Annotated in this window: 77 protein-coding genes, 1 tRNA gene and 1 pseudogene (2 of these 79 running past the window's edge); 34 read left to right on the top strand and 45 right to left on the bottom strand. The window is 64.9% G+C overall.

Annotated features, from left to right (window positions below; translation table 11 throughout):
- The 6 genes from JJC00_RS19035 to JJC00_RS19010 form a co-directional block, all read right to left on the bottom strand.
- Positions 1-78 carry the start of an NADH-quinone oxidoreductase subunit C gene (locus JJC00_RS19035; protein ID WP_200467529.1) on the bottom strand. Its footprint begins 534 nt before the window's first position, so the window shows 78 of its 612 coding nt (coding positions 1-78); its start codon is at positions 76-78; the stop codon falls past the left edge of the window.
- Between the two features lie 11 nt (positions 79-89).
- Positions 90-671: a NuoB/complex I 20 kDa subunit family protein gene (locus JJC00_RS19030; protein ID WP_433996532.1), complete on the bottom strand. Its 582-nt coding sequence runs from the start codon at positions 669-671 to the stop codon at positions 90-92.
- Entirely contained in the window at positions 668-1,033 is a 366-nt protein-coding gene (locus JJC00_RS19025) for an NADH-quinone oxidoreductase subunit A (protein ID WP_092290902.1), read from the bottom strand. The genes JJC00_RS19030 and JJC00_RS19025 overlap by 4 nt, the downstream gene beginning before the upstream one ends.
- A 477-nt stretch (positions 1,034-1,510) precedes the next feature.
- Positions 1,511-2,647 carry a PepSY-associated TM helix domain-containing protein gene (locus JJC00_RS19020; protein WP_200467527.1) on the bottom strand — a complete coding sequence of 379 codons (1,137 nt, stop codon included), beginning with the start codon at positions 2,645-2,647 and terminating at the stop codon, positions 1,511-1,513.
- Between the two features lie 22 nt (positions 2,648-2,669).
- A complete protein-coding gene (locus JJC00_RS19015) occupies positions 2,670-4,931 on the bottom strand; it encodes a TonB-dependent siderophore receptor (RefSeq protein ID WP_200467526.1) in 2,262 nt (753 codons plus the stop codon).
- Between the two features lie 184 nt (positions 4,932-5,115).
- Positions 5,116-5,631 (bottom strand): MarR family winged helix-turn-helix transcriptional regulator, encoded by a 516-nt coding sequence (locus JJC00_RS19010; protein WP_200467525.1) that lies wholly within the window; start codon positions 5,629-5,631, stop codon positions 5,116-5,118.
- Between the two features lie 179 nt (positions 5,632-5,810).
- Here JJC00_RS19010 and JJC00_RS19005 point away from each other — a divergent pair, with 179 nt between their 5' ends.
- The gene (locus JJC00_RS19005; protein WP_200467524.1) at positions 5,811-7,001 is read left to right on the top strand and encodes an aromatic ring-hydroxylating dioxygenase subunit alpha; all 1,191 of its coding nucleotides are present in this window, start codon (positions 5,811-5,813) and stop codon (positions 6,999-7,001) included.
- A gap of 56 nt (positions 7,002-7,057) precedes the next feature.
- Positions 7,058-8,350, top strand: coding sequence for a spinster family MFS transporter (locus tag JJC00_RS19000; RefSeq protein WP_200474156.1), 1,293 nt, complete (start codon positions 7,058-7,060; stop codon positions 8,348-8,350).
- A 6-nt stretch (positions 8,351-8,356) separates the two neighbouring features.
- On the opposite strand, the gene JJC00_RS18995 is transcribed toward JJC00_RS19000, so the two are convergent.
- On the bottom strand, positions 8,357-9,265 hold the full coding sequence (locus JJC00_RS18995) for an alpha/beta fold hydrolase (protein ID WP_200467523.1): 909 nt from the start codon (positions 9,263-9,265) through the stop codon (positions 8,357-8,359).
- A gap of 246 nt (positions 9,266-9,511) precedes the next feature.
- Between JJC00_RS18995 and JJC00_RS18990 the strand changes: the two genes are divergently transcribed.
- Positions 9,512-9,715: a hypothetical protein gene (locus JJC00_RS18990; RefSeq protein ID WP_200467522.1), complete on the top strand. Its 204-nt coding sequence runs from the start codon at positions 9,512-9,514 to the stop codon at positions 9,713-9,715.
- 96 nt (positions 9,716-9,811) lie between these two features.
- On the opposite strand, the pseudogene JJC00_RS18985 reads toward JJC00_RS18990, so the two are convergent.
- Positions 9,812-10,914: pseudogene (locus JJC00_RS18985) on the bottom strand (tetratricopeptide repeat protein); the annotation flags it as partial.
- 493 nt (positions 10,915-11,407) lie between these two features.
- Between JJC00_RS18985 and JJC00_RS18980 the strand changes: the two are divergent.
- The 24 genes from JJC00_RS18980 to JJC00_RS18865 all read left to right on the top strand — a co-directional run bounded on the left by JJC00_RS18980 (position 11,408) and on the right by JJC00_RS18865 (position 19,559).
- Positions 11,408-11,484, top strand: a tRNA-Asp gene (locus tag JJC00_RS18980).
- 231 nt (positions 11,485-11,715) lie between these two features.
- On the top strand, positions 11,716-12,060 hold the full coding sequence (locus JJC00_RS18975) for a hypothetical protein (protein WP_200467521.1): 345 nt from the start codon (positions 11,716-11,718) through the stop codon (positions 12,058-12,060).
- Positions 12,057-12,695 (top strand): J domain-containing protein, encoded by a 639-nt coding sequence (locus JJC00_RS18970; RefSeq protein ID WP_200467520.1) that lies wholly within the window; start codon positions 12,057-12,059, stop codon positions 12,693-12,695. Before JJC00_RS18975 ends, JJC00_RS18970 begins: the two co-directional genes overlap by 4 nt.
- Complete coding sequence (locus JJC00_RS18965) at positions 12,692-13,507, top strand: radical SAM protein (RefSeq protein ID WP_200467519.1); 816 nt, start codon at positions 12,692-12,694, stop codon at positions 13,505-13,507. Before JJC00_RS18970 ends, JJC00_RS18965 begins: the two co-directional genes overlap by 4 nt.
- Positions 13,504-13,743 (top strand): DUF7557 family protein, encoded by a 240-nt coding sequence (locus JJC00_RS18960; RefSeq protein ID WP_200467518.1) that lies wholly within the window; start codon positions 13,504-13,506, stop codon positions 13,741-13,743. The genes JJC00_RS18965 and JJC00_RS18960 overlap by 4 nt, the downstream gene beginning before the upstream one ends.
- Positions 13,740-14,066, top strand: coding sequence for a hypothetical protein (locus JJC00_RS18955; protein ID WP_200467517.1), 327 nt, complete (start codon positions 13,740-13,742; stop codon positions 14,064-14,066). Before JJC00_RS18960 ends, JJC00_RS18955 begins: the two co-directional genes overlap by 4 nt.
- A complete protein-coding gene (locus JJC00_RS18950; protein WP_200467516.1) occupies positions 14,063-14,242 on the top strand; it encodes a hypothetical protein in 180 nt (59 codons plus the stop codon). Before JJC00_RS18955 ends, JJC00_RS18950 begins: the two co-directional genes overlap by 4 nt.
- Positions 14,239-14,649: a hypothetical protein gene (locus JJC00_RS18945; RefSeq protein WP_200467515.1), complete on the top strand. Its 411-nt coding sequence runs from the start codon at positions 14,239-14,241 to the stop codon at positions 14,647-14,649. The genes JJC00_RS18950 and JJC00_RS18945 overlap by 4 nt, the downstream gene beginning before the upstream one ends.
- The gene (locus tag JJC00_RS18940) at positions 14,646-14,867 is read left to right on the top strand and encodes a hypothetical protein (protein ID WP_200467514.1); all 222 of its coding nucleotides are present in this window, start codon (positions 14,646-14,648) and stop codon (positions 14,865-14,867) included. The genes JJC00_RS18945 and JJC00_RS18940 overlap by 4 nt, the downstream gene beginning before the upstream one ends.
- Positions 14,867-15,328, top strand: a complete 462-nt coding sequence (locus JJC00_RS18935; protein ID WP_200467513.1) for a hypothetical protein — start codon at positions 14,867-14,869, stop codon at positions 15,326-15,328. The genes JJC00_RS18940 and JJC00_RS18935 overlap by 1 nt, the downstream gene beginning before the upstream one ends.
- Positions 15,325-15,591 carry a hypothetical protein gene (locus JJC00_RS18930; protein WP_200467512.1) on the top strand — a complete coding sequence of 89 codons (267 nt, stop codon included), beginning with the start codon at positions 15,325-15,327 and terminating at the stop codon, positions 15,589-15,591. Before JJC00_RS18935 ends, JJC00_RS18930 begins: the two co-directional genes overlap by 4 nt.
- Positions 15,588-15,908, top strand: a complete 321-nt coding sequence (locus tag JJC00_RS18925; RefSeq protein ID WP_200467511.1) for a hypothetical protein — start codon at positions 15,588-15,590, stop codon at positions 15,906-15,908. The genes JJC00_RS18930 and JJC00_RS18925 overlap by 4 nt, the downstream gene beginning before the upstream one ends.
- Positions 15,909-15,924: 16 nt before the next feature.
- Positions 15,925-16,110 (top strand): hypothetical protein, encoded by a 186-nt coding sequence (locus JJC00_RS18920; RefSeq protein ID WP_200467510.1) that lies wholly within the window; start codon positions 15,925-15,927, stop codon positions 16,108-16,110.
- Positions 16,107-16,376, top strand: coding sequence for a hypothetical protein (locus JJC00_RS18915; RefSeq protein WP_200467509.1), 270 nt, complete (start codon positions 16,107-16,109; stop codon positions 16,374-16,376). Before JJC00_RS18920 ends, JJC00_RS18915 begins: the two co-directional genes overlap by 4 nt.
- A gap of 38 nt (positions 16,377-16,414) precedes the next feature.
- Entirely contained in the window at positions 16,415-16,720 is a 306-nt protein-coding gene (locus tag JJC00_RS18910; protein WP_200467508.1) for a hypothetical protein, read from the top strand.
- 62 nt (positions 16,721-16,782) lie between these two features.
- A complete protein-coding gene (locus JJC00_RS18905; protein WP_349643510.1) occupies positions 16,783-17,022 on the top strand; it encodes a hypothetical protein in 240 nt (79 codons plus the stop codon).
- Positions 17,019-17,174, top strand: coding sequence for a hypothetical protein (locus JJC00_RS18900; protein WP_200467506.1), 156 nt, complete (start codon positions 17,019-17,021; stop codon positions 17,172-17,174). Before JJC00_RS18905 ends, JJC00_RS18900 begins: the two co-directional genes overlap by 4 nt.
- Positions 17,171-17,347, top strand: coding sequence for a hypothetical protein (locus tag JJC00_RS18895; RefSeq protein WP_200467505.1), 177 nt, complete (start codon positions 17,171-17,173; stop codon positions 17,345-17,347). Before JJC00_RS18900 ends, JJC00_RS18895 begins: the two co-directional genes overlap by 4 nt.
- Positions 17,348-17,427: 80 nt before the next feature.
- Positions 17,428-17,817, top strand: coding sequence for a hypothetical protein (locus JJC00_RS18890; protein ID WP_200467504.1), 390 nt, complete (start codon positions 17,428-17,430; stop codon positions 17,815-17,817).
- Positions 17,814-18,365 (top strand): hypothetical protein, encoded by a 552-nt coding sequence (locus JJC00_RS18885; RefSeq protein ID WP_200467503.1) that lies wholly within the window; start codon positions 17,814-17,816, stop codon positions 18,363-18,365. Before JJC00_RS18890 ends, JJC00_RS18885 begins: the two co-directional genes overlap by 4 nt.
- A 23-nt stretch (positions 18,366-18,388) precedes the next feature.
- Positions 18,389-18,619, top strand: coding sequence for a hypothetical protein (locus JJC00_RS18880; protein ID WP_200467502.1), 231 nt, complete (start codon positions 18,389-18,391; stop codon positions 18,617-18,619).
- Between the two features lies 1 nt (position 18,620).
- A complete protein-coding gene (locus JJC00_RS18875) occupies positions 18,621-19,016 on the top strand; it encodes a Gp49 family protein (RefSeq protein ID WP_200467501.1) in 396 nt (131 codons plus the stop codon).
- Positions 19,013-19,342, top strand: a complete 330-nt coding sequence (locus JJC00_RS18870) for a hypothetical protein (protein WP_200467500.1) — start codon at positions 19,013-19,015, stop codon at positions 19,340-19,342. Before JJC00_RS18875 ends, JJC00_RS18870 begins: the two co-directional genes overlap by 4 nt.
- Positions 19,311-19,559 (top strand): hypothetical protein, encoded by a 249-nt coding sequence (locus JJC00_RS18865; protein WP_200467499.1) that lies wholly within the window; start codon positions 19,311-19,313, stop codon positions 19,557-19,559. Before JJC00_RS18870 ends, JJC00_RS18865 begins: the two co-directional genes overlap by 32 nt.
- A gap of 18 nt (positions 19,560-19,577) precedes the next feature.
- Here the strand turns inward: JJC00_RS18865 and JJC00_RS18860 are convergent, their stop codons facing one another.
- The 5 genes from JJC00_RS18860 to JJC00_RS18840 form a co-directional block, all read right to left on the bottom strand.
- A complete protein-coding gene (locus tag JJC00_RS18860; RefSeq protein WP_200467498.1) occupies positions 19,578-19,814 on the bottom strand; it encodes a hypothetical protein in 237 nt (78 codons plus the stop codon).
- Positions 19,811-20,062, bottom strand: coding sequence for a hypothetical protein (locus JJC00_RS18855; RefSeq protein WP_200467497.1), 252 nt, complete (start codon positions 20,060-20,062; stop codon positions 19,811-19,813). The genes JJC00_RS18860 and JJC00_RS18855 overlap by 4 nt, the downstream gene beginning before the upstream one ends.
- Entirely contained in the window at positions 20,025-20,405 is a 381-nt protein-coding gene (locus tag JJC00_RS18850) for a hypothetical protein (protein WP_200467496.1), read from the bottom strand. The genes JJC00_RS18855 and JJC00_RS18850 overlap by 38 nt, the downstream gene beginning before the upstream one ends.
- 1 nt (position 20,406) lies before the next feature.
- Positions 20,407-21,405, bottom strand: coding sequence for a glycoside hydrolase family 19 protein (locus tag JJC00_RS18845; RefSeq protein WP_200467495.1), 999 nt, complete (start codon positions 21,403-21,405; stop codon positions 20,407-20,409).
- A gap of 212 nt (positions 21,406-21,617) precedes the next feature.
- A complete protein-coding gene (locus tag JJC00_RS18840) occupies positions 21,618-22,493 on the bottom strand; it encodes a phage tail protein (RefSeq protein ID WP_200467494.1) in 876 nt (291 codons plus the stop codon).
- 105 nt (positions 22,494-22,598) lie between these two features.
- On the opposite strand from JJC00_RS18840, the gene JJC00_RS18835 reads away from it, so the two are divergent.
- Positions 22,599-22,808 carry a hypothetical protein gene (locus tag JJC00_RS18835; protein ID WP_200467493.1) on the top strand — a complete coding sequence of 70 codons (210 nt, stop codon included), beginning with the start codon at positions 22,599-22,601 and terminating at the stop codon, positions 22,806-22,808.
- Here JJC00_RS18835 and JJC00_RS18830 read toward each other — a convergent pair.
- The 11 genes from JJC00_RS18830 to JJC00_RS18780 all read right to left on the bottom strand — a co-directional run bounded on the left by JJC00_RS18830 (position 22,793) and on the right by JJC00_RS18780 (position 34,867).
- On the bottom strand, positions 22,793-24,943 hold the full coding sequence (locus JJC00_RS18830; protein WP_200467492.1) for a hypothetical protein: 2,151 nt from the start codon (positions 24,941-24,943) through the stop codon (positions 22,793-22,795). The two genes, JJC00_RS18835 and JJC00_RS18830, sit on opposite strands and share 16 nt — an antisense overlap.
- Positions 24,943-26,967 carry a hypothetical protein gene (locus JJC00_RS18825; RefSeq protein WP_200467491.1) on the bottom strand — a complete coding sequence of 675 codons (2,025 nt, stop codon included), beginning with the start codon at positions 26,965-26,967 and terminating at the stop codon, positions 24,943-24,945. The genes JJC00_RS18830 and JJC00_RS18825 overlap by 1 nt, the downstream gene beginning before the upstream one ends.
- Positions 26,967-28,019 carry a tail fiber domain-containing protein gene (locus JJC00_RS18820; protein WP_200467490.1) on the bottom strand — a complete coding sequence of 351 codons (1,053 nt, stop codon included), beginning with the start codon at positions 28,017-28,019 and terminating at the stop codon, positions 26,967-26,969. The genes JJC00_RS18825 and JJC00_RS18820 overlap by 1 nt, the downstream gene beginning before the upstream one ends.
- A complete protein-coding gene (locus tag JJC00_RS18815; RefSeq protein WP_246773847.1) occupies positions 28,019-28,402 on the bottom strand; it encodes a GNAT family N-acetyltransferase in 384 nt (127 codons plus the stop codon). The genes JJC00_RS18820 and JJC00_RS18815 overlap by 1 nt, the downstream gene beginning before the upstream one ends.
- The gene (locus JJC00_RS18810; protein ID WP_200467489.1) at positions 28,399-30,000 is read right to left on the bottom strand and encodes a hypothetical protein; all 1,602 of its coding nucleotides are present in this window, start codon (positions 29,998-30,000) and stop codon (positions 28,399-28,401) included. The genes JJC00_RS18815 and JJC00_RS18810 overlap by 4 nt, the downstream gene beginning before the upstream one ends.
- Positions 30,000-30,698 carry a hypothetical protein gene (locus JJC00_RS18805; protein WP_200467488.1) on the bottom strand — a complete coding sequence of 233 codons (699 nt, stop codon included), beginning with the start codon at positions 30,696-30,698 and terminating at the stop codon, positions 30,000-30,002. The genes JJC00_RS18810 and JJC00_RS18805 overlap by 1 nt, the downstream gene beginning before the upstream one ends.
- Positions 30,695-31,438 carry a hypothetical protein gene (locus tag JJC00_RS18800; protein WP_200467487.1) on the bottom strand — a complete coding sequence of 248 codons (744 nt, stop codon included), beginning with the start codon at positions 31,436-31,438 and terminating at the stop codon, positions 30,695-30,697. The genes JJC00_RS18805 and JJC00_RS18800 overlap by 4 nt, the downstream gene beginning before the upstream one ends.
- A 104-nt stretch (positions 31,439-31,542) precedes the next feature.
- The gene (locus tag JJC00_RS18795) at positions 31,543-32,073 is read right to left on the bottom strand and encodes a hypothetical protein (protein ID WP_200467486.1); all 531 of its coding nucleotides are present in this window, start codon (positions 32,071-32,073) and stop codon (positions 31,543-31,545) included.
- Between the two features lie 89 nt (positions 32,074-32,162).
- Positions 32,163-33,182 (bottom strand): phage major capsid protein, encoded by a 1,020-nt coding sequence (locus JJC00_RS18790; RefSeq protein WP_200467485.1) that lies wholly within the window; start codon positions 33,180-33,182, stop codon positions 32,163-32,165.
- A gap of 26 nt (positions 33,183-33,208) precedes the next feature.
- Positions 33,209-34,438 (bottom strand): hypothetical protein, encoded by a 1,230-nt coding sequence (locus JJC00_RS18785; protein ID WP_200467484.1) that lies wholly within the window; start codon positions 34,436-34,438, stop codon positions 33,209-33,211.
- 84 nt (positions 34,439-34,522) lie between these two features.
- Positions 34,523-34,867, bottom strand: a complete 345-nt coding sequence (locus tag JJC00_RS18780) for a hypothetical protein (RefSeq protein WP_200467483.1) — start codon at positions 34,865-34,867, stop codon at positions 34,523-34,525.
- A 39-nt stretch (positions 34,868-34,906) separates the two neighbouring features.
- Here JJC00_RS18780 and JJC00_RS18775 point away from each other — a divergent pair, with 39 nt between their 5' ends.
- Positions 34,907-35,623, top strand: a complete 717-nt coding sequence (locus tag JJC00_RS18775; RefSeq protein WP_200467482.1) for a hypothetical protein — start codon at positions 34,907-34,909, stop codon at positions 35,621-35,623.
- 13 nt (positions 35,624-35,636) lie between these two features.
- Here JJC00_RS18775 and JJC00_RS18770 read toward each other — a convergent pair whose 3' ends face one another.
- The 21 genes from JJC00_RS18770 to JJC00_RS18670 all read right to left on the bottom strand — a co-directional run bounded on the left by JJC00_RS18770 (position 35,637) and on the right by JJC00_RS18670 (position 48,587).
- Entirely contained in the window at positions 35,637-36,752 is a 1,116-nt protein-coding gene (locus JJC00_RS18770; protein ID WP_200467481.1) for a hypothetical protein, read from the bottom strand.
- A complete protein-coding gene (locus JJC00_RS18765) occupies positions 36,752-36,991 on the bottom strand; it encodes a hypothetical protein (protein ID WP_200467480.1) in 240 nt (79 codons plus the stop codon). Before JJC00_RS18765 ends, JJC00_RS18770 begins: the two co-directional genes overlap by 1 nt.
- Before the next feature lie 3 nt (positions 36,992-36,994).
- Positions 36,995-37,249 (bottom strand): hypothetical protein, encoded by a 255-nt coding sequence (locus JJC00_RS18760; protein ID WP_200467479.1) that lies wholly within the window; start codon positions 37,247-37,249, stop codon positions 36,995-36,997.
- Between the two features lie 33 nt (positions 37,250-37,282).
- Positions 37,283-39,589, bottom strand: coding sequence for a hypothetical protein (locus JJC00_RS18755; RefSeq protein ID WP_200473934.1), 2,307 nt, complete (start codon positions 39,587-39,589; stop codon positions 37,283-37,285).
- On the bottom strand, positions 39,589-41,112 hold the full coding sequence (locus JJC00_RS18750) for a terminase family protein (RefSeq protein WP_200473933.1): 1,524 nt from the start codon (positions 41,110-41,112) through the stop codon (positions 39,589-39,591). The genes JJC00_RS18755 and JJC00_RS18750 overlap by 1 nt, the downstream gene beginning before the upstream one ends.
- Entirely contained in the window at positions 41,087-41,701 is a 615-nt protein-coding gene (locus JJC00_RS18745; RefSeq protein WP_200473932.1) for a terminase small subunit, read from the bottom strand. Before JJC00_RS18745 ends, JJC00_RS18750 begins: the two co-directional genes overlap by 26 nt.
- 59 nt (positions 41,702-41,760) lie before the next feature.
- Positions 41,761-42,081, bottom strand: a complete 321-nt coding sequence (locus JJC00_RS18740; RefSeq protein ID WP_200473931.1) for a hypothetical protein — start codon at positions 42,079-42,081, stop codon at positions 41,761-41,763.
- A gap of 266 nt (positions 42,082-42,347) precedes the next feature.
- Complete coding sequence (locus JJC00_RS18735) at positions 42,348-43,019, bottom strand: hypothetical protein (RefSeq protein ID WP_200473930.1); 672 nt, start codon at positions 43,017-43,019, stop codon at positions 42,348-42,350.
- Positions 43,020-43,952: a site-specific integrase gene (locus JJC00_RS18730; protein ID WP_200473929.1), complete on the bottom strand. Its 933-nt coding sequence runs from the start codon at positions 43,950-43,952 to the stop codon at positions 43,020-43,022. It lies immediately after the preceding gene.
- Positions 43,949-44,149 carry a hypothetical protein gene (locus JJC00_RS18725; protein ID WP_200473928.1) on the bottom strand — a complete coding sequence of 67 codons (201 nt, stop codon included), beginning with the start codon at positions 44,147-44,149 and terminating at the stop codon, positions 43,949-43,951. Before JJC00_RS18725 ends, JJC00_RS18730 begins: the two co-directional genes overlap by 4 nt.
- Positions 44,150-44,288: 139 nt before the next feature.
- Positions 44,289-44,480, bottom strand: a complete 192-nt coding sequence (locus JJC00_RS18720; RefSeq protein WP_200473927.1) for a hypothetical protein — start codon at positions 44,478-44,480, stop codon at positions 44,289-44,291.
- Positions 44,480-44,728: a hypothetical protein gene (locus tag JJC00_RS18715; protein WP_200473926.1), complete on the bottom strand. Its 249-nt coding sequence runs from the start codon at positions 44,726-44,728 to the stop codon at positions 44,480-44,482. The genes JJC00_RS18720 and JJC00_RS18715 overlap by 1 nt, the downstream gene beginning before the upstream one ends.
- 213 nt (positions 44,729-44,941) lie before the next feature.
- Complete coding sequence (locus JJC00_RS18710; RefSeq protein WP_200473925.1) at positions 44,942-45,556, bottom strand: transcription termination/antitermination NusG family protein; 615 nt, start codon at positions 45,554-45,556, stop codon at positions 44,942-44,944.
- Positions 45,549-45,764: a hypothetical protein gene (locus tag JJC00_RS18705; RefSeq protein WP_200473924.1), complete on the bottom strand. Its 216-nt coding sequence runs from the start codon at positions 45,762-45,764 to the stop codon at positions 45,549-45,551. The genes JJC00_RS18710 and JJC00_RS18705 overlap by 8 nt, the downstream gene beginning before the upstream one ends.
- Complete coding sequence (locus JJC00_RS18700; protein ID WP_200473923.1) at positions 45,764-46,024, bottom strand: hypothetical protein; 261 nt, start codon at positions 46,022-46,024, stop codon at positions 45,764-45,766. Before JJC00_RS18700 ends, JJC00_RS18705 begins: the two co-directional genes overlap by 1 nt.
- 120 nt (positions 46,025-46,144) lie before the next feature.
- The gene (locus JJC00_RS18695; RefSeq protein WP_200473922.1) at positions 46,145-46,354 is read right to left on the bottom strand and encodes a hypothetical protein; all 210 of its coding nucleotides are present in this window, start codon (positions 46,352-46,354) and stop codon (positions 46,145-46,147) included.
- A gap of 80 nt (positions 46,355-46,434) precedes the next feature.
- Positions 46,435-46,632, bottom strand: coding sequence for a hypothetical protein (locus JJC00_RS18690; protein ID WP_200473921.1), 198 nt, complete (start codon positions 46,630-46,632; stop codon positions 46,435-46,437).
- A gap of 11 nt (positions 46,633-46,643) precedes the next feature.
- A complete protein-coding gene (locus JJC00_RS18685; protein ID WP_200473920.1) occupies positions 46,644-46,886 on the bottom strand; it encodes a hypothetical protein in 243 nt (80 codons plus the stop codon).
- The gene (locus JJC00_RS18680) at positions 46,883-47,857 is read right to left on the bottom strand and encodes a helix-turn-helix domain-containing protein (protein WP_200473919.1); all 975 of its coding nucleotides are present in this window, start codon (positions 47,855-47,857) and stop codon (positions 46,883-46,885) included. Before JJC00_RS18680 ends, JJC00_RS18685 begins: the two co-directional genes overlap by 4 nt.
- A gap of 98 nt (positions 47,858-47,955) precedes the next feature.
- A complete protein-coding gene (locus tag JJC00_RS18675; protein WP_200473918.1) occupies positions 47,956-48,159 on the bottom strand; it encodes a hypothetical protein in 204 nt (67 codons plus the stop codon).
- A gap of 155 nt (positions 48,160-48,314) precedes the next feature.
- Positions 48,315-48,587, bottom strand: a complete 273-nt coding sequence (locus JJC00_RS18670) for a hypothetical protein (protein WP_200473917.1) — start codon at positions 48,585-48,587, stop codon at positions 48,315-48,317.
- A 40-nt stretch (positions 48,588-48,627) separates the two neighbouring features.
- Between JJC00_RS18670 and JJC00_RS18665 the strand changes: the two genes are divergently transcribed.
- The 5 genes from JJC00_RS18665 to JJC00_RS18645 all read left to right on the top strand — a co-directional run.
- On the top strand, positions 48,628-48,999 hold the full coding sequence (locus tag JJC00_RS18665) for a helix-turn-helix transcriptional regulator (protein ID WP_200473916.1): 372 nt from the start codon (positions 48,628-48,630) through the stop codon (positions 48,997-48,999).
- Positions 49,000-49,538: 539 nt separating this feature from the next.
- Positions 49,539-50,006: a hypothetical protein gene (locus JJC00_RS18660; RefSeq protein ID WP_200473915.1), complete on the top strand. Its 468-nt coding sequence runs from the start codon at positions 49,539-49,541 to the stop codon at positions 50,004-50,006.
- On the top strand, positions 50,003-50,257 hold the full coding sequence (locus tag JJC00_RS18655) for a hypothetical protein (RefSeq protein WP_200473914.1): 255 nt from the start codon (positions 50,003-50,005) through the stop codon (positions 50,255-50,257). The genes JJC00_RS18660 and JJC00_RS18655 overlap by 4 nt, the downstream gene beginning before the upstream one ends.
- Entirely contained in the window at positions 50,254-50,559 is a 306-nt protein-coding gene (locus tag JJC00_RS18650; protein ID WP_200473913.1) for a hypothetical protein, read from the top strand. The genes JJC00_RS18655 and JJC00_RS18650 overlap by 4 nt, the downstream gene beginning before the upstream one ends.
- A protein-coding gene (locus JJC00_RS18645; RefSeq protein ID WP_200473912.1) for a hypothetical protein crosses the window boundary here: on the top strand, positions 50,556-50,703 show its start. 236 nt of this gene lie beyond the right edge of the window; the window shows 148 of its 384 coding nt (coding positions 1-148); its start codon is at positions 50,556-50,558; its stop codon lies off the right edge, out of view. The genes JJC00_RS18650 and JJC00_RS18645 overlap by 4 nt, the downstream gene beginning before the upstream one ends.

Genomic DNA, 50,703 nt, shown 5'->3' with positions numbered 1-50,703 from the left:
CACCGAATGACCGATAGCGGCGCCCGGCAGCGCGCTCACGATCGTCTGCCCCAGGGCGTCGAGCTTGGCGTCGTCCATGACGTAAAACCTTAGCGTTCGATGGTGCCGGTGCGGCGGATCTTCTTCTGCAGCAGCAGCACGCCGTAGAGCAGCGCTTCCGCCGTGGGCGGGCAGCCCGGCACGTAGATGTCGATCGGCACGATCCGGTCGCAGCCGCGCACGACCGAGTAGGAATAGTGATAGTAGCCGCCGCCATTGGCGCAGGAGCCCATCGAGATGACGTAGCGCGGCTCGGGCATCTGGTCGTAGACCTTGCGCAGCGCCGGCGCCATCTTGTTGGTCAGCGTGCCCGCGACGATCATCACGTCGGACTGGCGCGGCGAGGCACGCGGCGCGAAGCCGAAGCGCTCGACGTCGTAACGCGGCATCGACACCTGCATCATCTCGACCGCGCAGCAGGCGAGGCCGAAGGTCATCCACATCAGCGAGCCGGTGCGCGCCCAGGTGATGAGATCGTCGGTCGCGGCCACGAAGAAGCCCTTGTCGGACAGTTCGTGATTGACCTCGAGGAAGAACGGATCATTGGCACCGACCGGCTTGCCGGTCGACGGATCCAGGATGCCCTTGGGGGCCGGCGCCAGAAGCGGACCAGCTGATGGTGCAGGGTTCAATCCCATTCGAGTGCGCCTTTCTTCCATTCATAGGCGAAGCCCACCGTCAGCACGGCGAGGAACACCAGCATGGACCAGAAGCCGGTCGCGCCAAGCTTGCCGAACGCCACCGCCCAGGGAAACAGGAACGCCACCTCGAGGTCGAAGATGATGAAGAGGATGGCGACCAGGTAGAAGCGGACGTCGAACTTCATGCGGGCGTCGTCGAAGGCGTTGAAACCGCACTCATACGCCGACAGCTTTTCCGGATCCGGCTGCTGGAACGCCACGATGAAGGGCGCGATCAGCAGCACAAGGCCGATGATGGCAGCTACCCCTATGAATACCACGAGTGGAAGATAGTTCTGTAGAATGCCGCTCATTGACGAGCCCTTTTTCCCGCAGCCTCGGGACAGCCACGGATTCGTCCGATTTGGAATTATTCTGAGCCTTAGCGCAGTGCACCAATGGGCGCAAGACACGCTCTTTTTAGGCCCTTTCCCGCTCCCGGAACGGTGGAAATCCCGGAATCACCCGCGGCTGGTATGGAGCAGATCGGAAAAGCCAGCAAGGGCGGCCACAGTTTTGCGGGCCAACAGTACTGAGATTGCGGCGCCGAGGCCACGCCGGCTATTTGCCGCGTATCGTCGACGATAATGGGCCGGTTTTTTGGCTGCGGCGGCGCACCCAAACCCAGGCAACGACCGCGACCGGCGCCCCGACTGTCACCCAGGCGACATACTGGCCGACCGTTCCCCAGAGCAACGCAGCCAGCAGGCCAACGATGGTCGCGGCCGCGAGCACGCCAGGTGCAGCAAAGACACGTATCCACAGGCGTGCGCGGTCAGAGGAGCCATGCATCACGACGGGACCGGGGCTCGTCTGGCGAATGTGTCGGCTTTGGCAAGGGCACGCTTGCGCCGCCGCGCCACCCAGAGATAGAGGCCGCTGCCGATCACAACGATGGTGAGCCCGTCGAGCGCGGCCCAGATCACCTTGAGCGGAAGCCCGCCATAATCGCCGAAATGCAGCGGCTGCGAGATCAGGAGCGCCTGAAGATAAAGCGGCAGCGCGCGGGCATCGGCGACCTCTCCGGTTTCACCGTCGAGCAGCACCGGCTTCAGCAGCCGCGCCGTCAGCACCGTGTCGCCGCGCATAAAAGCGGCGAAATGGTGCGAGGACGTGAACGGCGTACCCGGAAAGGCGATAAAAGCGACCTCCATGCCGGGAGTAGCCTGCCTGGCGCGCGCGACGACGTCGTCGAGCGAGGCGAGATGCACAGGCGGCGGCTTGCCGGCATAGGGCGCGACCATGCTGGCGAGCTCGGTCGCCTTCCACTGGTTGAGCATTAGCTCGGCCCAGGTGTTGACGACGCCGGTCAAGCCCACCACCAGCGCCCAGGCCACCGTCACCACCCCGATCAGATTGTGCCAGTCGAGCCAGCGCACGCGGCGCGCGGCGCTGTCGCGGATGGTGGCAAAGCGCAGGCGGCGGGTGAACGGCCAGTACAGCACCGCGCCGGAGACGATGGCGACCGCAAACAACAGCCCCATCGCGCCCAGGAACAGCTTCCCGGCCTGGCCGGCGAACATGTCGGTGTGCAGCTTGAGCACGATGAGCATCGGCCCGATGCCGACCGGCCCGACCAGCTTGGCTGAAACGGCGTCGAAGGCACGCACGGTCGCGTTGTCAGGCGCGCCGTCAGGGGCGCTGTTGGTGAAGGCCATCACCAGCCCGGGCTCGTCCTTGTCCCAGGAGACATATTGCAGGACGCGGCCGGGATCGGCGGCGAGCGCGGCGTCGGCGACGACTTGTGGCGTCGCGCGCGCCGCGCTCGCGTGAGCTTCGGGCTGGGGGGCGTAGCCCAGGAGCTCATCGATCTCGTGATGGAAGATCAGCGGCAGACCGGTCAGGCAGAGCAACAGCAGGAACAATGTCGAGACCAGGCTGGTCCAGGTGTGGACCACGGACCAGATCCTGACCGTGCGCGCCTTCACGAAACCCTCCCCTCGCCCGGCCTCACCATTTGTAGGCTAGGCTCGCGGTGATGCGGCGACGGTCGCCGTAGAAGCAGGACGAGGCCGAGGCGCAGCTCGCGACATAGATCTTGTCGGTCAGATTGATCACGTTGATGGCCGTGCGCCAGTTCTGCCATTCGTAGTGGACCGCGAGGTCGCCGAGCACCATCGCGGGAACCTCAAGCGTGTTGGCGGTATCGGCCCAGGACGAGCCGACATAGCGCACGCCGCCACCAAAACCCAAACCCTCCAGCGGGCCGTCCTTGAAAGTGTAATCCGCCCAGCCCGAGATCAGCATCTCCGGTGTGTTGGTCGGCGTCTTGCCGACCAGCGACGGATCGAGATCCTTGCTGGCGAAGAGATGATAGGCTGTGAAGGCGCCGATCAGCTTCAACTCCCTGGTGGCGTTGGCGACCGCTTCGAGCTCGATGCCGCGCGAGGTCACCTCGCCGGTCTGGTTCTGCAACAGCACGTTCGACGGATCGGTGGTCGCGACGTTCTGCCGCTTCAGGTCGAACACCGAGGCCGTGAAGTAGCCGTCAAACCCCGTAGGCGCCACCTTCACGCCGATTTCGGCCTGCTTGGCGGTCTCCGGCAGGAACAGCTGATTCTGCGCGTTGAGGCCGATGATCGGATTGTAGCTCGTCGAATAGGAGACGTAGGGCGCAATTCCGTTGTCGAAATTGTAGATCAGCCCGGCGCGGCCGCTAAACCTGCTGTCGTCGCGTCGCGCAATATTTGCGCCAGTGTCACGCGCGGCCTGCGTCGTCTCGACCCAGTCATTGCGGCCGCTCAAGACCAGCGTGAAGTTACCAAGCTTCATCTGGTCCTGGACATAGGTGCCGGCCTGCTTCTGCGTAAGCAGGAAGTTGCGGAACGGCGCGCCCGTGAGCGGAATGTCGAGACCATAGGAAGGATTGAAGACGTTGATCGACGGCACCGTGCCGAAGTTGAACGCCTGGTAGTCGTCGATCTGGTACCCCTTCAGATCGACCCCGAACAGCATCGTGTGCTTCACCGGACCCGTGTTGAAGCGGTACTCAAGCTGGTTGTCGAGATCAGCCTGGTTGGCGGTGTTCTTCGCATACCAATTGTAACGGCCCATCGCCGCCGTATTGATATTGTCCCAACCGTTGCCGATGAAGCCGCGATAGGTCAGGTCGACATGCGCGAACCGCGCGTTCTGCCGGAACGTGAGGTCGTCGGTGAGATTGCGCTCGAACTTGTAGCCAAGCATTTCCTGCTCGCGCGTGAAATTGTCGACGTTGGGATCGCCGACGAAGAAGCTGGTCGGGATCTTGCCGAACGGCGCGTTGGTCACCGTGCCCTGATAGGGCAGGAAGTTGATGCCGCGAGTGTCCTGCTTCGAGGCCGAGGCCAACACCGTGAACGTCGTGTCGGCGTCCGGCTTCCAGGTGAATGACGGCGCGATGAAGTAGTTGTTGTCGGGCGTGAAGTTGACCTGCGTGTTGCCGTTCTGGACCTGGCCGACGACGCGGTAGAACAGCTTGCCGTCCTGTTTGCCATCCTGGGGCTGCATCGCGACGGGACCGCCGACGTCGAAGCCGACATAGGCGTTGCCGAAATTGTTGATGCCGGTCTCGATGTAGCGGACCGGCTCGGTCGGCGGCATCTTGCTGATGACGTTGACGATGCCGCTCGGGCTCGATCCGCCGTAGAGCACGGCCGACGGACCGCGCAGCACCTCGACGCGCTCCATGTTCGGCGGCTGCAGCTTCCAGCTCGCATAGGACGTGTAGAACAGCTGCATGCCGTCGAGGAACAGTCCGACGTCGTCGGACTTGAAGCCGCGGATCAGCCACCAGTCGTTGCGGGTGTCGGCGCCGAACGTGCCGGCGCGCACGCCGGCGGTATAGCGCAGGACCTCGTCGAGCTTGTTCGGCTTCTGGTCGCGGATCTGCTCGGCGCCGATGACGGACACCGATTGCGGTGTCTCGATGATCGGCGTGTTCGTCTTGGTCCCGGACGAGCTGCGATGCGCGACGTAGCCGTTCACGGGGCCAAGCGGCGTCTCGACGACGCCGACATTGCGCTGCGGCTGCGGATTGGCTCGATTGGCGGTCTGCACGGACCGCGGCGCACGGCGCTGAGGCGTCGTGGCTGCGCGGCGGCGTTGTTCCGGCGCAGCGACGTTGACCGGCGGCAGGCTCTGCACACCGCCCTGTGCCGACGATTGCGCGCGCGATGCCTGCGGCATCAAAACCAAAGCGGACGCCGTCGCCAACACGGCCGACCGCAGCATTCCCAGACTGTTCAACGCGCCACCCCAATGTGCATCCGATGCATCATGCCGCCGGTCCCAGGACGGCATGCGTTGCCGTGACGCTTAGGGGAGCGGGCGCGATATCCCTAATTGAAAGGCTCTTAGAAGGACTCTTAGAGAGTCTCTTAGAAGCGCTCCAACATGTCCGGATATTTCCGAGCGATCAGCGCGAAACCTTCTCGGCTTCGAGCATCGCTTCCGCAGTCGCGGTGAGACGATCGATCTGCGCAAGCAACGTTTCAAGCTCGTCCTTGCTCAATTGCTCGAGCAGCATCCGGTTGCGCTCCTGCGCGCCTTCGACGATCGCGTCATGCGCGGAGAGCCCCGCAGGCGTCAGCGATACCAGCACCTCGCGGCTGTCCTTGGGGTTCGCGGACTTCGCGATCAGCTTGCGCGAGACCAGCTCGGCGAGCGCACGGCTGATCTGGCCCTTGTCCTGACCGACGGCCTCGGCGAGCCGGGCCACGCTCATCGGCGGCCGCCGGCCGAGCGAGGCGACCAGACCGAACTCGACCGAGGATAGTCCTGCGAGACGCTTGTAGCGCAGGATCGCACCGCGCTTGAGCAGGTTGGCAAGCACCATGAGCCGTGATGACAGCATCACGGTGATCGGCGCCGGCGAGTGATTGTCGTCCGTGTCGGACGATTGGCGCCCGTCCGTGCTCGATGTCTGGCTCATCGCCCACCTCTGCCAAGAAAGCCAAGACGTGCCAAGTCTTGGTAGCGCAACCTCCCCAGCCTGATCCGAATGCGATTAGGAGGCATTTTGGAAGATCGTTGACATTGTCATCGAACTATCTTTCACTGGGTCAACACAAGACGACGCGGCCACCAAGGCCTGCGGCGGGAGGACCAAGCATGACGATCACCCAGCGGGATCGCGATCTCGGCACGGCGTATGCGATGAAACCGGCGCATACGCGCACCGAGCTCACCTCGGTCGTACGCGGCACGCCGATGGGCGAATTGCTCCGCCGCTACTGGCATCCGGTCGGACTCATCAGCGACGCCACTGACACGCCGACGAAGGTGCGCGCGCTGGGTGAGGATCTGATCCTGTTCCGCGACAAGCATGGCCGTGTCGGCCTCCTCCACGCCCGCTGCTGCCATCGCGGCACCACGCTCTATTATGGCAAGGTCGAAGAGGACGGCATCCGCTGCTGCTATCACGGCTGGAAGTTCGACACCGAGGGCCATTGCCTGGAGCAGCCCTGCGAGCCCCACGGCGGCCAGTTCAAGGACAAGGTGCGCCAGCCCTGGTATCCGGTCGAGGAGCGCTACGGGCTGATCTTCGCCTATATGGGCCCGGCCGAGAAACGCCCCGTGCTACCGCGCTACGAGTGCCTCGAAAACATGGACGACGGCGAGTTCGTCGAGGCCGACGATTCCTCGATCGGCGGCGGCGGGCCGGCGGTCATCCCCTGCAACTGGCTGCAGCATTTCGAGAACGTGGTCGATCCCTACCACGTGCCGGTACTGCACGGCTCGTTCTCCGGCCCGCAATTCACTGACATGATGGCCTCGATGCCGGAGGTGAAGTTCGACAAGACACCGCGCGGCATCGCCGTCCGCTCGATCCGCAAGCAGGACGACGGCCGCGTGTTTTACCGCGTCACCGAAGCCGCCCTCCCCACCTTGCGCGTGGTGCCGAACCCGCGCGTGGCGCAGTTTGCCCGGGTGGAATCGATCGGCTGGACGCTGCCGATCGACGACACCTCGTTCCGCATCTATGTCGCCGGTCGTGTGAAGAATTCCGGCGACATCGGCCGCATGCGCTCGAAGTTCAACGGAAAATTCTGGTGGGACATGACGGAGCAGGAGCACCAGCAATTCCCCGGCGACTACGAGGCCCAGGTCGGCCAGGGTCCGATGACGGTGCATTCCGAGGAGCATTTCGGCCAAAGCGATCGCGGCATCCTGATGATCCGGCGCATGCTGGGCGACCAGCTCGAGGCGATGGAAGCGGGCCGCGACCCCGTCGGCGTCTCGTTCGACACCAGCCCGGCCCCGGTCGAGTTCGAAGCGGGGAACTACATCCGCGAATGCTGAGCAGCCCTGACAAGGGCTGGACCAACGACAACAACAAAGACAAATTGGGGGGCGCGATGGTCGATGTGACGTCACAAGTGTCGGTGCAAACGGCCGCCGCGGCAAAGCCCACGGCGCGGCGCTATTACGTGCTGGGCCTGCTCACCATCATCTACGCGCTGAACTTCCTCGACCGCACGATCTTCAACGTCCTGATCGAGCCGATCAAGAAGGAGTTTTCGCTCAGCGACACCATGATGGGCCTGCTCGCGGGCTTCGGCTTCGCGCTGTTCTATTCCCTGCTTGGCATTCCCATTGCGCGTGTCGCCGACCGGCTCAACCGCCGCAACATCGTGGCGCTCGCCTTCGCATTCTGGAGCGCGATGACGGCGCTGTGCGGCATGGCCTCGAGCGTCACCGCACTGGCCTTCGCCAGGATCGGCGTCGGCATCGGCGAATCCGCGGGCTCTCCGGCCTCGCAGTCGATCGTCGCCGATCTCTTTGCCAAGAACGAGCGCCCGCGCGCGCTCGGCATCTACGCCATCGGCACCTATCTCGGCGTCTTCCTGGGCTATTTCGTCGGGGGCACCATCAACCAGCACTATGGCTGGCGGATGGCCTTCTATGTCGCGGGCGTGCCGGGCATCCTGCTGGCGCTGATCCTGTGGCTGACGATCTCGGAGCCGAAGCGCGGCGCGATGCAGGAGAATTTTATGGCCGAGCCGCTCGGGCCGACGCTGCGCTTCCTCGCCTCGCAGCAAAGCTTCGTCATCGTGCTGATCGGCTTCTGCCTCACCACCTACACGAACTACGCCACGGCGGCATGGATCCCGCCATTCCTGGCGCGCGTGCATCATCTGTCGAGCGCCGAGATCGGCACCTATGCCGGCACGTTCAAGGGGCTCGCCGGCATGGCCGGCACGCTGCTCGGTGGCTTCGTGGTGGCGAAAGTCAGCCTCCGCGACGACCGCTGGAAGCTGTGGGCGCCGGCGATCACCTCAGGCCTCGCCGGCCCCGTCTTTGCGCTGTGCATGCTGACGCAGGATTTTACGATGATGGTCGCGATGCTGGCGCTGACCTCGTTCCTGGTCGGCTTCCATCTCGGGCCGATCTTTGCGATCGCGCAGACGGTCGCGAAGCCGAGCATGCGCGCGCTCGCCTCCGCGCTGATCGCGCTCACCGCAACCTGCTTCGGCCAGGGCGTCGGCCCGCTCGCCGTCGGCGTGGTCAACGACGCGCTGAAGGGCAGCTACGGCGCCGACGCCGTGCGCTATTCCCTGCTCTCGGCAGCGGTCACGACCACGCTCGGCGCCCTGCTGTTCGTCTGGGCGGCGCGCACCATCCGCACCGACATCCAGCGGGCGAGCTGAGCCCGCTCAGGCGTTCATGAAGGCGAGCACGTCCGCAATCAACCGCTCGCTGTGCGTTAGCGGCAGCGGATGCGGCGCGCCCCCGTAGACGATCAGCTTACTGCCCTTGATCAATTTCGCGGTCTTGGCGCCCGTCAATGGCAGCGGCGCGCTGGCATCCTTGTCGCCATGGAGGATCAGCGTCGGCCGATCGATCTTGGCGGCAGCCGCGCGCAGATCGGCGAACGCGATGGTCTTGCGGCACGCCAGCGCCACCGGCAACGGCACGCTCAGCATCATCTCGCGGATCCATGTCCGCGTGATCTCGGGCGTGTCAGGGGTGAAGAACGGCGCTTCGTTCGCCGCAATCCATTTTGCGAAGTCGCGCGCGACGGCCGCGTTGTCGGCCTCGATCATCGCTTTCGGAACCGCATCCGGATTGTCCTCGGTCTTGACCAGGAACGGCGTCGTTGGCGCGACCAGCACCAGTCTTGCGATCCGGTCCGATCCATATCGGGCCAGATAGTTCACCGCCTCGACCGTCCCCATCGAGAAGCCAACCAGCGTCACGTCGCGCAGGTCGCGCGCCTCGATCACGGCAGCGACGTCATCGGTCAGCGTCTCCAGATCATAGCCCGAAGACGGCATCTCGGACCGGCCATGCCCGCGCCTGTCAGGCGCAACGCAGCGGAAGCCCTTTGCGTCGAGGGCTGCAATCTGGCTGCCCCAGCTGCGGGCGTCGAAGGTCCAGGCCGACAGCAGCAGCACCGGTGCGCCGCTGCCCCAATCCTGCACGAACAGTTTTGTGCCGTCCTTCGCGGTCACATAGGGCGATCGCACAGTCTGCTGGGCTGCGGCCACTGGCGCGCTCCCGCCCGACGCCGCCGCAAAGGCGGTTCCAAGCAACGTGGCTTCGAGGACAGTTCGACGGTTCATGGTGCTTCTCCCTTGCCGGATCGTTCGCGGCCGATGGAAACGATCATGACGAGGGGATTTGGCCTCCGCGATTACGCGGCAGGTAAGAGCTCATGCGGCGTCCGCACGAAGCCGTCAGCCGTCCCACGCCGAAACGGGCAACTGGCCAGATGAAACCATTTTGCGGAACCCGCGAAACGATCCGGAAACAGATGCTCCTTAAGACATCAGCCTACAGACGGCGCCAAAGCCCGTCGGGAGGCTCGGATGAACCACTCAATTCACTCTGCAGATCGGGGTACCCACCTGAAGATCGTGGTGGTGGCGCTGGTGGCCGGCATCGTAGTGGCCGCCTTCGGGATCGCAGCCCGCACCAATGCCGATTACAGCCAGACCGCCCAGTCGACCCACGTGATCAAGGCCGGCAAGCCGGTGGTGATCACGAGCTCGGGCACCTCCGAGATCCGCTGATCGCGGGAAAAAGGTCCGATTTGAGACGCAATGGCCGCCTTGGGGCGGCCTTTTGCTTTTGGCCAATCTCTGAAGGGTTCAGGCCAAGCTGTTGGACTACTGGGCCTGTGCCGCGCAATAGTCCTGCCAGAACTGGCGGTAGGCCGCTTCCACGTGGCGCGCGTAGGTCGCGCCATTGCCCGCCGCCGAGGCCGCGATCCGCGCCGGCAGCTCCAGCCTCAAGGCGGCCAGCCCAGCCGGGTCCGCCGCAAACCGCTTCGCAATCGCAATGTAGGTTTCATCGTCCTCGGTAACCCAGTCGTCGAGGCCGATTGCCTTGAGGATGCCGCCTGCCGCCCGCCCGGACGTCGTCTGGCCCAGCTTGGCGATGACAGGCACGCCATGTGCAGGGACTCCCAGGTCCCGGCACCGCCGTTCTGCGGGAACGGATCGAGCGAGATGTCGATGTGGGCATATTCGGCGAGATGCTCCTCGCGCGGACTTGCCCCCAGGCAGACAACACTGTCCGGGCTGACGCCCTGTTCGACGAAACGCGCGACCAGGCCATCGCGAAGGCCGGCATCGTCAAGCGCATTGTGCTTGATGACAAGCTTCGATCCCGGCAGCTCACGCAGCAGCCTCGACCACACCGGCAGCACCTCGTTCGAGATCTTCTCGATCCGGTTGAAGGTGCCGAAGGTGACATAGCCGTTGCGCAGCATCGGGAAGTCCGGCCGGTACGAGACCGGCGCCGGCTCGGAGATCGTCAGCATGCACGGCAGATCGTGGATCTTCTCGGCAAACTCGGGCCGCGCGCCTTCCGGAATCGCGACCGGGTCGGCAAAGATGTAGTCCATCGTCTTCAGGCCGTTGCCGGTCGGCGCGCCCCAGGCCGAGACCTGGATCGGCGCGGTCTTGCGCGCAAACATCCCGAGGCGATTGCCACCGGAGTGACCGGACAGATCGACCAGGATGTCGATCCCGTCTTTGTCGATGCGATCCGTCAATTGCTCGTCGGACAGCAACACCGCATCGACCCAGCGATCCGCGAACGAGCGGAACTCGTCGGTCATCTCGTCCTGAAGCGGAGACGTTGAATAGCAGACAAGCTCGAAATTGGCGTGATCGCAATGGCGCAACACCGGCATGAAGACGAAGCCAGCCGAGTGGCGCCTGAAATCCGCTGACACGTAACCCACCACGAGACGCCTGTCGGGATCCGTGCCAAGATCGCAATAGACGTTGGCCGCCCGCGGGCTGACCGCGATCGCGGCGCGCAGGACCTGCTCGGCCTCCTCGAGCCGCTTCGGATCGCCGCTGAGACAGACCCCGAGCAGATGCAGCGTGTCGAAATGATCGGGAAGCACCTGGAGTATCCGCCGGCACAGCGTTTCGACATCGGCGAGCCGTCCGTTGCCATAGGCCTGATGGGCCGCCGCCAGCGCGGCGTCCGCATCCTTCTTGAATTTCTTCTGGAGCCTTGCGTTCTGAAAGGCGCGCGAGCCGACGGTCAAGCCAAATGTCCCCGGAAATTGCCTGTGGAGCTTGTAACACCATTGATCGATTCGGCGCCCGGAGGCAGCCGTCCGGGCCGTAGCGATACGGTCCCGCCCCGCGCCAACAGGCGTTTGCTCCCCGTCAACGCAACGTCCTTGACTTCACCATGTCCCCCCTTTAAGTCCCCCTCGTTCCGCGCGGACACATACGCGTCACGCGGGAGTAGCTCAGTTGGTTAGAGCGCCGGCCTGTCACGCCGGAGGTCGCGGGTTCGAGCCCCGTCTCTCGCGCCATTATTTCAATGGCTTAGCACCCCCTCCCAGCCCCCGATTCGACTCCGCGCTTTAGCGCGTTTCGACTCCTGCGCGCCCCTTTCGTTCTGGCCTTACCGCTCCCGCCGGCCCTCGCCGCGGGCGCCTTCGCGCGCCCGGGAACCATCCGCCTGAGGTCGAGGCCCATCCCCCTTCGTGTTGCGTCAGTTGCGTCCCCGCGTACCCGTTTTCCCCGATTATCAGGAGACCATCATGGCAAATCCGGAGCCCTTTCCGGAACACATCTCGCTCGGCGAAAAGTACGAGCCGGCGATGAAGATCGAGGATCAGGCCGCCGCTACGGCTTACTTCGAGCGGTGCGTCGAGCACCAGATGCGGGCGTTCGGGACCACCCGCGCGGAGGCCGAGCAGGCAGAGAAGGCCAACCTCGGCTATTGGGCCGGCTACTACGACAACGCCACCCGTGAGCGCGTCGAGCGGCTGTTCGATTGCGCCCATCCCTACTTCGGCCGGATTGCGGAAAAGGGACCTCCATCGCCGGCTGAAGCGCTCGCGGCCGGCCTCGAGCGAGTACTGAAGTTGGCGGGGCGCTCATGACCGTCGAAGCCTACCCGCTTCAGTGGCCGCAAGGTTGGCCCAGGACGCCCAGCCATCAGCAGCAGCGCGGCTGGCAGTTCAAGCAGGCCCGGTATGCGACGCCTGGCCAAAACTGGTCGGGTGTCACCGGCCGCGGCCTGGTCACCTTCGCGAAGGCCCGCGATCAGCTTTACGAGGAACTGCGCAAGCTCGGCGCCGGCAAAGTCGTTGTTTCGACCAACCACAAGCCAGACCGCTACGGGATCCCGACCGAGAGCAAGCGCAGCGTCGGTGACGAGGGCGTGGCGATCTATTTCCAGCTCAAGGGCCGGCCAATGGCCATGGCGTGCGATCGCTTCGACAACGCCGCGGCGAACATGCGTTCGCTCGGCCTGGCGATCGAGGCCATGCGCCAGCTCGAGCGCCATGGCGGGGGCACCATGATGGAGCGGGCGTTCACCGGCTTCGTCGCCCTCGAGGCACCCGGAAAGAGCTGGTGGGATGTTCTGCAGGTACGGCCAGACGCCACCGCCGACGCGATCGAGGCCAATTTCCGGCGCCTGGCACGCGACCGCCATCCCGATCGTGGCGGCAGCAACGCCGCTATGGCCGAGCTCAACGAGGCCCGCGCGGCCGGACTGGCGGCCCGGCAATGAGCAACCTCCCTGACGTCCTCAAGCGTTGCAACATGATCTATGAGCCTAAGGGCCAGGCCGGCGAGTATGCCCCGCTCGCCACCAACCCCTATCGCGGCTGCGGCCACGGTTGCGCCTATTGCTACGGTCCGTTGGTGACCAAGCAGAAGCGGCCGGACTTCGACGCCGGCGCCGTTCTGCGCGATCGTTTCCTCGAGCGTCTTTGGCGCGACGCGCAACGCTTCCAAGCCGCCGGCGTCACCGGCCAGGTCATGCTGTCGTTCACGACGGACCCGTACCATCCGGGCGATACCGCACCAACCCGCGAGACGCTGCGGATCCTCGCCGCCCATGGCCTCGGCTTCTGCACCCTCACGAAGGGCGGCACGCGGGCGCTGCGCGATATCGACCTGTTCCGGCCCGATCGCGACGCCTTCGCCTGCACGCTGACATCGATGAGCGACACGTTTTCCGAAAAGTGGGAGCGGAATGCGGCGTCGCCGGCGTCGCGGATCGCCACGCTACGCGCCTTCCACGCGCGCGGGATCTTCACCTGGGTGAGTCTTGAGCCGACACTCGACGTCGAGAGCTCACTGGCGATCATCGACGCGACCGCGCCATTCGTGGATCTCTACAAGGTGGGCCAAGCCAACTACCTCAAGGAGATTACCCGAACGACGGATTGGGCCGGCTACACCCAGCGCGTCATCATCAAGCTGCAGCGCCTCGGCAAAGCCCATTACATCAAGCGAGATCTGCAGAAGCATCTGCCGGCCGGGTACCACAACCCGCTGCGCGTGCCCCAGTACCACGGGGAGAGGGCCGCGGCATGACGATCGTCATCGTACCTGCGCGGGTCTATCACGGGCTACTCGAGCGATGGACTACGCCGACCGATCGCCTGATCTATCGAGACCGCGGCGTAGCGCTTCCCGATGGCCGAGTGCGGTTCGAACTGGATGCGGCGGCGCTCGAGCTCATCGAGCCATTTAGGCTCGAGGGCGAGACATACCCCGAGTTTCTCGAGCGGCTCGTCGCGCTCGGCGAGACAGAGGGACGTCTGCAATGACCGCCCTGCCCCGCCTCGAGCTCGCCGATCCGGACAACCGATCCACCTTCACGATGGACGGCGAACTCTGCCAGTTCGATGAAGCCGTGCTCACCATCAACGGCAACGAGGACGAGACGATCGTCATCGCCTGCCAGGGCGCGATGGATCTCGCCGATCGGCTGATCCGCTACGTCAACGCGCACGAGCAGATCGAAAAAACGCTCACCGCGGCGCTGCACGCGCTGCGCTCATACCAATTCGGCAACTCCGCGCCAGATCTCGCGCGCGGCATCGCCGACGATCTCGAAACCCTCATCAAGGAAACAGGAGAAGCGGCATGATCGATCCCGGCAAACTTAAGGAGACCTATCTCGGGGATGGCCTCTACTGTTCCTTTGACGGGCAACAGATCAAACTCCGCGCCCCCCGCGAGGATGGCGATCATATCGTGTACTTAGAGCCGAGCGTGCAGATCGCGTTCATCGAATTCATTGAGCGCATTGTGGGGCGCCGATGAAAGCCATCAACCACCGCGAAGCCTTCGCCCTCATGTGGTACGCCTGCGAATGCGGCCACCGCGAGCGCATCTGGAATTCGCGGGATGGCGTGACCCCGTTCGGCGGCATTCAATGCACGAGCTGCGGCGGCAAGGGCTTCGAGACACGCGGCCTCACCCACGTCGATTGGAACCTCGACATACGAAGCACCGATCACAAGCTGATCAGTGGCCAACGCTTTTTCCGGGACGGCACCGCTGCGGATGCAGTCCGGATCATTGAACGAAACGTTGCGCACGCGGCGAAGGTGGGACGGCCAATCCCGCCAAAGATCGCGGCGCATCTCCGCAAGGACGCGGAAGAGCAAAAAGGCCAATGGCAGCAGGGCTGGCCGATGGTCGACCGCTACGCGGAGCCGCAGTCATGAGAACGCGCGAGGAGCACCTCGCCTGGTGCAAAGCGCGGGCGCTCGAATACTGCGCCGCCGGCAAACCCGCCGACGCGCTCGGCTCCATGATCAGCGACCTGAAGAAGCACCCCGAACTCGCGGACCACCCCGCAATCACACTGGGTGCCACGATGATGTTCGCCGGTTTCCTCGACGACCCGGGCGAGGCCAAGCGCTTTATTGAGGGCTTCAACTGATGAGCCGCAAGCAGCGAAACCGCCCGATCGTCTCGATCAAACCTATGCGGCTTGCAGATGGCCGCACGGACTACTGGGTGTCGATCAAGGTCGGCGAGAAGGATGTGACGCCGCACGTCTTCCGCGGGGAGTACAAGGCAGCCTATCACGTCGCGCTCTATGATTGGCTGCTCAACGGCATTGGGGAAGAGCCGGACTGTGTTGAGTTCGGCCCTAATGATTGGCCTGCTCGCCTCGCGACGCCATTGATCGACGCGCAATGGGTTTGGCTCATCTGGGGCCTGACCCCTGGTACCTGCGATCTCGTCGCAATCGCTACGACAGAGGAAATCCGAGATCGATACGTTGTGGGGGCTGGTCCGCGTTTCACTACCGTAACGACGGAGAAGGTCCTGCTAGACCACGCCTACGGTTATCGCATGGTCTTGTCCGCAATGAACCGCTCGAGGCCGAAGCCGTGACCGAGCAGCTCGACATGTTCTCGGTGCCGCTGGCGCCGGCGCCGGCCCCATCACCGGCGCCGGTCGCGTCACCCGCGGTCGCCGGCGTGCACTGGATCCTGATCACGACCAAGGCGGCGCGCACCGCTTGCGGCATCGCCATGCCGGCCTATTACAAGCAGCTCGGCTGTGGCTACTCCGCTGCGGGCGCGAAGCTCGCCTGCACCCACAACCGCGACGACGGCACCGTGACGTGCCAGGGCTGCCTGGAGGAGATGTCGTGAAGCGCGCCCTTCCCCGCGAGAGCTCAGAGCACGGCACACGCGATCGCAAGGTGCTCGCGGAGGAGCTCGAGTATCTCGGTCCGGTCGCGATCGCGATGTTCGTCGAGCTCGGCTGGATCCGGCTTTGGCCGATGAGCTGGTCGAGAGGCGGCCTCAACGCCCTGCGAAATGGGTACGGTCAGTGGATTGGCAATCGCCAGGCGCTGCCGATCCACACCCCCGAAGATCCGAACGGCGTAGCATGGTGGGAGCACCGCCGCTGGCGCGTACCAGTCGGCACCAACATTCCACTCCAGGCAGCAAAGGAAGCAGCATGAAGGAAGCGGCAACGGAATGACGTCTCCCTTCACCAACAACGCCGACGGCAGCCGCGAATTCGACTGCACCGACTGCGGCATGCACGTGGTTGAGATCGTCGCCACCGATTTTGATTTTCCAGTTTGCTTTATCTGCCGGTACATCGGAGAGCGTCCGCAGATGCCGGAAGAAGCCAAGGCCCTCCTGAGAGGCGAGCGATGACTGGCATTTTAGAATGGATCGTCAACGAGGCCAGCCGCGGGCTTGATGAGGGCGATGTGCGCGAGGCCTTAACGGCAATCAAATGGAAGGTGAAGGACGCGCTCCGCGCTGCACCCAGGTCGCCATCGGCGCTCGCCGACAGCTTTCCCGAAGTCAATCTGTCGAACTATACTGACGACGATGTCTCGGCCTTGAACAACTGGGGCTTCGAGGTGGTCGATGCCCTTCGCGCCGCGGAGCCGAGCCTCAGTGACAAATGGCGCTAGGATCGACTCTCCGCCGCGGGCGTGCTTTCACGGCCGGCATGGATCTCTACCTCCGCAAGGTCAGACACCCGCAGGCGCCCAACAACTATCGAGTCCTGGTGAAGTTCGATGGCGAAGAGCTCGAGGTCGGCTCGATCGGCCTACAGAACTTCACCAGCGACGATACAGCCTGGACCTGGGGCATCGACACGGTCATCCCACTGCGGGCCTTCGAAACGCAGGGTCGCGGCGCCGATCGGCGCGACTGCATGGCTAAGTTCAGGACCGCCTGGGAGAAGCTCTCGGCGGACAGCGGCCTGCTCGCCGAGTTCATGGTCGCCAAGCGGCGCGCGAGGCGCCGCTGATGCCTCCCCGCTGGTCTACCCGCTTCGATGACCCGATTCCCCTGCCCGCCGGCGGCGCGCTAATGACGCTACGCGACGCGGCGACCTATGTGCTCGAGCTGCCGGCGGCCGAGCAGGAGCACCCTGCCTGGCGCCTGGCGATCGCTACCCTGATCGATGCCGCCGAGGGCCGCGACTTCCTGATGCACGCGCGAATCGCCGTAATTCGGGCGCTGAACCGGAACCAGCCTGCCCCGGCCCGCGTCAAGCAGGAGGACTGGCGGGATCGATGGCGGGCGAAGCGAGACGGGATTGGCCGATGACAACCGTCTGGATCTACACTGACACCAGCAAGCAGGTCGGCGATCCCGACCACCTCAAGGTCTTCGCCAGCGAAGATGCGGCGCAAGCCTGGTTCCGCGACAATGATCCTGAGGGCGTCGCCTTCGCTTACGAAGTGATCGGGTCCCAATGAAGCTGCCCCGCGGCAAATACCTCGGCGAGCGTGTCGGCGCGCCGCCGGCCGACGAGGCCGAGCATTTCATCAAGTGCCCGGAATGCGGCGGCTGGATCGACTGCCGGGATCTTGCGGCCGTGTTCGAACACCAAGGCCCTTTGCCCCACCCGGAAGCCGATCGGCCGCAATAGGCAACCTCCCGTTAAGGAGATTATGGAACATTTCCGCCGCGCGCGGCCTTGGTTCCGCGTTCCGCGCCGCCAGGACCTCCATGACCGCAGTTGCTGCCCGGAAGGCCAAGCCGAAGACTGTCCGCGACCTGTGCCAGGAGCTGCTCGAGCTCGAGCGCGACAATCCCGAGATCTTCGCCCGCATGGACGAGATCAAGACGCTGCTCAAGGCCGAAGCCAACACCGTCGGCAGCTTCCGTGAAACCTTCACCGACAAGGGGCTTGTCGGCTGGGTCTCGGTCTCTCCCAGCAAAGACAAGGAAGTGATCGGCGAGGGTCCGGAGATCATCGTCACCGCCTGGTCACAGCTGAAGCAACCAAAGCGGGACAAGCTGATTTCCGACGGCCTGGTCAAGCTCGTGCCGCTCATCAAGGGCGCGTCCTACGGCCAGGTGCGCACCAAGCTAGACACCCCAGGAGCCACCAAATGATCGAGCCCACCGTCGGCCGGATCGTCCACTACTTCCTCGCTAACGTCCACGACAAGCCGCACGCGGCGGTGCTCGTTGGCGTCAACAGCGAGCGCAACATCAACCTCGCCGTCTTCAACGACGACGGCAGTCACTTCCGGGCCGTTTCGGTGCCGCTCCTGCAGGATCAGGACACGCCTCCGGAGGACGCCCCCTACGCCGCGTGGATGGTCTACCAGAAGGGCCAAGCCGCCAAGACGGAAGCGCTGCAGACGGCCACCGCCGCTCCGCCCAGCTCGGCGCCGGCGGTCGATCTCGCCCCGGTGCACGAAAAGCTCGCGCAGCTCGAAACCAGTATCGCGGCGACGGCCACCAAGGTCACTGCTCCAGCCGTCGACCTCGAGGCAAAATTTGCCGAGCTCGCCGAGTCCAAATTCCAGGAGCTTGGCACCTGGCTCAGCAAGACCATCGGAGATTTCCACAACCGGCTCAACGCCATGGGCGCGCCGCCGGCGCCGCCCGTGCCGCCGATCGGCGAGAACGCGACCCAGCACCCCGTCGGACCGTGATGGCGCGCTACCGGAAAAAGCCCGTGGTCATCGACGCGGTGCAGCTTCCGATCGCCACTGCGCCGGCATGGTTTGCCGATGCAATGGATGACGGCCAAGTCCTGCTTTTCGCCGACGGCACGGCGCGCGTTCCTACCCTCGAGGGCGATATGGCCGCGCAGCCTGGGGACTGGATCATCCGCGGCGTCCAGGGAGAGCTGTATCCCTGCAAGCCGGCCATCTTCGAAAAAACCTACGAGCTCGTGGAGGACTGACATGGAAAGCGAAAGCCTGAAGCTGACCGATGCACAATCCGCCGCTGTCGCAGTCGCGCCGCGCGTCGCACTCGCCGACATCGAGGCTGCGATCGCCGCAACGTACTTCGACACCGCTGATCGCTTTGCGAGCAAGGCTGTCGGGACCTACGCCAAGGACATGCCCGTGGTGGGCACGATCGACGCGCTGCGCCCACTGACGATATGCATCCTGGTGATGCGAAACGGCTTCACCGTCATCGGCAAGGCCGCGCCTGCATCGCCGGAGAACTACAATGTCGAGCTGGGCCGAAAGTACGCCTACGAAGACGCGGTCCGCCAGCTCTGGCCGCTGATGGGCTTCGCGCTGAAGGACCGTCTCGCCAACCTCTCAAGCCAGCACCAGGAGACCACATGAGTTTCAGCGTTTCGTTCTTCGCCCGCGACGTCCACACCGCGCGCAGCAAGCTGCGCGAGGCGTTCGCGCCGGCCGCCGTCAAGGCGCTGGTCGAACTGGCGATCGCCGGCATCCCGCCGCAGACCCAGCCGAACGGCGGCGCCGTCAGCTCCGGTGCGGCGAACCAGTCAGGCGCCTCGGAGGTCAAGCAGGCCAGCACCGGCAACACCCCTTCGCCGCGCCAGCCGCGGCTCTGCGGCATCCTGGTCGAGGCCAGCGGCCACATCGACGAGCATGGCGCACGGTCGGGCCTCAGTGGCTTCCGGGTCGAACCCTACTACGACTAAAACTCCTGTCCGGATCCTGCGCGGCCGCCATCGCGGCCGCGAGGGCTGGATCTCCGGCACGCTCGAGGACCGCGCCGCGCGCGGCGTCACCAAGGCGATCGTGCACGCCGGCGCCGACGTCGAGCTGCTCTCGATCGAGAACCTGCGGGCGGTCGACCAGCTAGACCTTTTCGCAAACAAAAACGCCGCCGGCGCGATCGCCGACGGCGTTGATTAGCTAATCAGTATTGGCTGATCAGTGCAGCGCGCGCCACACCGCCCAGCCGGCGCCGGCGAGCGCGCCCGGCCCGCCCACCCAGGCCGATACCTTGCCGACGAACCAAATGATCGCCTTGGCGCCGAGCAGCAGCTCGTGGATCTCCTGCACTCTTTTTGCCATCGGCTCGAAGAGCTGATCATGGGTGTCGGCACGCGCCTCGAGCGCGGCAAGGCGATCCGCCGTCGTGATCCTCGGCACCGTTGCAATCTTCATCGCGATATTCCCTTTCCGGCATATCCGAACCGCTGGTCACGCAGGCACGCGCGGCCGGCATCGACTTCGTCCGCGGCGTTGATCAGCGCCAGGCGGTTGGCCAGGTAAGCCCCGATCGCGTCGTCTTCCGGATGGTCCTCCGGAACGTCGATCGGCGCGAGGACCTCCTCGCAGGCCTGCGGCTGGTCGACCTTCAGCGGCGCCGGCAGATCAGCCAGGTTGACGCCGGCGCAACAGGCCAGCGGCATCGCCAAGCTTGCAAGCAGCAAGCTTCGCGCCAGCTTTCGCAGGTTTCCGTTTCGCATAGTCGTTCACCTTCTGCTGGAGCGTCGCCTTGTCGGCGTTGAGATCTTTGATGATGGGCCCGTACTTCCGCTCGAGCGCTTCCGCGACCTGGGCGTCGCGTTCGGTGGCGGCCGCGTCGGCCTTGCGCTGCATCTTCGCGATCAACGCTCCAGTGCGGGCGTGCTCGACGGTCACGCCGTAGACGCCTCCTGTAAGCAGCAATGCGATCGCGGCAAGCACCGCCAGGCATGGCTTGCAGCGAAGTAGCCAGGCGCCGACCGAGAGCGCCGTGGTGATTGCAGACATGTCAAACTCCTTCGTTTTGATGTTTCTTCCAGCGCTCCCAAGTGATCAGGGCAAAGGCGCCGACGATGACGATCGCGAGCAGCAGCCAGGGCAGCGATGCGCTCGATAGGAAGGGATGCAGCAGCGTGCCGACGGCGCTCGCATTGTCGGCAGCGTCTCGCGCGGAGCTCGCCACCTCCGAAGCGGTCTGCGACGCCTGGCGCGCCACCTCGCCGGCGCCGATCGCCGTGCCGGCGATGCCGCCCTTGAAGATCTTCGATTGCGTGATCGGAGGCGCTTCTTCCTGGGGCGCGCCGCGCGGCCGCTTGGGCGGCTCCTCGATCCCGTCGAGGGCGTCCTTCCATTTCCGCAGCCAGACCTGGCATTCGTTGACGCCGTTGAGCTTGGAGACCGGGACCTTCTTGGATCCACCGTTCACCAGGCGCCGGACGCCGATCGCGTCGTCGGCCGCCGCCGGCGCCAGGCAGCCCATCGCGACGAATTCGGTCACGGCGACACGGAAGGCAGTCGCCGGATCCTCGAGCTGCTCGGGATTGCTCTCGAGATCGTGGCCGGTCATCTCGCCGATTCGCCGGTGCGCATCGCGGCCGGTCATCTGCAGGTCGCCGTTGCCGCGGTACCGGAAGCCGTCGCCATGGGCGGTATTGCCGAGCTCGCGAGCCTTCTTCGGATTGCCGAGCCCGTAGACCCGTTCGGCCAGGTCGCGCGGGTTGTGGATCAACTGCTGGGCCTCCGCCGGCGTCACCGCGGCGCTGTGGTGGCCCACACCAAACACCTCGAGGATCCGCCCGTGCGTCGAATAGCTCAGATCCTCGCGGCCGATCGTGCCGGCGCCGCATTCGTGGCTGATCTGGGCCATGCAATGCGCCCGCAGCAGCGGCGTATTGAGCCCCTGCTCGGTGAACACGTGCTCGGCCACCGCGGCGATCGCCGCGACCTTGGCGCGGGCAGCCCGCGGCCAGAGACGCGTCAAAGCGTCGCCGAAAGTCGCATCGGTCATGGTGGCCTCACGTTTTATTTGGGAAAATTGCGCCAGCCCGGCTTCACAACCCGGCCGTTAGCTGGCAATCGTATCCGGATGTTTCACCGCCGCGATCTCATCACAGCGCTCTGGGCCATCGCCGCCAGCATCGTGATCATGCTGGTCATGCCCCATCACGAAAAACGCAGCTGCAGCGGTCCTGTCGACCAGTTGTTCGGTGACTGCCGGCGCTAGGCGCCAGCGAAAAGGCAGGCGTTGGTGATGATGGTCGGCTGCACGTTATTGTGAGCACTGCCGCTGCCGGCATTTTGAATGCTGATGCCGGTAGAGCTCGAATTAACCGCCGGGACCGCGCCGAAGCTGCCCGTGCCCTGCGCTGCAATGGAGCCGCCACCACCAGTACCGACATTGACCGTATGACTATGGCCCGGATCATTTACGCCGTGGTTGTGGATCGGCATTTGCGCGGTGGTTAGCGTGTTGCTCTCGAGGCCGCCGGGCGCGCCTAGCGTACTTGCATTCGCCCCGAAATAGCTGGACGTCAGGCGCGAGGCGGCCGAGCCGCCCATGTTGTCCTTGCCGGCGCGCACGCGACCACGCAGGTCCGCAATGCCGAACGTCGTGGACCCGTCGCCGTTGTTATAGAGCGTGTTGCCGGCAGCAATCTCAGTCTGAGCAAAGGCCCATAGAGCGGCGTACGTCGTGCGGCTTAGAGTCTGGCCGTACGCCAGAACGCACAAGGCGGGCGCGGTCGAACCCGTCCAATCGAAGATCTCGCCGACGAACTTGCCGCCCTTCACCATCCCGCCGGCGCTGAATTCAGCAACCTCGGCGCCTGCGATCGACACGCCGATATTGCCGCTGGCGGTCTTGTAAAAGCCGGTCGTTTGGGCGGTGTTGAACGTATAGCTCGGTGCGCCAACGGCGCCGTCGGCCGCCTTTAGCGGGCCAGTCATCGGCGCCGAGCCGTTTCGCGAGAGTCGCGCCGAGAGCGCGGTAGCGACGTCCTCGAGCGGCGGATTGTGCTGGCTCGGCTGGATCGTGGTGCCGGTTACAGCCAGATAGCCGTTCGGGAGCGAATATACGCCGTTTGCGTCATCGGGCATGGGTGGGTTTTCCCCTGGTGGCGGGGGCTCTCGGAGCGAGAACCTTTTAAGAACGGGAGAATCGGGCTAGGAGTCGCGCCCTTGGCCGAAAGGGCGCCCCGTCCGATGCGAATTCAGGTTGTCGCCGCCATCCTGCTGCTCACCGGCATCATCGCCGGCCTGAAGTGGCTGTTGAACGCAGCTCTGATCGGCTGGGGCTTCTGGCCATATGCGGCAATCTGCATCGTGATCACCGGCTCGGCGATCGCCGGCTCCTTTACCTTCGACCGGTACGAGGCGCGCGCCAAGCGGCCGCAGCGTCAGTCGCCGCGGTAGGGCGAGACGTAAATCCGCTTTTTCTTCTGATCATCGAGCAGAGCATTCGCCACGATCGCGGCCGCGAGCGTCCCGCGATCGCCGAGCTTGGATGCCACCGCGGCATTTCCGTCCCGACGGTTCATTGCATCCAAGATTGCCTGGAAGTGCCGATCGCGCTCCGCGCCTTGCGCCGTCACGATGCGCCCGATCTCACCGTATGACCTGGTGGGATCCACGTGGGTGAGCGCCGACCAGGCCGGCTCCGCAATGTAGCGCTTGGCCAATGTCGCCAGCGCACCGGTGATGGTCGAGCTCGGGTTGACGATCGGCAGGTCCTTCGATTCAGCGCCGGGCTTCATCTGCTCGCGCGCCGCGCGCCGGATCTCGGTTTGCGAATTCTGCGACACCTTGTTGTGGGTGTCGCGGAATTTCAGGTTGCGGTCGACGCTGGCCATGAGCTCGTTGGCAGCATCATCGCCGTGCACGATGCCGATCTTGGCGGTATTCCAGCCGCCCTCGCCCTGCAGCGCCTGCTTGAGCGCGACCAGGTCGTTGGCCTTGGTGCCGAGCTGGCGCTCGATATCGCCGCGGCTGCCCTTTCCCAGCGCGATGCGTTCGCCGAGCTCGCGCTGCTCGAATTCGTCCTGGAAGCGCGCCGGCGACGGCGTCGTCTTGCCCTCGCCGAGATACTGGGTCCCGGCCTTCACGGCCTCGGCCCGCTGCGCCAGGCGCGCCGAGACCTCGTTGGCGTGCGCGTAGCCAGGCACCTGGTCCTCGATCGCCTGGTTGAGCTCGAAGCGGAAGCGCTTGAGTGCGCCTTCCTTGTTGCGCAGGGCGCCGGCCTGGACGCCGAGGCCGGGCAGCTCGTGCTCGATGACGTTGTCGAGCTCCTGCTTGACCTTGTGGAGAACTTCGGCGCTGCCCTGGTTGACCCTGATCGTATCGAACAGCGGCTGGTTGTTGGTGTCATGCATCTGCCGGCCGTCGGCGCCGAGCCGCGGAACACGCTGGTCGCGCGTCAGCATCTGCTGCAGGTTCTCCAGCGCGCGGCGCTCGGCGCTGCGCTCGGGCGACGACAGGATCGCGTCCTCGATATTGATCATCAAGGGCGCGGTGCGCACCTGGGGATTGTTCTGGAACGCATGGCCGTAGTTGGCTTCGTCGAGCCTACTGCGGGTGTTGATGATGTTGTTGGTCACCGTCTGCGGATCTTCAGCCGGCCCGAGCGCGTGCTCGACGTCCGACATGATGCGCTGGTTGGTGCCTTTGTCCCGCGCCTCGAGCGCGTTGAAGATCACGTTGCGCCCTTCGTCGGAGTTGAGCGAAGCGCCCTGTGTCTTGCCAAGGAAGGCCGGACCGGCGTCCGCCATCATGGCGTCGGGCCCGAGACGCCTGAGTTCGGCCTGCGCGGCAGCCGGCGTGTCGGCCCTCATCGCATCGACGAGGTGATTGGTCGCGCTGCGGGACATGCCGTCGGCGCGGCCGCGAACAGCGTTTGTGACGGCCTCGACGCCCTTGCCGATCACGCGCGAGGCGCCGGGGATCACCGCGCCGATCGTGGCGCCCCCCAGGCCGCCGACTACGGCATCCCTGGCAACCTGGCCCGGATCGGTCCAGTCGCGGGATTCGAGCGCGCCCGCGATCGTGCCGATGCCGCCGCCGGCGGCATAGGCCCGCAAAGTCTTGATGCCGAGCGAACCGCCCTTCGCGGCCGCGCCGATCGCGCCCATCGGGACCGCCATGCTGCCGACCATGTTCAAGCCGGGGGCGATATACGGGTGCTCTTCCCGGAACGCGTCGGTCCGCCGGCGTTCGCGCTCGAGGTTCGAGGCGTAGTCATTGCCGGCGCCGGTGACGAGATCCTTGAGGCCCATTGGCTGGCCGCCAATGCCGGTCGCGGACGACGCCGCGGCGGCGAAGCGATCGGCCAGGCCGAAGGTCATCCCATTGGCGACAGCGCGGACCAGGTCGTCGGCACTTTCCAGCCAGCCCTTGTCATGGTGCGCCGGCGCCGCGGTCGCGGGCGCCTGAGGCGATGGCGCCTGTGCCGGGAAATTCTGCGCCATGACGCGCTTGATCACGTCGTCGCCGGTCCCCGAAGGAAACTCGATGACGGTGCCGTCCGGAGCTCCGATGCGGATCGGGTCGGCCATTACTCGAGCGCTCCGGTCTGCGGATTGTATTTGCGGATCTTGCCGAGGTTGGCGTCATGACCCGCGGCGAGGCTTGGGTTCGTGCCGCCCTGCTGAAATTCCGGCAGCACGTAGCTCTGCGTCAGATCCTGGCCGGTGACGGGATCCGAAACGTGGTTCTTGTTGTCGTAGTCGGTGATGATCTTCTGCACCGTGACGGGATCGATCTTCTTGCCCTGGCTGATCGCCTGCGCTGTTGCCTCGCGGATTGCGTTGCCGACCGCGATGTTGCGCTGCTCGATCTGGGCCTGAATGCCGAGCAGGCGCTGGTTGCCGGTGACCGACATGTCGAGGCCAGGATTGGCCTTGAGGTAGTTCGACATTTCGAAGTTGGTGACGCGGCTGCCGACGGCGCTCTTGGCCGCGGCGCCCGCCATCGAGCGGTTGAACTTCGTGAGGAACTCCTTGTCGGAGAGCTCCTTCTCGTCAAACACCTTGTCGAGACCCATCGCCGCTGCGCCGGAATTGAGCGCCTTCTGGATCCGCAGCGTCTGCTCGGGTGCGAGGCCGCCGGTGGTACCGCCGTTTTTCTGGATGGCGTCGACGGCGCCCTGCATCGCCGAGATATCTCGCGCACGCGTCTGTGCATCTTCGACGCCGGTCGCGAGGCCCGCGTGCACCTTGCCGAGGCCTTCGGCGAGCTGCTTGTCGTAGGTGGTGCCGGAATTCATGTCGACGTTGTTGGTGATGTTCGTCGCGGCGGCGCGCGCCTTGGCCGTCGACCAGGTCGCATAGTCCATCGGCGCCTGCTGGTCAGCCGACGGCTTGAAGTTGTCGGTATAATATTTGTACTCGCTGACGCTGTTGGGCGTCTTGTCGGCTGCCGAGATCACCGAGATCTTGCCGGCGTTGTCACGCTGGACAAGATTGCCGTCGTCGTCGCGGTAGGGCTTGCCGTAGGCAGACTGACGCTGCAGCGCCACCGTGCGCTGGCCCGTGGTCTGGTTGACGTCCCAGATGTTGCCGTCGGCGTCCGTCACCTGGTTGTGCATCTCGCGCGGCTTCAGCTGCGCGGCCGCGATCGCCGCCATCGATGGCGGCAGGAACGGATTGGACATGGCGCTCACGAGGGCTGCCACGCCAGGCCGCGCCCGCGTTACCGACGCCGGCGGGACAGGCGCTGCGGCGCTGCCGCCCTGGGGCATCGCGCTCATGACGGTCTGCACGCCCGCCGATGGCTGGCCGGGGATGGCGGCGCCCTCTGCCGACTGAGCGTTGACCGGCAACGCCGCGGGATCCGTCACGGCGGCCGGCGCTGGAGCGCCATAGGCCTTGCTGAACCGATCCGCGTAGGCCTGCACCGTCGTGCCAAGCTGATCCCTGGCGTTCGGGTTCGTCATCCCGTGCTCGCCGGCAAACCACGCCTTGGCGGCGCCCTCGGGTCCGTATTTCTGCGCGTATTGCCCGAACTGGCCTTTGAAGACCGCGTCTTGCGCCTCAGGACTGGCGAGGAACTGTTCCGGCGTCATGGCCTGGCCAAGATGGGTCTTGGTCCACTGCGGGACGTTGGCGCCCATGACCTGGTACTTGCCGTAGGCCCGATCCCCGGTCTTGGTGACGGGCCCGAGCAGATCGTACTTGCCGCCGCTCTCGATGCTTGCGATCGCTGCGGCAGCGTCGCCAGGAGGGGCCGGAGCCGCTGCGGACGCGGCTGGTGCACCGGCCGGGGTCGCAGGAAGGCCTCCAGACGGGCTTGCGGCGGCCACCGGTGAGCCGGCTGCGCTCGGGCCACCGAGTGCGGACATGAGCTGGGCAATCGCTCCCTGCCGGGCGGCCGCCTCCTGGTCGTCAGCCTGGCGGGTCTGGTAGGCGCCGAACATCGCCTTGGCCATGCGGTCGACGCCCTGCCAGGGCGAGCGGATCGGGGACGAATCCATGCCCTGGGCCATCATGGCCTCGGCGATCTTGCGCCGGCTCGAGAGCTGACCAGGCGTGAGCTGCTCGCCGCCGGCGCCCCAGACGAAGGGGGTATCGGTGTCCGCCATCAGATTGCTCCCATCGCGGCCTCGGCTCCGCCGAGCCGGGAGTAATCGACCATCTTGAAGCCGCTCGGATGGACCGAGACCGCCTCGGGCAGGAGCTGCTCGACTTCATCGGCCATGACGCCGCGCTCGCCGCGGCCGAAGATCGTGTAGTCGTAGACGGCGAGCCCATTGGGCAGCCGGCCGACCGGCACGATGTCCGATTTCAGGCGGCGATCGGAGAACATCAGAAACGACGTCGCTGGGCTCTTCATGGCGTTGATGCCGGCCGCGCCGAGCGTGCCCCCCAGGCCGAACAGCCCGCCCATGGTGGCGTTATTGGACTGCAGCTGATTGTTGTAGAGCGACATCTGCTGATTGAAGTTGTTGTTGACCAAGCCGGTGTAATCGACGCCGGCGACGTTGGTGGTCGGCGTCGAGGTATAGTTCGGCTGCGAGACCTGGGAGCCCGAAAGCAGCGCCGAGATCTCGTTGATCGGCTGGTTGCGCTCGGTAAGCGCCTCCTGCGCACCCTGACCGCGGCCCGACAGGTACAGCTGGTTATAGGCGTCGTTCTTGCCCTGCTGGAATTGCGTCATCTCCGCATTCCAGGCCTGCGATCCCGGCTGAATGCCTCGGTTCGAAAGCTGCGTCCTGAGCGCGTCTTCCGAGCGCGCGAACTGCGGATCGAGGCGGGCCGCGCCCAGCTGGTCGATCTTGTCCTCGGTCGCGGTATTGAGGTTGAGGTTGGTGCCGAGCAGCGAGCCGATCTTGGCCGATTGGTCGACGCCGATCTGCCCGAGGTTCTTCTTCGTCGTGTTGGTGAGATCGAGCAGCTGCTGCTGCGCGGGCGTCAGCGTCTGCGTCGCCGTGAACTGCGGCACCGTGTACGACTTGCCGTCGGCGCCGGTGAACGTCGAATTGCCGTTCTGGCTATAGGTGAGGTTGCCGTACGGCGTGACCTGGTTGGTCTGGTTCAGCAACTGCTGAGTGATCGCCGTGTTCGTGTTCATGTTGCCCTGCGCAGTCGCAGTGGCAGTCGGGTCCGGTGCGGCCGGAGGCGTGGGGCTGTCCATCAGAACTTCCAGTCCTCTTTGAGGATGCCGAGCACGATCGCGTGCCGGCCCCTCCCGAAGTGGTTGCGTTTCCGGCCTTCGGTCTGAGCGCCAAGCCGCTTTGCGATATCGACCACCCGCTCCTGCTCCGTCGTGATGGAGATCCGCAAGACGCCGAGCTGATCGAAAACGTATCTGCCGACGGCTCGCAGGAAGCCGCGGTGAAATCCCTCGCCGGCGACGGTCACGTGAACGTCGTGGCCTGTGAAGCAGTTGAAGACGACGCCGGCGACGATCTCGCCGTCACGCTCGATCCCCATCGCCGTGAATGGCGGGCAGATGATCGTGCTGCAGCCATCGCCGACGAACTTGGCGACGTCGTCGCCGACCACGATTGCGCTCACGTGACGATATCGCCCTGGTCATAGGTCATATCGACCTGCACGAGCTCGACCTGCGGCGAGACGATCGACCCCGACGTGATCTGCACGCCTGGCGCAACCGAATAGCCGGACCCACCGACGGATTGCCAAGTCTTGAACACGGCCAGGTTCGCCGGCGCGCCCCAGCTGCTCGAGCCCCAAACCGCGGAGCCCCAGACAGAGCCGGTGGGCAAGCCAGCGTCCGCCGGCGCCGTCGGCAGGCTGACCACATAGTCCGCCTGCAGCGAGAGCTGCGGGGTGATTTCCGCGGGCGCCTTGATCACCGCGCGCATCATCAGGCAGGTCTTGAGCGAAGCCGGCGACTTCAGCGGATCAAACAATGAGACGCACGTTGCCGTATAGGGCGTGCCCTGGTCGGCGCCGGTCACCTCACACTCGACGATGGCGCCATTGGTCGAGCCGAAGAACATGCGATCGTTAAACAGCGCCAGGCACCGAGCATCCCAACCAAGCGCCCTGCCCCAGCCCCCGGTCCGGGCATTCGCCCCGAGCACGAATTGCTGCTCGCCGCTGGTCGACGCCGGCGGCACCACCAGCACCAGTTGCTTGGTTGGCCAGAGCTCGGCGGCCCAGCCGCTGTTGCCGCGGGTGCTGACGGTGTCGTTCCAGGCGGTTTCGATCTTGTAGGAGATCGCGATCGGCGAGAGCGCCGCGTAATCGCGCATCACCGCCTGTGACAGCGGCACGAACCCCACATTCGTTGCGATGACCAGGTCACCGCCGGCGGCGATAAGGGCCTTGGGACCAAGCGGCTTGCCGATGCGATAAACGCCGACCTTGTTCCACGTCGACGCCGTCGATGGATCCGTGCCCTGATAGACCGCGCACTCGCCCTCCGTCGTGACGAACACGCACTGTTGCTGCAGGCCGTTGCCGGTCTCGATCGACCAGGTCGCGCCGAACAGCAGCGCGCCACCGAGCTTGAAGACGCCGCCGAGCGGCAGCTGCACCGCCGCGCCGCCGATGCTGTCGGCCGGCAAGTACCAGGCGTTGAGCGTGTTCTTGTCGATGAAGAACAGCCGGCGCGAGAATTCCCAGACATGCGAGAGGTTCGAAGGCGTGAGCCCGGTCCCGGTGATCGCCGGCGTCGTCGAAAAGCTGGTGCCGTCGAAAACCAGCGGCGTATCGGCGCCGTTCACCGCGCGCAGGAATACGCCTCCGGAGGTCGCAAATTGCTGCACCGACCAGGCGGCGCTGGTGGCGCCAGCGGCGGTCACGCCGATAGTGCCGCCGGCGGTAATGTCCCAGATCGCCCCGGCCGTCGCGGCGAAGAGCTTCCGGTTGTTGCCGTTGGCGTACGAGAACAGCGCCGAGACCGTGCCGGATCCGCCACCGGTGACAGTCGCGAACAGCTGGCTGCCGCCGCGCATCCGCACGCCAGTCGCCGTCGGCCACCAATTGTCGAGCTGGTAGGCGCCGTTCACACTGCTGCCGTCGGGCAGCTTCGCGCCAGGCGTTGCAAGGTTCGTGTTCTTGATCCAGCCGCCGACCGGCGCCGGGAAGCTCGATGGCTTCGCGGTCCTCGGCTTCGGCATGGTGGCTGCGGCGGGCCTACGCATCAGCCGAGTGTCCCCGGGTACGGCGCCGATGTGTCGCTCGGATAGCGCTCGGGCCCGACGATCAGCACCTTGGAGCCACGATCCTTGGCGACCTCCTCGGCCAGCGCGATCTCGTAGTTGGTCATGTCCTCGGAATACTCGAGCCGCTTCTGCGCGCGCCATCGCCAGATCAGCGCGAGCTTGAGCAGGCGCTCGGACAGCACGAAGTTGTCGCCGTCGGCCGTGAACGTGGCTTTGCTGCCGGGCTGCCCATCACCGGTCCCGACGATCAGGTTCGAAATGTAATAGTGCCGCGCCGTTTCCGTCGCCGGCAGCGCGGGAAAGAACTGCATCTGGCCGCCCAGGATGATCCAGACGCCGGGAGTGCCGGCCAGATTGATATCCTGCAGCAGCAGCCACTCGTCTTCGTCGACGGCTTTGCGGAAATTCCGCGTCCGCCACATCTGCGAGTGGATGTATCCCTTCTTGAGCATGCGGTCGTAATCGGGCGGCAGATCGAATGCGATGGTCGATCCGTCGCCGGCATAGGTCTTGAGCTTCTTCAGCTTCTGCCAGTCGTAGTACTGCGCGATCGCGCTCGCCGCCTCGGTCGCGAGCTGGCCGAGCTCGAGGCCGAACTGGTCGGTCGAGAACAGGCTGCCCGGCTTGCGGCCAAGCAGCGCGATACCAGCAAGTTGCGCGGCGGCGAGGACGGTCATGCGGCTTCGCTTTCCTCATCGGCGGTGGCGAGCTTGGTGGCGATCTCGATCAGCTTCGCCCGGCCGGCGTTGTGCGCGGCCTTGCCGCCCTGCGCGGTGATGAACGAGCGCAACTCGTCATCGCTGCACTCCTCGAGCGACTTCTCGGTGCCGCCCTCGTCTCCGGCGGCCGCCGGCGCAGGCGTGGCGCGCTTGACGCCCGCGGCCGTAGCCTCGGCGATCGCCAGGCGCTCCTCGAGCAGTGCGATCTTGGCCGCCATTCCGGTGACGTCGGCACTGGAGCCGGCTCGATCGAGATAGGCCTGCGCCTGATTCTTCCATTCGCGGCCGCCCATGCCGAGCGTCTTGAGGTGCGCACCGTCGAGCGCGGCCAGCGCCTCTACGGTATGGATGTTGAGCGCGCGGAGCTCGCGGCGCTTGGCCTCGGTGAGGAACGGCGCCTCGGACAATGGCGTGCCGGCAACGGTTTGCTGGCTCTGGTTTTTGAACTGCAGATATTGGGCGTTGTAGTGCTCGGCATAGGTGATCACATAGCCACCCTCGCGAGTCGCGTTCGGCTCGGCCTCGTGCGCCGGAAATACGGCCCAGCACTTGGTGTCGCCAGGAAAGCGGATCTCGCAAACCTCCATGTCATCGAAGATCGGGCGGCCGGCCTTCTGCGAGGCGGGCTCGTTGAGCACCGGATTGTTGGTGAAGGTGACGACGGGCGGCTTGAACTTGTTGTCGTTCTGGTTGGACACGGTGGTGGTTCCTTTCTGAGAGGGTGCAAGAGACGTTGAAAGCGAGGAAGAAAGAGCCGCCGCGGCGCGGGGGGCATCGCCGCGGCGGCCTCAAGCCGTCGTCGTTAGACGATCTGGCCCTGTGCGAAGGGCCGATTGATCTTGACGACGGCCTGGTTCGCGGCCGGCGTACCGGTCGCGGTCTCGTTGCGGGCGTTGTTGACCATCTTGCCGTTCGCCTGGGTCGACGTGACCTGGCCGGAGCCGGCGAGGAAGACGGGACCCGGGCCGGCCGCCAGCGTGCCGTTCGTCGCCATCACGGCGGAGCCGGAGATCTGGTACCAGCCATACTGGTTGGCGACGTTCGCGCTCATGGCGACCGCGAGCGGCTGGCCAAGATTGGCAGTCGAAGGCGCGAGCGCCGTCTGCCAGGTCGGCGTGCCGGCGTTGGCGCCGTCATACGTGACGACGGACCCGACCACGGTGTTGGCAACACCGAGCAGGTAGATGAACTCGCCCGCGCCATAGACCGGATCGGTCGCCTGGACGATGTCGCCGAGCTTCCAGGGAGTGGAACGCCCGGCCGCGGTCGAAGCCGTAAGAGTGGACGCGATCGGCGGGCAACCCAGCCGCGTGTCCTCGATAACGAAAGCCATGTGTGGTCTCTCCTTGAGATCCGAAGGTTTGAAGGAATGCCGACGAGTCCCGCCGCGATCGCGCGCGGCGGGAGCTGTCTGTCAGGCGATTAAGCGGCGGGGTTGCTGTCGTAGAACTTCCACTGGAACAGCGGATTGGTCATGGTGAGCTCGCCCATGAACCCGATGTACTGGACCACCGCGTCCTGGTTGATCGGCATCATCGCGCGGCCGATCTTGTCGAAGTTCCGCTCCGGGTGATACCGCATCCAGAGGTTATCGGTGTCGAGACCGTAGGTGGTGTTGCTCGGCATGTTGGTGCCGATGCCACCGTCCTGGACGATATCGAGCGAGCGACCGGCGCCGTAATACTTCAGCGTCTGGAAGCCGAGCTTGCCGAGCTTCGACTGATCGTTGATGCGCTGGATCGCGACGGTCGCCGCGTCATACGCCGAGTAGTGCTCCTGCGACGCCAGCAACAGATCCGCGGACTGCTTGGCGCGAGACCGCTTGGTGATGATCTTGTTGAGGAACGGCCGGATCGTGGTCGGGGTGACCTGCGTGCCGATCGTGAGATCGTAGGAGTTGGCGTCGAAGCTCGAGGTCTGCCAGATCGCGTTCGAGCGCGCGATGCCGCCGTACGAGCCGGAGTTCGTGACGGTCGGGATCGCGAGCTGCAGGCCGCCGAGCTCCTTGCCGCCGAAGCGGGTGCCGTTGCCCTGCAGCGAGATATCCATCTCGTCCTTGAGCTCGTTCTCGGCCGCCGCGATGTGCGCTTCCATCACGTCGTAGAGCTGGTTGGTGCCCTGGTTGTTGAGGATCTCCTCGTTGGTCAACACCACCGCGACCGCGCACATCTTCGGGCGGAACTCGGCGTCGTTGAACAGCTCGGTCGGCGCCGAGTTGAGGAAGTCATAGCCGTTGTACCAGACGGCCGAGCCGGTCTTGTTGTAGAGCAGCCGCTCCCGGATGATCGGGCCCGAGTACTCCTTCCAACGGTTCTTCTCCTTCAGCACCGCGAGCAGCGCGTTGGAGTTGGAGACCAGGTCCTGGTAGCCGGCCGAGCGGTCCTCGAGCGCGAGCGACAAGATTTCCTGGTTCTTTTCGACGGCAGTCAACTGTGAGGTCACTGGACCCCTCCTTTAAGGAAAACGGATCAACCCGAAGCGCGCGCGGCGGCGCGTTTGAGGGCTTCCTTGATTGAGTTGGAGGGCTTGCGCGCGATCGGTTCTGAGCCGCCGGACGGTGCGCCCGTGATGGACTTGCTGCCTTTCTCGGTCTGAGCGGAAAGGTCGGGGGCCGCCGGCGCGGATGAGGCTGCCGGCTTGGCCTGAGGGTTCTCGGAAGCGGGCTTTGCCGCTGCCGACTTCGCGAGCTCGGCGAGCTGCGGGTACTTTTCAAATACCCGCCGCTCTGCCTCGTCGAGATCGGTTGCGCCCTCGCGGATCTCCGCGGCGATGTGGGGCGCGTAAATGTCAAACGTTGGCCGGCTCGCGGCCCAGTCCTCAATCTGCTTCTGCAGCCCGGTCGTGCGCTGCTGCTCGAAGGTCTGCGTTACGCCACCGACCTGCTGCTCGAGCCGCTGCACGGTCTGGCGCAGCTCGCGAATGGTCGCGTCGCTGTCGGCGCGCGCCTGGTCGGGCGTCTGGCCCATCACAATCTCGGCGACTTGGCGCAGCGAGACGCCAATGCGCTCGCAAACAGTCTCGAGGCCCTTCATCGGGTTGGTCCGGAGCAGGTTCTCCATGTTGACGTATTCGCCAATCACATGATCGAGCTGCTTGCCGGAGGCCTTGGCCATGTCGTCGAAGCGGCGGACTTTCTCAAAGCTCTCCGCCGCCGGCCGGTACTTCTCGATGCCCTGCGTCATCTCGCGGTGCATGCGATCGACCTCGGCCTTGACCGGCTCCGGAGCCGTGTCCCAAACGGCCTTGGCGTCGTTCGAGAAGCGCTCGGGGGCGGTAACCGTGCGGTTTGACGCCGGCGCCGGCGCAGCGGGCTTTGCCGCGGCAGGATCACCCTGCCCGTCCGGCTTCGCAGCCGGGGGTTTCTCGGCACCAGGTGCGGGCTTGGCAGCGGCCGGATCGGCAGCCTTCGGATCCTTCGGCGTAAACTTGCCAGCCGGATCGCGTGTCAGATCCGCGCCCTTGCCGGCGTCCTTTGCCGGATCCGCGGCGGGATCGACCTTGCCGGCCTCTCGGGCTTCAATCTTCGCCGCAGCCGCGCGCAGCGCGTCCCGCGTCGACGGCACTTCCTTGGGCGGCTCGAGCTTCGCCTCGCCGGCGGGCGGCGTGCCCTCCGCAATCGGCGTCGGAGGCGCAACCTCCTGCTGGATGGGGGTTTCGATAGGCGCAGCAGCGGGCGCGGCGGAAACTTCCGTCGTCATGGCAATGTCCTGTCTGAGAGGGTGCGGTTGGTGACGGCCTTCCAGCCGCGCGTCGGGTATCAGCCCCCGCTGGCGTTCGTCGGGCTACTTGCCCTTGAACAGGTTGCGCTCGCCGCGCTCGACACGGGCGCGCGCGCGATCGACGACGTCCTTGATCTCTCGCCGCGGCGTCGACTGGCGCACGAACGGCTTATTTCGACCCGGGTCGTTGCCGATCTCGGTCACGCCCGCCTGGCGATAGGTCGACCGCAAAGCCGACTTCGAATCGTAGAGCTTGCCGTCCAGCATGCTCTGCACCGGCTCCATGACATCGCTCGCAATGCGCGGCGCCGGCAGGCTCGATCGCGCCGGCGGAAGCTTCTCGCGCTTCGGCGGAAGCACGATTTCCTTGGAAAAGTCGATCAGCTTGTAGTTGTCGCGGTAAGACATGGCTTACGGTGGCTCCCCTGCACACACTGGAGGCGCTCTATGACGGCAATTTTCGCTTGGCTATGCGCCGCGGTGGCTGCGGTCGCGACGCTCGGAGCTGCTTATTTTTTCGACAAAAGCGCAGAAGAAGGTATCGAAGCCGCGAAGGAGCGAGCGGCGCATGCCGACGCAACAGCTGCTCAAGCCCATGAACGAACCGCCGCGCTCGAGAAGGAAGCCGCCGAGGCTAATGCACGCGCCGCTCAGTATCAGCTTAGATTTCAGCAACTTGCCGATCGCCTAGCACCACGCATTGCGAACGAAACGAAGTTGAGGGAAGCCCTCGCGAAGGTAAAACCGGTCGGCCCGGTCCAAGTCTGGTACGCGCCCGAGGCGAGCGACACGATGGTGCTCGCATTTCAAATCGCGAACATTCTCCGCGAGACTGGTTGGACAGTTGATGGGCCTCAACCCATCCCGGACAAACATCGCACCGACGAGACCGGCGCCATACTGCCGAAAGCACTTGCCTGGGGAGCCCAGCCCTGGGGGCTCTCGTTCTTCGCCAACGGCGGCCCAAAAGTTTCCAGGGAGTTCAGAGAGGGGTACGACGGTCTAGCAAATGCGATCGGCCGGTCGGTGCCCGACCACGGCGGCAGCTTTTCTCCTCCGAACGCGCCGGACGAACCTGCCAACGTGCCCGCTGGATCGATCAGGCTCATAATCGCCGGAAAACAGGACCCGTATTTCAATACACCCATCGGTGCTCCGAAGTAGCGCGCGGCCTCGTTCAGTCCGGAAAAAGACAGGCTTTGATCATCCGCGCGGCGTCGACGGCGCCGTTGTAGGCGGTGAGATGGGTGTTATCGCCGAGGAAGCCGCCGGCAGTGGCAATCGCAAAGCTGCGGGTGGACTCGCGCCAAGGAATGACAGGGACCTTGTTCTCGTAACCGACGCGCCACATCTGCGCGACGTAGAGGTCCTGATTGGCGGTGTCGCCAGTGCCAGTGCCGCCGTCGTAGGGCGGCGTGACCAAGAACGGACAGGTTGTCCCGTTCGCGAGCGCCCGCTGAACCCATGTGGTCATGTCTGCATAGCTAGCTGCGGGACCTAGGCTATTGCGCCAATTGTTGGTCAGCCCCAGCGTGCCGCCGGCGGCGTCAGGCTTCGCCGTGTCCAACCAGGTTAAACGGCCGCCGCCGGGCGAGCCGTTTTCACTGACACAGGCGGCGGTAGTGAACCCGGCGCACGCGACGTTGCGGATGAGAAATTGCTTGCGGGTGTTGTCATAGGCGTCGACGCCGGCAACCACGACCCCGCCAGCAACCCAAGCCAGATTGATCGCGTGGACCGCGACGGCCCCAGCGGTGACCGTCGTTTTTGCATATCTAGCTACCCCGGTGGTGGGGATGTTCGTGTTCGCGCCGGCGTCGAAGTTGACGTTGAAGCTTCGGCCCGCCGCATTGTCTATCCACCAGACATCGGCAGCATTCGTATTCCCGGGAAAGTTGAGCCCGAAGCCGGAGGCGGCCGACATCTGAAAGCCGTTACCGCCAGGCAATGAACTGCTGCCCAAGATGAGGCTGCCCGGAGCGTTCGAGAACCGAGCGTCGCGCGCCGCCAGATCGGCGAAGGTCGTGGTACCGGAGCCGAACAGACTATTCGAAGCTGCGGGGATTCCGCGGGCATCCATCAGCCGCGCAAGCCACTGCGCGATCGAGTTGTTGTATTGCGAGTTGTAGGGCAACGCGGTCTCGTCGACGCCGCGATCGACACTCGAGCCCCAGATCTCGAGCACACCATTGCGCGTCGCCGTGCCGGAGAGGAGCTGGTTCGTGAACTTGCGCAGGTTGATGAGGTTGTCCTGCTGCCACACGTCCCGCAGCGGGTTGATGATCCGCGACATCACTTCCTCCCGTAGAGGTTGGCCTGCTCGAAGCCGAGAACGATCTGGCCGTCGAAGCCGAGCAGAAAATCGCCGAACGATCCCGCGCCGCCGACAACCGGAATACCGGCGCTCTCCACGAAGGTGACAGCCACACCGAAACCGTTGGCGGCTTCTTCAACCGGCGTTCCCAGGCCAGTCGCTGTAGCGTCAGTGACAGGAACGCCCTTGGCGGGAACTGGAACGATCGGCCAAGCCATCGATCAGATCCCGCTCGCCGTCTTGATGATGCGTGCGACCTCGGGATTCCATCCCGCCAGACAAAGCTTGTGCGCGCTCACGGCGCCGGCGTTGATCTGGCTGACGAGCTCGGCCGCCTGGTTCGGCGGCACGCCGAGGTGGTGAAGCGGACCGCGAATCGCATTCGGTCCGCCGGCGGTGAGCTGCCGATCGATCTCGATCGCGAGCGCGGCCGGAATGCCGGCACGGCAAAGGGTATCAGCGCGAGCAACTGCCATCGTGATGCGTCCTTCTGTTTGGCTGTGTTTGGATCAGGCCGCGGCCGCGGGCGGCGCCGGCGGCGGCATCTTGGCCTGGTCGATCTTGGCGTTCATCAGATCTATCTCGAGCGCGCTCTTCTTGAGCGTCAGCTCGTCCTTGGCCTGGTCGCGCGCGCCCTGCGCGGTCATGAGCTCGATCTGCTTGTTCGTGGTGGCGATCTTGCCAGCACGCTCAATGCGGCGCGCTTCCGCCGCGTCAGCGGCCTCCTGAAGGCGGGTCTTCCGCTCCTGCTCGGCATCGGCGCCATCGGACTGCGCCTGGAGTGTCTTGGCCTGCGCCTCGGCGACCATGGCCTGGGCTTTCGCCGAGCGCTCGGCCGCATCGGCCTGGGTGGCCTGCGCATCGGCCTGCGCCTTCTGGGCAGCGACTTGCGCGGCAGCGGCTTCCTGCGCCTGCTTCGGATCCGGCGGCTTCGGCTGGCTGGCCATCTGCGCCATCTGATCGGCGAACTCGTCGATCACCGCCTCGAGGCTGCGCCCTGCCCGGAACTGGCTGGCAACATACTTGAGCGTCTCGGCCGCGAGCGGCGCCGCCTGAGGCATCGTCTGCACCAGCGGGAGAGCTTCCTTGAGAAAACCGCCGATCGCGGTCGTGAACTCGGTGGCGCGCTGCTTCTGCGCGTTCTCGTCCGGCTCGATCGTCGAGTTGGTCTCGATGTCGAGCACATACGGGCGTAGCTTCTGCTCGCGAAGCAGGGCCATGATCTTCTCGATCGTCGGCACCTGGGAGAGCTTCTGCAGCTGCCCCTGGATCTGGGCGATGTGCTGTTGCGCCTGGCCGAGGATCTGCTGCGCGGCCTGGGGGTTCTGTTGCGCATAGGCGCGGGTTTCAGGGTCCGACTGCGCCTGGGCGAGCTCGCGCTGGACCTGGACGAGCTGGGCCTGCAGCGGCTTGGCCTGCTCGGCCATCTGCGCTTCGGTTGGCACCTCGAGCTGCGTCATCTCGAGGAACGTCTTCTGCGAGAAGTTCTCCGACATGATCTCGGCCGCGATCCGGATCACGTCGCGCGCAATGCGCACCATCTCGTCCCGGCGATCGCTGATCCGGATTGAGCCGTATTGGCTCTTGAGCTGTTGCGCGCCGAGCGTCTCGGAGGCCTCGGTCTCACCGCGCATGATGTCCGACAGGCCAGTGATCTGGTAGACGTCGTCGATCATCTGCTTGCGCAGCGCCACCAGCTCCTTGATCGCGGTAACGACCTGCTCGAGCGGCAGCCAGACGATGGTGTCTTTCGCGGAGCCATTACCGAGCAGCGCCCAGTTGGCCACCGGCACGAGGACCTGGTTGTCCGACACTGCGTTGACGGCCGCCTCGATCGCATCGGACAGGTCGCCGGCGCCGCCAGGATAGAAGCCCTTGACCTTCAGCGATGGCTGCAGCGCGGCGATGCGCGCGGTGGTCTCGTTGATCTCCTCGAGCTGGTCTTTGTAGTAGAGGAAATCCGGCACCGGGATCAGCGTGCGCCGCTGCAGCGTGCCATAGGCCGGTCGCGGGCACGGGAAGAAGCCATCGAGCGTCAGGTGCGGCGCGCCTTCATCCAGCACAACCTCGACGCCATCGGCGACCCAGACAACCTTGTTCTGCGACTTGCTCCAGAGCTCCCAGACGCCGGCCTTCTTGCGGCCGTCGTCGACTTCCTTGTCCTCGCGCCGGCGAGCGAAGACGGCGTCCTTATACGCGTCTCCGGACGTCTTCTTGAACCGCTTGCGCATCTCGCTGCGCGTCATCCAGCCGCGGCTCGCGACCCAGTCGACTTCCTTCCACTTCCGCGCGGGCTCGCAAAGCCAGTCCTTGCGGTCCTTGTGCTCGATGCAGACCCGCTCCTTGAAGTCCTTGCCCCTCCCGGTCGCCTCGTAGCGCAGCCAGGGCACGCCGCGACCGTTCAGCGCCAGGTCATCACGGATTTGCTTGAGGACGTCGTGCAGGTCCTCGAGCTCGGAGTTGACGATCGAGGCGCGCTCGAGCAGCTCGGAGGCCTGCCTGGGCAGCGCGCGCCGGTCCTTGAAGCGCGGGATCACCACCGGCACGGGCGGCCGCGAATACATCGCCGGCGCCAGCACGCTGACATTGGCCCAGAACAGCTGGAATTGCCGATCGCGGCCGACATTCGCGAGCTGCTCGAGGTTGGCGAACAGCTTGTCGATCGAATCCGACTTGTCCTGCCAAGTCTGATAGGTCGACTGAGCTTCGTCGATCAGCTTCAACCAGTTGCGCGACGACTTGCCATCACGCTCGATCACCGCCTTGGAGACGGGATCCTGCGCCTGTTCGTCCTGGTCATCGTCGTAATCAGCCATCAAACGCGGATCCTCACTCCGCTCGAGGCCACCGGAGGCAGCGGGAGCGGCACCTGGCCGGGGCCAGGCTTGGGTTTGGCATCTTCGGGCGGCTTGCGGATCCACGGCCGCGACATGCAGGCGTATCGCGTCTCGTCGGCCGCGTGATCTTCCTGGGTGGTGTCCAGGTCCTCGGGCTTGGCCTCATCGTGCTGCAGCGCCGGCAGCGTCCGGATGGTGTGAACGCAGGTCTCGAAGAACACGAGCATCGGAAGCCCGTCTTCGTTGCCCTTGAGCCGATCGCGGACCTGGTCCCAGCCACCCATGGCGCCGCGCGCGGCAACGCGCTTGTTATCGGCTTCGTCGAACGTGACGCCCCTGCCGTCGGCCTGCATCATCTCGGCGATCGACGGGCCGCCATTGTGGGCGAACGCGGCCGGGTCGAGCTTGCCGTAGGCGATGTTGTCACCGTCCTCGAGCTTGCGGACCTCGATGCCGACCTCGCGGGCCGACATCTTGAGGCCGACGTCCGGCTTGAACTTCCCCTCGCTGTCCGTCTTCACACCATAGTACTCGCGGTACTTGACCAGGCAGCCGCGCGGCAGGAGCCGCTTGTCCGGCGTCAGGAAGTCGTCACCGACGACCGCGTACCAGCCGAATGCGAAAGGCTTTGCGGAGCCCCAGTCGCCCGCCCTGAAGCGCAACCAGGTCGCCGGGATCACGAACGGCCTGACGACGTGCCGGCGCTTCTCAAAGCAGTCGAAGAACGCGCCCTCGATGATGTCCCAGTCGCCGTCACGCATCGCCTTGACGAGCGCCTCGGATCCGAGACCGTTGAGCCGGTCCTCGTAGCCGGGATCCTGCTCGGTCATGGACGGATTGTCCTCGAGCCTGGCCGGGATGTACTGGCGGATCATGCCGCCTTCGCTTTTGACCGCTCGATATGCCTCTAAAGGAATAGCGCCGTCGATGAAGGTCGCCTTGACGAACTGATGGCCGAGGCCACCGGGATTCGCACCGCACAGGATCCGCGGAAACTTCCCCTTCAGCGCCGCCGGCAGCTTGTCGGCCAGGCCGACCATGCGCACGCGGTTGCGCAGGAAGCGGTAAATGACCTCGGTAAAGTGCGTCAGCTCGTCAATGATCAGAACGTGGATTTCGGCGCCCTGATATTTGAAGCGGTGTTTCTCGTCCTTGCAGTGGCAGAGATAGATCTTCGAGCCGTTCCAGAACCTGATCTCGTCCTCGATGATCCGGACGAAGCCGCAGCGCTCCCAGCCGGAGAGCATCGCGCGAAAGCCGTTCGGGCCTTCCATATGGTTCTTGATCAGATCGTCGCGCAGGCGCCGGAAGAAGTAGACCTGCAGGCCCGCGATCAGCGTGCACCAGATGACCGCGGCGACGCGCATCAGGTGCGACTTTCCTCCGCCGGCGGCGCCTCCGTACAGGATCTCGGTCGCTTCGGAATTGAAGGCGAGCTCCTGCTTGGGATGGAGCTCGAGATCCAGCTCGGCGTCTTCAGCGCTTACTTCGGCCGCTGGCATTCAGGTTCACGACAGGCACCAGCTCGAGCTTGGCGTCCACCTTGAGCTTCTTCTCGAACATGCCGAGGTGCGTGCCGATATCGACCAGAGCCGCGCGCTTGTCGTGGAGCTTGAACGTCACCTTGTAGGCATCGCGACCCCGCCGCCGCCGCAGCTCGCCGCCTTGCGCCTGCGGCTCGAGTTGCTCCTCAACATCACCGTCGAGAGGGATCTCGATCGCGACCGAAGAGATCGCGGCTGCCTGCTCGCGGGTGATATCCGAGAGATCCAGCCGAGTCACGGCCGAGTAGTCCGCCATATTGGCGAAGCCGATCTTGGCCAGCTCCTCGAGCACCTGCTCGGTGGTAATGACGGCGCGCTCGACGACTTTCTCCGTCACGCGGTCGGCAAGTGTGCGCAGCCGTCTCGCAAAGTCAGCATTCTTGAGCAATCTGCTGAAGCCGGTCTTCGCCGCGGCGTCCGAAGACTTTGGATAAACAACGAGATAGGCCTTGAAGCCAACACGCTGCGGATCTGCGACGTAAGCCTGCAAAACTGCCTCGTGTTTGGCGTTTTTGAGCGGCTTTTCAGCATTCTTAGCAGAAATCATGCGGTCCCGCGTGGTCTGAGCACGCGCTCCCTGTCCGCCGGCGGCGGTATTTCGGAATATCAGCCGGAAATGGTCTTTCGCAGCGTGTCGAGCGTGTGCTGCAGAGCCGGGTCGACCGGCGTATCATCAACGATCGCGTAAGGCGCAATGACGAACTGATCGGGTTTGCGCGCCGCAACGTCCGGATTGGTGTCTGGGACTCGCTGGATCAGCGTGTCGACCAGGTCATGATGCACCGGCGCTGGCGCGCCTGGCTTGCCGTGGCGGTGCGCCTCGAGCGCAGCGCGGTGCTGCTCGAGCACCGCTGCGAAGTCGTTCCCGGTGCCGGCGATCGCCACCACCGCGGAAAGCGGGATTTCGATCTTAGAGGGTTGCTGCATGTAGCTCCTCACAATGAGAGAGGCCGCCGATCGGCGGCCCCTTCAACCCAACCAGGCGATGGGATCTAACGTTTGCGCGATTGCGCCGGCGTCTGCCGGCGAGCTGCCGTCTTGGCGGGCCGCTTCGGCTTCGCCGCCTTCGCGGTTTTCCGCTTCGTCGCTGTCGTGGCCATGAGGCCTCCTCTGTTGCCGCGGGCAAATCACCCGCTCGAGGAAGGAATCACGGCCGATTCGGCGGTGCAAGTTCTGGTGTCCGTTAAGAGCTGTTATCGGACACCAGCCGGCGATTTGTTCGCCAAGTAGTCGCGCATCTGCGATGCGATCGCCTGCATCGCGGGGCTATAAATCCCCGGCTCTTGCCATTCCGGGTTTTGACGCGGGAAAAGTGCCCCGCGGATATAGGCGTCGGCTCTGTTGTTCTGCATCCACTGGTCGTACGGCGCGGTCTCGTAGGCCGGATTAGCCTTCTCTTGCTGGTAGGCGCCGGCGTCCATGAGCGTCTGAGGCGTGCCGCGCGAGGCGATCAACTGCTGCTTCATCGCCATCCATTTGGGATCAACCGGCTGTCCTGTCGCAGGATCCACGCTGCCAAGGTGGTGGAGCATATCGCCGGCGATCGTCTCCTGCAGGTCCTGGCCGCCGAGAGACTTGTTGTAAAGCTCCGTGGTCAGCTTTCCCGGATTCGGGTTGTCCGATTCCCACGGCTGGTAAAATTCCAGCTGCCTGTCATCGTTCGGCCCGTTCGGAGTGCCCCTCTGGATGGCGAGCTTCTCGAGATAGGGCGCCAGCGTCGGGTAGTTCTGCCGAATTCCGGCGATCGTCTCCTGGAAGTCCTCCGGCGGCTGGACGGGGGACGCAGCGGGCGGTGGCGCAGGCGCCGCTGGCGCGGTCGCGCCTCTCTCCATCAAGGCCTGCGTAATGTCGCCGATGGCATCCATCTACAGAAACCCCCCGCCGGCGTGATCGTCGAAATCCGCTTCCTTGCGGTCGTAGATGCGAAGCGTGTCGATCTTCTTGTGCCGCGAGATCTTCGCGACCTTCAGCGGATCCTGCTTGTCGGCGAGCGCCGTGGTGACGAAGCCGGCGCGCATCGAATGGCCGGAGAAAATGCTCTCATCCAGTCCGCAGGCCTTGACGGCCCGCTTTACGATCCGCGCGATCGAGCGCCCTGAAAGTGGGGTTAACCCCACCTTTCCGTGCCGATCGATTTCCCGGAAGATCGGCCCCTCGGTGATGCCGGCAGCCTCGAGCCAGGCATCGAGGGCATCGACCGGGCGCAGCTGGCGGCCGTTCGGTACCGGGAGCTGCTCACCCTTCCCTTCCTGGTCGGTCTTGGATCCGGCGATGTGAATCACAATGCCGCGGGGGCGGCGCTCGATGTGATGCACATGTAAAGCGACTAGCTCGGATCTGCGCAGCGCGGCGGCAAAACTGACAAGCAGAATCGCCCGATCGCGCAAGCCCTGCAGGGTCTTTGGCAAGTTGTGAAGCACACGGCCGAGCAGCTCGGCCGTGGTCGGAGCTTTCCTGGTCTGCCTGGCGCCGAGCGTGCGGCGGATGCCGCGCATCGTGGCCCTAACGCCTTCTGCGCTGGTGGGCGGCGGATCGAAGCCTGCAGCCCGGTGGGCCGCAGCGAGCGCGGCGATGCGCCGCTGGATGGTGGATGTCTTGCTGCCGCCGTCGGCGAGCTGCGCCAGGTAGCGGGCAATGGTTTCCGGGAGGGCCGGCAGAGGCTGCTCGAGGATCTGGCTGCACCAGGTGGTGAAGTCGGCCCAGTCCGAGGCATAGGCTCGCCTGGTGCTACTCGAACTCGAGGCGGCGAGATAGGCCCGCACCGAGGCCATCGGGTCGACGATCTCGCGGGAGGTCATCTACCCCAGCTTGACACAGGACGGGTAACGTCGATCGGCTCGCAGATCCAGCGCGGGCCCGAGGGCCGGCAATCGAGGATCTCGCGAAACTGCAGCCTGCCGCTGCACTTTGCGTCCGGCTTGTTGAGCAGGCCCTCGACCGTGAGGCCGCACGCCATGCAGGTGCAGCGGTGCGGGTGCCAGATATGGTCCGCCATGAAGCACCTCGCGGGTCGGGTTTTCCGCTGCAGCGGCAGAGCCGACCGGTATCCGGCTTTCAGAATCGAGCTGTCCACCGCTGGCCGCGCCCGGTCTCGAGCCGGTGACGCGTCCTGGTCGCGCCAGGCCGCCGCAAGTTCAGTTGCCGCGCTCGAGCAGCTCCTTGAGCTCGAACACGGTCATGTCGTCGGGCACCACGTCCAGGAAGGCGGCAATTGTCGATCGAGCACGAGCCGTGGCGAGCCTGGCCGATCGGGAACGGCATGGATCTGCAGAAATCTGGGCGTTGCGATCGCCGGCCGCGGCCTCGATCGCGTCCTCGATATCCATCAGTCCGGAATGTCGATCGGCTTGACTTCGATCGTCGCGCTGGAGTGCGGCGACCAGGTACCTCCTTCGCAGAGATGGCCGGTGGCCTTCACGAAGATCGCGCGCTGCGCGTCCTTCGCAGGCTGGATGTTGTCGATTGCCGAGGACAGAAAAGCAAAAACGGGCGCCGGCAGCGAGGACTTGTGAACCTCGAGCTGGCGCTTCGCGTGAAGGCGCGATCGTGCGTAAAACTCAACGCTGAACGACATTACATCGCACCCCCTGCTCAAGCACGCTTCGCGCGTAGCCAATCTCTCGCGAGATCGGTCTTCGTGACGGCTACTGCCGCGCGACCACACGTCCCTTGCAACAAGTTCGATGCGTTCGCCCGCGGCGCTGGCGCCGCGTTCACACTGCCCGAAGAGAATACGGCCGCTGAAATCGAGGGTGATTCACAACTCGGGCGAATCCGTCGGGCATGGTTAAACGTCGATGAAGCGAACGAGGTGCGGCTCGATCGGCCAGCTACGCCGGCCGAAAACTTCGCTCTCAAGGCTCACCTCGATCCGCCCGCGCGCATCGAGCCCTTCGATCGTGCCGAGTAGGCGGCGCGTCATGATGTCGGCCCACACTTGGCGCCCGCGGTGGTACGGGCTCTCCTCTTTCTTCGCGAGCTTCTTGCGGTATTTGCGATCCTTGATCGCCTCGACCTCGCGGATGATCTCGATGACATGGTCCGGCACCAGCGCAGGCTTGAGACCGTCCATCATCATCAGGAAGTCGTCGACCTCGTGAAGCTCGCGCACGCGCCAGAACGCTTCAACGGTCAGCGGAAGCTGGACAAACACGCGATCGCCGAGAAGCGGCTCTTCGACCTCTCGTTTGCGCCGGCGCCCGGCCGGGATCGAGCGGTGCTGGACCGGCAAATAGGGCTTGAGCCCGATCGCTTCCATCTTCCTCACCGCCAGGTGCGTTCGGCGCGGAAGCGCCCGCACGATGTGCCAGAACAACGGCCCAGCCAAGTGCAACGGCATCGGCCGCGAGATCTTCACGAAGCCGGCTGGATCGCCGATCTTGCAGGTCCGTGGATCAAACACCAGGCGTCGCTTCCTTCGCGCGCTTCAGCGTCTCGAGACCGAATTCCACGAGCTGGCGGACCTGGTCGGCCGCGCTGGTCTGCTGTGCCACCGCGAGCTCGCGGATCTCTGCGAACGTGGTGTCGTCAAAGCTGGTGGTGAGCCGCTTCACGGCTGGCGTGCGGTGATTAAAGCCTTGGGCGGGCTCGCGGCGGCTGCGTTCCTGCATCAAAACACCTGGTGGGGAAAATACGGGTCGATGCCGCCAGGCGCGAAAGCGACCTCGGCGCCGGCGATGATGTGCCAGCGATCGAAGCCGGACGGCCGCGAGGGCGTGTGCAGGATGGCGCCGATCGCGAGCGGGCGATTCACGTGAAACCCGGCGACCAGCGTCGCCGCGTCATCAAAAACGGCTTCCCTGGATGGGCCGAGCAGCCGCACAAGGCCGCCCTCGAGCTCGACGATGCAGCCGCGCGGAAGCTGGAGCATGCCGTTGCCCAGGCGAATCCCCCGGGGCGGCAAAAATGAAAGGTCGAATGAACCGGGGTGGGAACGCATGCACATAACCCCTTGTTTCCGAAGGGTTAGCCGGAAGGCGTCTGCAATCCGTTAACGTTCGATGTGGCGAGGGTTTGCGTGCCGCGGCGGTCTCAGCTCGTCAATGTCCTCGTGCCGGGCGCACTCCGCGGAAGGGACCCATACAGTGAGCGCCATGGTGGCGCCGTTGTCGATCAGCACCTGGAAGGCATCCGAGGCGGCCACGAGCACCCGCATGCGGACGTAGCCGATCTCGCCGGCCCTCATCTTCCGCGATGGCATCAGCCCCTCCCCGCCCATCGCATAAGTGGGGAAAATCGCCGGAATTGCAATCGGTTGGTGTACGGGGTTCGAGCGGCGCCTTAGGTCTCGTGAACCCGGTGCGCCAGGCGCTGCACCCGGCTCCAGCGTGACCGGATGAACCGGCGAAGCCGCTCGGGATCGACTACGACGCCGAGATCCTGGTGGATCATATCTGCGAGCGCCTGTTCGGCCGTCCCGGACGCGTCTACCGCGGCATCCTTCGCTCTGGTCTGGTAGTGTCCTACAGTTTCACACACGGAAGCCTCCCTTAAACGACGTAGCGCAGCTCGATCGCCTTGATCGTCTCCGCCGACGGCGCTCCGCTCTTCACCAGGTCGCGGTTGAATTCGGCCTCGCGCCGCTGGCCGGCCCGCACCTGCACCTGCGTGATATAGGCCGTGAAGACGATGCCGGCCTCGGTCTCACCCTCCCAGACGCGCGCAAGCGCCGGGCGCCCCTGCGGGTCCGAGATCTCGACGATGCGATCGGTGCTGGTGATGGTGGCCTTCACGAAACCCTCCGCTTGACGGCTTGCGGCCGCCGAAGGAATTCCATGGCGACCTGATCGGAAAAAAGCAGCGCCTTGGTTCGCTGCTTGAGCACGTTGGCGAACTGGGCCTCGACGAGATCCTGCGCGGACGCCTCCTCGATGATCCGCCGTAGGCCCGCGGCGTCTCGACCGGAGCGCTTCAGCCAGCCGACCAGCAGTCGATCCGCCCGGTCGCGCGGCAGCCGCATGCGCTCGGCGACCGTCGCGATGCCGATGTCGACGAGCCATCGGGCATCAGGGTCCTCAGGGCCCTTGCGAGCGCCCCTGAGCGCGGTGACGGCCTGGGGGGCCACTTCCACCCTCAACCGGGCAACGGACGCATAGGCGACCCGGAATGCCGCGACGATGGCCGTCTCGAAGTTGTTTGAGAGGTGCTGGGCCACAAATCGGGTTGGCGCCGTGAGCACGAGCTCGTCCCCGACCACCCCCGCAAAGCCCACCCTGCCGAGCCAGGAGCGGAAGACGTCGTCGCCGAGACGCTGCCGCAAGGCCACGCCCGGCAGACCGAGATCGAAATCGGGCGAGGATGCCGTCGGCCCGGCGCCGCCGGCGCTCGCGGGCGGGCGCGAAGAGATCCCTAAAGAGATCTCTAAAGAGATAGGAGGGCCTTTTTGTCCCCTATTTTCGGGCGAAAATGTCCCCTGTTGCGGCTCTTTTTGTCCCCTGTTTTCGTCGGAAAGGGGACTCTGGTGTCCCCTATCGGCCTCAGATAGGGGACATTTTGTCCCCTTTTCGAGCGCGCCAAACAGCGGACGGTAGCGGTTGTTGCGGCCGGCCTTCGTCACCTCGATGTAGCCGGCGGCCTTCAGCGCAACGATCGCGCGCTTAATGGTGCGGTCGGCGACCGAGAGTTTCTCGGCGAGGTATCGCTCCGACGCCCATGAGTAGCCGGTGCGCTCGTTGGCGAGCGAGCAGATCTCGGCGCCGATCAACCTGGACGAGGCCGACAGCGCTCCGTCATGGCGAACGATATCCGCCAGTGCGAGCTTGGCGGCGGTGAAGGCTTTGGCATCTGGGACAGGTCGGTCTGTCACCGCGATGCGAACCGCAATGCGAACGGCGGCGCCGTGAAGAGATCTGTCGCGGCCGGCGTGCGAGCGAGCGCTGTAAAGGCCGTGGCCGCGGCGAGGATGAGCGCAACCACCACGTAGAACGTCACCCGGTCGACGACGGGAAGATCAGCGAAATATCGATGGAAGGCGGTGCGCCGCCAACGATCGCGCAGCAGTTTCATTGCGGACTCAGCCACTTGGAGGGATAGAGGAGAAAACGCAACGCAACACACAAAACGCGGAAAAAGTTTTCCACAGGGACGCGCGGGCCTTGCGCCCGATTCGACTCTGTGCCGTCAGCCGTGATGACTCCCGCGTATGAACCACCGCGATTCCATTACGCAGCCCTCAACTTCCGGGCGAGCAGCGTCAGCACCACTTCCTTGTTGCGCGAGATCGTCTGCCCCCACAGGCCCGGCGGAGCGGAGTAGCCCTGCGCGACGAGCTCGGACCACATCGCCAGGAAATAGCGCGCGGGAAAGGCGCCATCGGCGCGCCACGCCCACACCTGCTTGTAGGTTTTGCCGGTCAGCTCGCTCACGCGGGCTTGGCCCAACGCGTCGATCACCTCGGTGGCAGTCTTCAACTGTCTCGATTCGGGCTTTGGCATGCCCCAATCGATAATCCCGATTTTTGAGAAGATCAACGCAATGGAAACGCTCGATAGCCCCGAATCTGTCCGTGCGGCATTTTCCGGCCCCATGGTGAAGACCGGTCGACCGACCGCGCGTCCGCAGCGTGTTGAGGCAATTCCAGGACAGACCGGGCGCCTGAAGGCGCTTCGCGCAGCTTACGGCTACACCGAAGCCGCGGCCTTTGCGCGCTTTCTCGACATTCCGGTCCAGACGTACAACCCATTCGAGAATGGCGCGCGCCTCAGCCTTCCGGTCGCGCTGCAGATCGTGCGCCGCATCCCGGGTATGACGTTGGACTACCTCTATTTTGGAAAGCCAGACGGCCTGCCGCTCGACGTGGCGCGGCGCCTAGGACTGCTTGACCCCCCGGGAAAACGAAGCAGCTGACCGTCGTCCGGATCCACCGGTGCCGTAGGCGGCGACCCGAAGCTCAGCCGCAAAATCTCCTCGACACAGTCCAGCACTAGCAAGGCATCCGCTTCATCAGGTGGCATTTGCGCCGCGATCGCCATCGCCTGACGCCAATGCGATGGCGTCGGCACCCCAGTCATTGGCGCACCCCAAGTCATTAAAGTTGTTGCTGTTTTTAATGATTGGCGATGATGGCCCAAAATCCATGAGTTGCACAGGGAGAAATTGCGACTTTCTCGTTTGGCTCGCTTATCCCGATTTTCGAGATATTTGCGATTGACGATCCCGATTTTCGAGATCATGTTCCTAGGCGTCCGACGCGAGTCGGGTGGCCGGCGGCAGGTAGGTTCTGCGGTTTGGTTGCAGCGTGATGCTTCGCTGCCGGTCCCTTCCGAGACTTCGCCGGCCATTCGTAGGCGTCCGGCGATCGCGCGGGCCGAACTGGCCCTATCCAGCCTCAGGGTTCATCCGGAGTTCGGCCCGCGCATTTTCAACAACGCTCATGAGGGGAAGCCATGGCGTACAAATATCAATTCGGAAAAAAAGCGCGGGAGCGTCTGTTTTCCCGCGAGCAGTTCACAGCTCACATCGATGGCCGCGGCGAGCACCCGATCTGCCCGCACTGCGATCTGCCCGTCACGCCGGACCAGGCGTGGGACGAGTGCCATATCGCCGTACCGAAGGCGCTCGGCGGCAATCGCGTTGGCGTCGGCCACCGCAAGTGCAACCAGGAGCACAACAACAAGGTCGACACGCCGATGGTCGCGCGCGTCAAGCGCAAGCGCGATCGGCACCTCAACATTTCGGGTCCCGGCCTCGGCCGCAACCCGATGCGCTGCGGCCGCCGCTCGCCATGGAAGGCGCGGATCGGCGGCGGCATCGTGCCGCGCACCACCCTCGCGCAAGCGCACAAGCAGCTGCAGCGCGATCGCTACTTTGTCGAGGTCGAGGATTTTTCCGAGCCGCTCGAGGTGCAGCCGTGAGCGGAGAGCAGCAACTCGTCGCCCGCATCAAGCGGTCCAGCAAATATTGGGGCCAGACGCCGCCGAACCAATGGTTCGAGGTGCGCCTCGTAGAAGACAACTACTATCAGCTGCGCGGCAACAACAATAATTACCGCCTGGTCGACGTAGTTTGCGGCATTCGTCTCGCCAGCGGTGCCGTCGTCGACTTAGCCAAGGGCACTATCACGCCGGCAGGGCGCGACTGGGCGGACACGCGGAGGCGCGCATGATCCGCGCCTATTGCTACGCGTCAGGCTGGATCTCGTTCGGCTCACGCATCCCGCCAGGCACCATCATCATCGCCCGCGGGCCTGAAAAGGAGCTTCGGGACTTCATCAGTGCCAAGGCGCGGCACGGCTACAAGTCGCATGTGGTCGGCGGCCGGCGCACCAAGATCCCTGGGACAGAGCACCTGCTTGTGCCCGGTGTCCCCGAAGCGCCGAACCAGCTGGTCGCTGAGAAGAAGCTTGCCGACTGGATCCGCTGGATCGCCGCCAACGCGCCCAAGGGCATCAGGGTATTGCCCCCATGAGCATCGTGTGCAGCGAATGCGGCGAAGCCGCCGGCGGCCACCGCCGCGCCATGGACGAAGTGGTCCAGCACGAAATGGTGATGGAGCGCGCGGCGGCGACAGTGCTCGCGCTCTATCAGCTGCTCCACCATCGCGGCGGGCTTC

The organism is Bradyrhizobium diazoefficiens, from assembly GCF_016616885.1.
Taxonomy (GTDB): domain Bacteria; phylum Pseudomonadota; class Alphaproteobacteria; order Rhizobiales; family Xanthobacteraceae; genus Bradyrhizobium; species Bradyrhizobium diazoefficiens_F.
Note: the sequence above shows the minus strand (reverse complement) of the source record. Positions and strands in the feature narration are given on the sequence as shown.

Excerpts from the sequence above, each read along its gene's own strand:
- JJC00_RS18875 (WP_200467501.1), top strand. The coding sequence starts at position 18,621 with ATGGAAAGCGAAAGCCTGAAGCTGACCGATGCACAATCCGCCGCTGTC.
- JJC00_RS18730 (WP_200473929.1), bottom strand. The coding sequence starts at position 43,952 with ATGACCTCCCGCGAGATCGTCGACCCGATGGCCTCGGTGCGGGCCTAT.
- JJC00_RS18860 (WP_200467498.1), bottom strand. The coding sequence starts at position 19,814 with ATGAAGATTGCAACGGTGCCGAGGATCACGACGGCGGATCGCCTTGCC.
- JJC00_RS18805 (WP_200467488.1), bottom strand. The coding sequence starts at position 30,698 with ATGACCGTCCTCGCCGCCGCGCAACTTGCTGGTATCGCGCTGCTTGGC.
- JJC00_RS18950 (WP_200467516.1), top strand. The coding sequence starts at position 14,063 with ATGATCGATCCCGGCAAACTTAAGGAGACCTATCTCGGGGATGGCCTC.
- JJC00_RS18870 (WP_200467500.1), top strand. The coding sequence starts at position 19,013 with ATGAGTTTCAGCGTTTCGTTCTTCGCCCGCGACGTCCACACCGCGCGC.
- JJC00_RS18705 (WP_200473924.1), bottom strand. The coding sequence starts at position 45,764 with ATGCAGGAACGCAGCCGCCGCGAGCCCGCCCAAGGCTTTAATCACCGC.
- JJC00_RS18765 (WP_200467480.1), bottom strand. The coding sequence starts at position 36,991 with ATGGCTTGGCCGATCGTTCCAGTTCCCGCCAAGGGCGTTCCTGTCACT.
- JJC00_RS18845 (WP_200467495.1), bottom strand. The coding sequence starts at position 21,405 with ATGACCGATGCGACTTTCGGCGACGCTTTGACGCGTCTCTGGCCGCGG.
- JJC00_RS18700 (WP_200473923.1), bottom strand. The coding sequence starts at position 46,024 with ATGCTCCAGCTTCCGCGCGGCTGCATCGTCGAGCTCGAGGGCGGCCTT.
- JJC00_RS18795 (WP_200467486.1), bottom strand. The coding sequence starts at position 32,073 with ATGGCTTTCGTTATCGAGGACACGCGGCTGGGTTGCCCGCCGATCGCG.
- JJC00_RS18895 (WP_200467505.1), top strand. The coding sequence starts at position 17,171 with ATGAAGCTGCCCCGCGGCAAATACCTCGGCGAGCGTGTCGGCGCGCCG.
- JJC00_RS18830 (WP_200467492.1), bottom strand. The coding sequence starts at position 24,943 with ATGGCCGACCCGATCCGCATCGGAGCTCCGGACGGCACCGTCATCGAG.
- JJC00_RS18975 (WP_200467521.1), top strand. The coding sequence starts at position 11,716 with ATGGCAAATCCGGAGCCCTTTCCGGAACACATCTCGCTCGGCGAAAAG.
- JJC00_RS18965 (WP_200467519.1), top strand. The coding sequence starts at position 12,692 with ATGAGCAACCTCCCTGACGTCCTCAAGCGTTGCAACATGATCTATGAG.
- JJC00_RS18970 (WP_200467520.1), top strand. The coding sequence starts at position 12,057 with ATGACCGTCGAAGCCTACCCGCTTCAGTGGCCGCAAGGTTGGCCCAGG.
- JJC00_RS18760 (WP_200467479.1), bottom strand. The coding sequence starts at position 37,249 with ATGGCAGTTGCTCGCGCTGATACCCTTTGCCGTGCCGGCATTCCGGCC.
- JJC00_RS18665 (WP_200473916.1), top strand. The coding sequence starts at position 48,628 with ATGGAAACGCTCGATAGCCCCGAATCTGTCCGTGCGGCATTTTCCGGC.
- JJC00_RS18825 (WP_200467491.1), bottom strand. The coding sequence starts at position 26,967 with ATGGCGGACACCGATACCCCCTTCGTCTGGGGCGCCGGCGGCGAGCAG.
- JJC00_RS18850 (WP_200467496.1), bottom strand. The coding sequence starts at position 20,405 with ATGTCTGCAATCACCACGGCGCTCTCGGTCGGCGCCTGGCTACTTCGC.
- JJC00_RS18750 (WP_200473933.1), bottom strand. The coding sequence starts at position 41,112 with ATGCCAGCGGCCGAAGTAAGCGCTGAAGACGCCGAGCTGGATCTCGAG.
- JJC00_RS18695 (WP_200473922.1), bottom strand. The coding sequence starts at position 46,354 with ATGCCATCGCGGAAGATGAGGGCCGGCGAGATCGGCTACGTCCGCATG.
- JJC00_RS18960 (WP_200467518.1), top strand. The coding sequence starts at position 13,504 with ATGACGATCGTCATCGTACCTGCGCGGGTCTATCACGGGCTACTCGAG.
- JJC00_RS18780 (WP_200467483.1), bottom strand. The coding sequence starts at position 34,867 with ATGTCTTACCGCGACAACTACAAGCTGATCGACTTTTCCAAGGAAATC.
- JJC00_RS18915 (WP_200467509.1), top strand. The coding sequence starts at position 16,107 with ATGACTGGCATTTTAGAATGGATCGTCAACGAGGCCAGCCGCGGGCTT.
- JJC00_RS18855 (WP_200467497.1), bottom strand. The coding sequence starts at position 20,062 with ATGCCGCTGGCCTGTTGCGCCGGCGTCAACCTGGCTGATCTGCCGGCG.
- JJC00_RS19000 (WP_200474156.1), top strand. The coding sequence starts at position 7,058 with ATGGTCGATGTGACGTCACAAGTGTCGGTGCAAACGGCCGCCGCGGCA.
- JJC00_RS18745 (WP_200473932.1), bottom strand. The coding sequence starts at position 41,701 with ATGATTTCTGCTAAGAATGCTGAAAAGCCGCTCAAAAACGCCAAACAC.
- JJC00_RS18715 (WP_200473926.1), bottom strand. The coding sequence starts at position 44,728 with ATGTCGTTCAGCGTTGAGTTTTACGCACGATCGCGCCTTCACGCGAAG.
- JJC00_RS18735 (WP_200473930.1), bottom strand. The coding sequence starts at position 43,019 with ATGGATGCCATCGGCGACATTACGCAGGCCTTGATGGAGAGAGGCGCG.
- JJC00_RS18945 (WP_200467515.1), top strand. The coding sequence starts at position 14,239 with ATGAAAGCCATCAACCACCGCGAAGCCTTCGCCCTCATGTGGTACGCC.
- JJC00_RS18650 (WP_200473913.1), top strand. The coding sequence starts at position 50,254 with ATGATCCGCGCCTATTGCTACGCGTCAGGCTGGATCTCGTTCGGCTCA.
- JJC00_RS19025 (WP_092290902.1), bottom strand. The coding sequence starts at position 1,033 with ATGAGCGGCATTCTACAGAACTATCTTCCACTCGTGGTATTCATAGGG.
- JJC00_RS18995 (WP_200467523.1), bottom strand. The coding sequence starts at position 9,265 with ATGAACCGTCGAACTGTCCTCGAAGCCACGTTGCTTGGAACCGCCTTT.
- JJC00_RS18940 (WP_200467514.1), top strand. The coding sequence starts at position 14,646 with ATGAGAACGCGCGAGGAGCACCTCGCCTGGTGCAAAGCGCGGGCGCTC.
- JJC00_RS19015 (WP_200467526.1), bottom strand. The coding sequence starts at position 4,931 with ATGCTGCGGTCGGCCGTGTTGGCGACGGCGTCCGCTTTGGTTTTGATG.
- JJC00_RS18770 (WP_200467481.1), bottom strand. The coding sequence starts at position 36,752 with ATGTCGCGGATCATCAACCCGCTGCGGGACGTGTGGCAGCAGGACAAC.
- JJC00_RS18755 (WP_200473934.1), bottom strand. The coding sequence starts at position 39,589 with ATGGCTGATTACGACGATGACCAGGACGAACAGGCGCAGGATCCCGTC.
- JJC00_RS18955 (WP_200467517.1), top strand. The coding sequence starts at position 13,740 with ATGACCGCCCTGCCCCGCCTCGAGCTCGCCGATCCGGACAACCGATCC.
- JJC00_RS18660 (WP_200473915.1), top strand. The coding sequence starts at position 49,539 with ATGGCGTACAAATATCAATTCGGAAAAAAAGCGCGGGAGCGTCTGTTT.
- JJC00_RS18835 (WP_200467493.1), top strand. The coding sequence starts at position 22,599 with ATGCGAATTCAGGTTGTCGCCGCCATCCTGCTGCTCACCGGCATCATC.
- JJC00_RS18840 (WP_200467494.1), bottom strand. The coding sequence starts at position 22,493 with ATGCCCGATGACGCAAACGGCGTATATTCGCTCCCGAACGGCTATCTG.
- JJC00_RS18910 (WP_200467508.1), top strand. The coding sequence starts at position 16,415 with ATGGATCTCTACCTCCGCAAGGTCAGACACCCGCAGGCGCCCAACAAC.
- JJC00_RS19010 (WP_200467525.1), bottom strand. The coding sequence starts at position 5,631 with ATGAGCCAGACATCGAGCACGGACGGGCGCCAATCGTCCGACACGGAC.
- JJC00_RS18905 (WP_349643510.1), top strand. The coding sequence starts at position 16,783 with ATGACGCTACGCGACGCGGCGACCTATGTGCTCGAGCTGCCGGCGGCC.
- JJC00_RS18900 (WP_200467506.1), top strand. The coding sequence starts at position 17,019 with ATGACAACCGTCTGGATCTACACTGACACCAGCAAGCAGGTCGGCGAT.
- JJC00_RS18885 (WP_200467503.1), top strand. The coding sequence starts at position 17,814 with ATGATCGAGCCCACCGTCGGCCGGATCGTCCACTACTTCCTCGCTAAC.
- JJC00_RS18890 (WP_200467504.1), top strand. The coding sequence starts at position 17,428 with ATGACCGCAGTTGCTGCCCGGAAGGCCAAGCCGAAGACTGTCCGCGAC.
- JJC00_RS18990 (WP_200467522.1), top strand. The coding sequence starts at position 9,512 with ATGAACCACTCAATTCACTCTGCAGATCGGGGTACCCACCTGAAGATC.
- JJC00_RS18810 (WP_200467489.1), bottom strand. The coding sequence starts at position 30,000 with ATGCGTAGGCCCGCCGCAGCCACCATGCCGAAGCCGAGGACCGCGAAG.
- JJC00_RS18785 (WP_200467484.1), bottom strand. The coding sequence starts at position 34,438 with ATGACGACGGAAGTTTCCGCCGCGCCCGCTGCTGCGCCTATCGAAACC.
- JJC00_RS18740 (WP_200473931.1), bottom strand. The coding sequence starts at position 42,081 with ATGCAGCAACCCTCTAAGATCGAAATCCCGCTTTCCGCGGTGGTGGCG.
- JJC00_RS18820 (WP_200467490.1), bottom strand. The coding sequence starts at position 28,019 with ATGGACAGCCCCACGCCTCCGGCCGCACCGGACCCGACTGCCACTGCG.
- JJC00_RS18720 (WP_200473927.1), bottom strand. The coding sequence starts at position 44,480 with ATGGATATCGAGGACGCGATCGAGGCCGCGGCCGGCGATCGCAACGCC.
- JJC00_RS18675 (WP_200473918.1), bottom strand. The coding sequence starts at position 48,159 with ATGAAACTGCTGCGCGATCGTTGGCGGCGCACCGCCTTCCATCGATAT.
- JJC00_RS18775 (WP_200467482.1), top strand. The coding sequence starts at position 34,907 with ATGACGGCAATTTTCGCTTGGCTATGCGCCGCGGTGGCTGCGGTCGCG.
- JJC00_RS18725 (WP_200473928.1), bottom strand. The coding sequence starts at position 44,149 with ATGGCGGACCATATCTGGCACCCGCACCGCTGCACCTGCATGGCGTGC.
- JJC00_RS18935 (WP_200467513.1), top strand. The coding sequence starts at position 14,867 with ATGAGCCGCAAGCAGCGAAACCGCCCGATCGTCTCGATCAAACCTATG.
- JJC00_RS19005 (WP_200467524.1), top strand. The coding sequence starts at position 5,811 with ATGACGATCACCCAGCGGGATCGCGATCTCGGCACGGCGTATGCGATG.
- JJC00_RS18670 (WP_200473917.1), bottom strand. The coding sequence starts at position 48,587 with ATGCCAAAGCCCGAATCGAGACAGTTGAAGACTGCCACCGAGGTGATC.
- JJC00_RS18920 (WP_200467510.1), top strand. The coding sequence starts at position 15,925 with ATGACGTCTCCCTTCACCAACAACGCCGACGGCAGCCGCGAATTCGAC.